The sequence below is a fragment of the Vibrio sp. 10N.222.55.A1 genome (assembly GCF_041473835.1).
GTDB lineage: Bacteria > Pseudomonadota > Gammaproteobacteria > Enterobacterales > Vibrionaceae > Vibrio > Vibrio crassostreae_C.
In genome coordinates this window covers 1-57,671 of record NZ_JBFRSX010000033.1, presented here as the reverse complement: position 1 = coordinate 57,671, position 57,671 = coordinate 1, and the positions used below count along the sequence as shown (strand labels likewise).

The 57,671-nt window shown below is 44.5% G+C and carries 48 protein-coding genes, 2 tRNA genes and 1 pseudogene; 29 read left to right on the top strand and 22 right to left on the bottom strand.

Annotated elements, in window-relative coordinates; translation table 11 throughout:
• Positions 1-92: 92 nt before the first annotated feature.
• The 3 genes from AB4493_RS10205 to AB4493_RS10195 all read left to right on the top strand — a co-directional run bounded on the left by AB4493_RS10205 (position 93) and on the right by AB4493_RS10195 (position 1,594).
• Positions 93-623 carry an elongation factor P hydroxylase gene (locus AB4493_RS10205; protein WP_017063424.1) on the top strand — a complete coding sequence of 177 codons (531 nt, stop codon included), beginning with the start codon at positions 93-95 and terminating at the stop codon, positions 621-623.
• A 9-nt stretch (positions 624-632) separates the two neighbouring features.
• Positions 633-896 (top strand): YfcL family protein, encoded by a 264-nt coding sequence (locus AB4493_RS10200; RefSeq protein ID WP_017063425.1) that lies wholly within the window; start codon positions 633-635, stop codon positions 894-896.
• Between the two features lie 176 nt (positions 897-1,072).
• A complete protein-coding gene (locus tag AB4493_RS10195) occupies positions 1,073-1,594 on the top strand; it encodes an NADPH-dependent FMN reductase (protein ID WP_017062355.1) in 522 nt (173 codons plus the stop codon).
• 145 nt (positions 1,595-1,739) lie between these two features.
• Here AB4493_RS10195 and mnmC read toward each other — a convergent pair whose 3' ends face one another.
• Positions 1,740-3,890 (bottom strand): bifunctional tRNA (5-methylaminomethyl-2-thiouridine)(34)-methyltransferase MnmD/FAD-dependent 5-carboxymethylaminomethyl-2-thiouridine(34) oxidoreductase MnmC, encoded by a 2,151-nt coding sequence (gene mnmC / locus AB4493_RS10190; protein ID WP_372154945.1) that lies wholly within the window; start codon positions 3,888-3,890, stop codon positions 1,740-1,742.
• A gap of 56 nt (positions 3,891-3,946) precedes the next feature.
• Here mnmC and fabB point away from each other — a divergent pair, with 56 nt between their 5' ends.
• The 10 genes from fabB (at position 3,947) to purF (ending at position 18,766) form a co-directional block, all read left to right on the top strand.
• Positions 3,947-5,158 (top strand): beta-ketoacyl-ACP synthase I, encoded by a 1,212-nt coding sequence (gene fabB, locus AB4493_RS10185; protein ID WP_017062353.1) that lies wholly within the window; start codon positions 3,947-3,949, stop codon positions 5,156-5,158.
• A gap of 483 nt (positions 5,159-5,641) precedes the next feature.
• Complete coding sequence (locus tag AB4493_RS10180; RefSeq protein ID WP_017062351.1) at positions 5,642-6,775, top strand: 4-phosphoerythronate dehydrogenase; 1,134 nt, start codon at positions 5,642-5,644, stop codon at positions 6,773-6,775.
• 12 nt (positions 6,776-6,787) lie between these two features.
• Complete coding sequence (locus AB4493_RS10175) at positions 6,788-7,801, top strand: aspartate-semialdehyde dehydrogenase (RefSeq protein ID WP_371713263.1); 1,014 nt, start codon at positions 6,788-6,790, stop codon at positions 7,799-7,801.
• A gap of 207 nt (positions 7,802-8,008) precedes the next feature.
• Entirely contained in the window at positions 8,009-12,691 is a 4,683-nt protein-coding gene (locus AB4493_RS10170; RefSeq protein WP_372154944.1) for a FimV/HubP family polar landmark protein, read from the top strand.
• Positions 12,692-12,885: 194 nt separating this feature from the next.
• Entirely contained in the window at positions 12,886-13,680 is a 795-nt protein-coding gene (truA, locus tag AB4493_RS10165) for a tRNA pseudouridine(38-40) synthase TruA (protein WP_004734161.1), read from the top strand.
• Positions 13,681-13,856: 176 nt separating this feature from the next.
• Positions 13,857-14,783 carry an acetyl-CoA carboxylase, carboxyltransferase subunit beta gene (gene accD / locus AB4493_RS10160; RefSeq protein WP_017062348.1) on the top strand — a complete coding sequence of 309 codons (927 nt, stop codon included), beginning with the start codon at positions 13,857-13,859 and terminating at the stop codon, positions 14,781-14,783.
• A gap of 42 nt (positions 14,784-14,825) precedes the next feature.
• Positions 14,826-16,088, top strand: coding sequence for a bifunctional tetrahydrofolate synthase/dihydrofolate synthase (gene folC, locus AB4493_RS10155; RefSeq protein WP_372154943.1), 1,263 nt, complete (start codon positions 14,826-14,828; stop codon positions 16,086-16,088).
• Positions 16,089-16,664 carry an SPOR domain-containing protein gene (locus tag AB4493_RS10150; protein ID WP_017063432.1) on the top strand — a complete coding sequence of 192 codons (576 nt, stop codon included), beginning with the start codon at positions 16,089-16,091 and terminating at the stop codon, positions 16,662-16,664.
• A gap of 61 nt (positions 16,665-16,725) precedes the next feature.
• On the top strand, positions 16,726-17,217 hold the full coding sequence (locus tag AB4493_RS10145) for a CvpA family protein (protein WP_009848678.1): 492 nt from the start codon (positions 16,726-16,728) through the stop codon (positions 17,215-17,217).
• Between the two features lie 34 nt (positions 17,218-17,251).
• Complete coding sequence (gene purF / locus AB4493_RS10140) at positions 17,252-18,766, top strand: amidophosphoribosyltransferase (RefSeq protein ID WP_017062345.1); 1,515 nt, start codon at positions 17,252-17,254, stop codon at positions 18,764-18,766.
• 100 nt (positions 18,767-18,866) lie between these two features.
• On the opposite strand, the gene AB4493_RS10135 is transcribed toward purF, so the two are convergent.
• The gene (locus AB4493_RS10135; RefSeq protein ID WP_017062344.1) at positions 18,867-19,742 is read right to left on the bottom strand and encodes a LysR family transcriptional regulator; all 876 of its coding nucleotides are present in this window, start codon (positions 19,740-19,742) and stop codon (positions 18,867-18,869) included.
• A gap of 228 nt (positions 19,743-19,970) precedes the next feature.
• Here AB4493_RS10135 and AB4493_RS10130 point away from each other — a divergent pair, with 228 nt between their 5' ends.
• The 7 genes from AB4493_RS10130 to recR all read left to right on the top strand — a co-directional run bounded on the left by AB4493_RS10130 (position 19,971) and on the right by recR (position 25,908).
• A complete protein-coding gene (locus AB4493_RS10130; RefSeq protein ID WP_372154942.1) occupies positions 19,971-21,074 on the top strand; it encodes a response regulator in 1,104 nt (367 codons plus the stop codon).
• A gap of 148 nt (positions 21,075-21,222) precedes the next feature.
• Positions 21,223-21,360: a hypothetical protein gene (locus AB4493_RS10125; protein WP_017067606.1), complete on the top strand. Its 138-nt coding sequence runs from the start codon at positions 21,223-21,225 to the stop codon at positions 21,358-21,360.
• Between the two features lie 74 nt (positions 21,361-21,434).
• Complete coding sequence (locus tag AB4493_RS10120) at positions 21,435-21,806, top strand: YbaN family protein (RefSeq protein WP_029225617.1); 372 nt, start codon at positions 21,435-21,437, stop codon at positions 21,804-21,806.
• Between the two features lie 161 nt (positions 21,807-21,967).
• The gene (apt, locus tag AB4493_RS10115; protein WP_017062340.1) at positions 21,968-22,513 is read left to right on the top strand and encodes an adenine phosphoribosyltransferase; all 546 of its coding nucleotides are present in this window, start codon (positions 21,968-21,970) and stop codon (positions 22,511-22,513) included.
• An 18-nt stretch (positions 22,514-22,531) separates the two neighbouring features.
• On the top strand, positions 22,532-24,748 hold the full coding sequence (gene dnaX, locus AB4493_RS10110) for a DNA polymerase III subunit gamma/tau (RefSeq protein ID WP_372154941.1): 2,217 nt from the start codon (positions 22,532-22,534) through the stop codon (positions 24,746-24,748).
• Between the two features lie 152 nt (positions 24,749-24,900).
• On the top strand, positions 24,901-25,230 hold the full coding sequence (locus AB4493_RS10105; RefSeq protein WP_017062338.1) for a YbaB/EbfC family nucleoid-associated protein: 330 nt from the start codon (positions 24,901-24,903) through the stop codon (positions 25,228-25,230).
• A 78-nt stretch (positions 25,231-25,308) separates the two neighbouring features.
• Positions 25,309-25,908: a recombination mediator RecR gene (recR, locus tag AB4493_RS10100; RefSeq protein ID WP_019823189.1), complete on the top strand. Its 600-nt coding sequence runs from the start codon at positions 25,309-25,311 to the stop codon at positions 25,906-25,908.
• Between the two features lie 66 nt (positions 25,909-25,974).
• On the opposite strand, the gene aqpZ is transcribed toward recR, so the two are convergent.
• From aqpZ to AB4493_RS10075, 5 genes are all read right to left on the bottom strand, one after another.
• Positions 25,975-26,664, bottom strand: a complete 690-nt coding sequence (gene aqpZ, locus AB4493_RS10095; RefSeq protein ID WP_048610468.1) for an aquaporin Z — start codon at positions 26,662-26,664, stop codon at positions 25,975-25,977.
• A gap of 242 nt (positions 26,665-26,906) precedes the next feature.
• Positions 26,907-27,713, bottom strand: a complete 807-nt coding sequence (locus tag AB4493_RS10090; protein ID WP_019823193.1) for an endonuclease/exonuclease/phosphatase family protein — start codon at positions 27,711-27,713, stop codon at positions 26,907-26,909.
• 79 nt (positions 27,714-27,792) lie between these two features.
• The gene (locus tag AB4493_RS10085) at positions 27,793-29,421 is read right to left on the bottom strand and encodes a PTS transporter subunit IIBC (protein ID WP_372154940.1); all 1,629 of its coding nucleotides are present in this window, start codon (positions 29,419-29,421) and stop codon (positions 27,793-27,795) included.
• Positions 29,422-29,480: 59 nt separating this feature from the next.
• Entirely contained in the window at positions 29,481-31,214 is a 1,734-nt protein-coding gene (locus AB4493_RS10080) for an alpha-glucosidase (RefSeq protein ID WP_102320046.1), read from the bottom strand.
• A 68-nt stretch (positions 31,215-31,282) separates the two neighbouring features.
• Positions 31,283-32,248 carry a LacI family DNA-binding transcriptional regulator gene (locus tag AB4493_RS10075; RefSeq protein ID WP_017070321.1) on the bottom strand — a complete coding sequence of 322 codons (966 nt, stop codon included), beginning with the start codon at positions 32,246-32,248 and terminating at the stop codon, positions 31,283-31,285.
• Positions 32,249-32,388: 140 nt separating this feature from the next.
• Between AB4493_RS10075 and AB4493_RS10070 the strand changes: the two are divergent.
• Positions 32,389-32,730: pseudogene (locus tag AB4493_RS10070) on the top strand (DDE-type integrase/transposase/recombinase); the annotation flags it as partial.
• A 20-nt stretch (positions 32,731-32,750) separates the two neighbouring features.
• Here AB4493_RS10070 and AB4493_RS10065 read toward each other — a convergent pair.
• The gene (locus tag AB4493_RS10065) at positions 32,751-32,999 is read right to left on the bottom strand and encodes a YkgJ family cysteine cluster protein (protein WP_248389634.1); all 249 of its coding nucleotides are present in this window, start codon (positions 32,997-32,999) and stop codon (positions 32,751-32,753) included.
• A gap of 159 nt (positions 33,000-33,158) precedes the next feature.
• Between AB4493_RS10065 and AB4493_RS10060 the strand changes: the two genes are divergently transcribed.
• Entirely contained in the window at positions 33,159-33,596 is a 438-nt protein-coding gene (locus AB4493_RS10060) for a YcgN family cysteine cluster protein (protein WP_017059388.1), read from the top strand.
• Positions 33,597-33,701: 105 nt separating this feature from the next.
• On the opposite strand, the gene AB4493_RS10055 is transcribed toward AB4493_RS10060, so the two are convergent.
• The 6 genes from AB4493_RS10055 to gap all read right to left on the bottom strand — a co-directional run bounded on the left by AB4493_RS10055 (position 33,702) and on the right by gap (position 40,419).
• Positions 33,702-35,588, bottom strand: a complete 1,887-nt coding sequence (locus AB4493_RS10055; protein ID WP_372154938.1) for a BCCT family transporter — start codon at positions 35,586-35,588, stop codon at positions 33,702-33,704.
• A gap of 122 nt (positions 35,589-35,710) precedes the next feature.
• Positions 35,711-36,064 (bottom strand): hypothetical protein, encoded by a 354-nt coding sequence (locus AB4493_RS10050; RefSeq protein WP_017070749.1) that lies wholly within the window; start codon positions 36,062-36,064, stop codon positions 35,711-35,713.
• Positions 36,065-36,340: 276 nt separating this feature from the next.
• Positions 36,341-37,294 (bottom strand): ChaN family lipoprotein, encoded by a 954-nt coding sequence (locus AB4493_RS10045; protein ID WP_372127864.1) that lies wholly within the window; start codon positions 37,292-37,294, stop codon positions 36,341-36,343.
• A 75-nt stretch (positions 37,295-37,369) separates the two neighbouring features.
• Positions 37,370-38,185, bottom strand: coding sequence for a 23S rRNA (guanine(745)-N(1))-methyltransferase (gene rlmA / locus AB4493_RS10040; RefSeq protein ID WP_017059384.1), 816 nt, complete (start codon positions 38,183-38,185; stop codon positions 37,370-37,372).
• Between the two features lie 111 nt (positions 38,186-38,296).
• The gene (locus tag AB4493_RS10035) at positions 38,297-39,181 is read right to left on the bottom strand and encodes a D-hexose-6-phosphate mutarotase (protein ID WP_372135679.1); all 885 of its coding nucleotides are present in this window, start codon (positions 39,179-39,181) and stop codon (positions 38,297-38,299) included.
• Between the two features lie 242 nt (positions 39,182-39,423).
• Positions 39,424-40,419, bottom strand: coding sequence for a type I glyceraldehyde-3-phosphate dehydrogenase (gene gap, locus AB4493_RS10030; RefSeq protein WP_017059382.1), 996 nt, complete (start codon positions 40,417-40,419; stop codon positions 39,424-39,426).
• Between the two features lie 319 nt (positions 40,420-40,738).
• Between gap and msrB the strand changes: the two genes are divergently transcribed.
• Entirely contained in the window at positions 40,739-41,176 is a 438-nt protein-coding gene (gene msrB, locus AB4493_RS10025) for a peptide-methionine (R)-S-oxide reductase MsrB (protein WP_080582205.1), read from the top strand.
• Positions 41,177-41,351: 175 nt separating this feature from the next.
• Here the strand turns inward: msrB and AB4493_RS10020 are convergent, their stop codons facing one another.
• On the bottom strand, positions 41,352-42,158 hold the full coding sequence (locus AB4493_RS10020) for a DUF2989 domain-containing protein (RefSeq protein ID WP_372154960.1): 807 nt from the start codon (positions 42,156-42,158) through the stop codon (positions 41,352-41,354).
• 113 nt (positions 42,159-42,271) lie between these two features.
• On the opposite strand from AB4493_RS10020, the gene AB4493_RS10015 reads away from it, so the two are divergent.
• Entirely contained in the window at positions 42,272-42,553 is a 282-nt protein-coding gene (locus tag AB4493_RS10015) for a YeaC family protein (RefSeq protein WP_010437067.1), read from the top strand.
• Between the two features lie 143 nt (positions 42,554-42,696).
• Here the strand turns inward: AB4493_RS10015 and ansA are convergent, their stop codons facing one another.
• Together ansA and sppA are read right to left on the bottom strand one after the other, a co-directional pair.
• Complete coding sequence (gene ansA / locus AB4493_RS10010; RefSeq protein ID WP_017063439.1) at positions 42,697-43,713, bottom strand: asparaginase; 1,017 nt, start codon at positions 43,711-43,713, stop codon at positions 42,697-42,699.
• Between the two features lie 118 nt (positions 43,714-43,831).
• Entirely contained in the window at positions 43,832-45,682 is a 1,851-nt protein-coding gene (gene sppA, locus AB4493_RS10005; RefSeq protein ID WP_372154937.1) for a signal peptide peptidase SppA, read from the bottom strand.
• A gap of 279 nt (positions 45,683-45,961) precedes the next feature.
• On the opposite strand from sppA, the gene AB4493_RS10000 reads away from it, so the two are divergent.
• The 3 genes from AB4493_RS10000 (at position 45,962) to AB4493_RS09990 (ending at position 51,668) form a co-directional block, all read left to right on the top strand.
• Complete coding sequence (locus AB4493_RS10000; protein WP_017070327.1) at positions 45,962-47,971, top strand: NADPH-dependent 2,4-dienoyl-CoA reductase; 2,010 nt, start codon at positions 45,962-45,964, stop codon at positions 47,969-47,971.
• A 207-nt stretch (positions 47,972-48,178) separates the two neighbouring features.
• A complete protein-coding gene (locus AB4493_RS09995; RefSeq protein ID WP_017059376.1) occupies positions 48,179-48,727 on the top strand; it encodes an NAD(P)H nitroreductase in 549 nt (182 codons plus the stop codon).
• 928 nt (positions 48,728-49,655) lie between these two features.
• Positions 49,656-51,668, top strand: a complete 2,013-nt coding sequence (locus tag AB4493_RS09990; protein WP_372154936.1) for a DNA topoisomerase III — start codon at positions 49,656-49,658, stop codon at positions 51,666-51,668.
• 18 nt (positions 51,669-51,686) lie between these two features.
• On the opposite strand, the gene AB4493_RS09985 is transcribed toward AB4493_RS09990, so the two are convergent.
• From AB4493_RS09985 to AB4493_RS09975, 3 genes are read right to left on the bottom strand one after another with little or no spacing between them, the layout of a single operon-like run.
• On the bottom strand, positions 51,687-52,718 hold the full coding sequence (locus AB4493_RS09985; protein ID WP_372154935.1) for a DUF3080 domain-containing protein: 1,032 nt from the start codon (positions 52,716-52,718) through the stop codon (positions 51,687-51,689).
• Entirely contained in the window at positions 52,696-53,382 is a 687-nt protein-coding gene (locus tag AB4493_RS09980) for an SDR family oxidoreductase (RefSeq protein ID WP_372154934.1), read from the bottom strand. The genes AB4493_RS09985 and AB4493_RS09980 overlap by 23 nt, the downstream gene beginning before the upstream one ends.
• Positions 53,383-53,407: 25 nt before the next feature.
• Positions 53,408-53,533: a hypothetical protein gene (locus tag AB4493_RS09975; protein WP_371699994.1), complete on the bottom strand. Its 126-nt coding sequence runs from the start codon at positions 53,531-53,533 to the stop codon at positions 53,408-53,410.
• A gap of 110 nt (positions 53,534-53,643) precedes the next feature.
• On the opposite strand from AB4493_RS09975, the gene AB4493_RS09970 reads away from it, so the two are divergent.
• Entirely contained in the window at positions 53,644-54,564 is a 921-nt protein-coding gene (locus AB4493_RS09970) for a histone deacetylase (protein ID WP_372122681.1), read from the top strand.
• Between the two features lie 193 nt (positions 54,565-54,757).
• The gene (locus AB4493_RS09965; RefSeq protein WP_372154932.1) at positions 54,758-56,884 is read left to right on the top strand and encodes a methyl-accepting chemotaxis protein; all 2,127 of its coding nucleotides are present in this window, start codon (positions 54,758-54,760) and stop codon (positions 56,882-56,884) included.
• Positions 56,885-56,959: 75 nt separating this feature from the next.
• On the opposite strand, the gene AB4493_RS09960 is transcribed toward AB4493_RS09965, so the two are convergent.
• Positions 56,960-57,050, bottom strand: a tRNA-Ser gene (locus tag AB4493_RS09960).
• A gap of 418 nt (positions 57,051-57,468) precedes the next feature.
• A tRNA-Ser gene (locus tag AB4493_RS09955) sits at positions 57,469-57,559 on the bottom strand.
• Positions 57,560-57,671 lie beyond the last annotated feature (112 nt).

The window sequence follows — 57,671 nt, the reverse complement described above, 5'->3', positions numbered from 1 at the left end:
GGCGAACCCGATGTCATTACGCTTGATAGGGCTTTACCGAGCGCTTAAAAAAAAGCAAAATGCCCCAGTTATTTTTACTTAAATTTGATTTTATGACACACCAATACTCAGACATTATCGATATCTTCAATCAGACCTTTTTTGAAAGCTTTAATACCAAACTAGAGCTAGGGGCTGATGAGCCGATCTATTTGCCTGCTGATGATACTATCCCACACCATCGAATCGTGTTCGCACGTGGCTTTTACGCCTCTGCACTCCATGAGATCGCACACTGGTGCGTTGCTGGGCCTGAGCGTCGTTTACTGGAAGATTTTGGCTATTGGTATGAACCTGACGGTCGAACGGAATCGGTTCAAGCTGAGTTTGAAAAAGTAGAAATTCGCCCACAAGCGTATGAATGGATCATTGCGATGAGCGCAGGCTTTCCTTTTAATGTCAGCTGTGACAATCTACACGGCGATTTTGAGCCAGATCGTTTGGCCTTTATGAATAAAGTACATAGCGAAGTTATGGGTATCTTTGAAGTAGGCTTTCCGCCTCGCGTGAAAATGCTCTCTGAAGCATTACGCAGCTTCTACGATGTAGAACCTTTATGTGCTAGCCAATTTATTGTGAAATAAGAGAATATTATGATTATCGAATTTGAAGAAAAACTACTTGAAGTAATTGATGCTCGCATTGAAAACGCATCAGACGATGAACTGTTTGCTGGTGGTTACTTACGTGGTCATATTTCTCTTTCAGTGGCTTCATGTGAAGAAGAAGGCATTGAAGATGTGGCTGAAGTAAAAGCTCGTATTGAACAGAGCCTAGACGACGCTCGCTCTGAACTAACACCAGCAGACCGCACTATCGTTAATGACCTTTGGGTTGAGCTACAAAACCAAGCTTAATCTCGATGTATTAATACTATCCGCTCAGTCCCTTCCTTTCCCATTTTGCTGAGCGAACTGGTTTATTTGAGACTCGTTCGAAATTTTTGAATGAGTCCGTTCATTTCTTGTGATGGTTACATTTTCTTACTACGTTATTCTAATCCCACTTAACGGAATTACAGAAAGGTCACATCATGAAAGTTATCGCATTTGGCGCAAGCACAAGTTCTACCTCAATCAACAAAACACTAGCAACTTACGCAGCAAACTTGATTGAAGGTGCTGAAGTTAAAGTCCTAGACATCAACGATTACAATGTTCCTATGTTCAGTGAAGACACTGAAAAAGAGATTGGCCAAGCGGAAGGCGCTCAAGCATTCTTGCGCGACCTAGCTGAAGCTGATGCGTTTGTTATCTCGTTCGCAGAACACAATGGTCACTACCCAGCTGCGTATAAAAACCTATTTGATTGGGCGACACGCATTGAGCGTTCAGTATTTGGCGAGAAGCCGGCGGTTTACCTAGCGACTTCACCAGGCCCTGGCGGCGCACAAACGGTACTTGGCGCAGCGACAGGTTCTGCACCTTACTTCGGTGGAAACGTGCAAGCGTCAGTTTCAGTACCAAGCTTCTACGATAACTTTGATTTTGAATCTGGTTCTATCAGCAACGAAGAGATCGTTCTACAGATTAAAGACGCGGTTGCTAAGCTGTAAATACAGCTTCGTTTAGAACATCAGTTTAGAGCAACACGAATAACAAAAAGCCCGAGCGACACAATGAACTCGGGCTTTTTAGCTTTTAACTTATTAGTTTCAGATATTCAGAAATTTCAGATGTTCAAAATAGCTGAACTAGAAACTACGGCTTTGATTTAGAATGCTTGTCAGCAACCCATCCAGCCGTTAATGCCTTACCTTTACGCAGTCTGCGTACCCACATTCGACTTGGGTGAATCGCTTCAAGCACATCAACAGGCAAGGGCAGCGGATCGCCACAGATCTGTGATGCTAATACTTCAGCCAATAATGGTGCAGAGCTCAAACCACGTGAACCCAGTCCGATAAAGCAATAAAGGTTAGGGAAGCTTGTTACCGTTTCTACATCCTCAACCGAGTCACGCTGCGGGTTGAAGTTGTGGAGATCTTGGTACTGCTCCTTAATGGCTTCAAAGTCACCAACGTTTCCGACAAACGGAAGGTGGTCACGGCTTACGCTTCGGATACCTTGGCGCGCTAAGTTGTCACTGGTATCGACATCTTTTGTCCATGCTTGGTCTGGTAGTGACCCATGTAGGCGCTCGCCATTGTGCTGCTGAACCTCAATATCAAATTCTTGGTCGATATTGGTTTTGTCGTAGTTCGCACCAATACAGTGATGACCATTGTTGGGGTTCTGTGGCGTCAAATAGCCATCAAAGCACAACACGGTTTTTAGCTGGCTGAGATTTTCCGTGGTCGGAATATGGCTCACTTGGCCTTTAACCGGAGTCAGTGGTACTGGCTGAGTTTGTTCAAACTGAGTGAACTTGTGTCCGTTTGCGACAACTACTTGGTCGTGCTTAGTTTGAATCTCACCTTGAGGTGCCTCAATCGTCAGTAACCATTGTTTTTCAGCTTCGAGCCACTCAAGTTGCGTTACTTGATGTTGATAGTGTGCGCTCACTTGGTTGCTCTCTTCTAGCTTGCCAATCAAGCCTTGAGTCAGTTGAAGAGGGCTTAACCAACCACCCAGCGGAAAGTAAACACTCTCTTTATCGACGGGTAAGCCAATCTTTTCGTTGGCTTGCTCTGGCGATAAACGCTGAATCAGGTCGGTGTGGAAGTTGCCTTCCAACATGCGGTTGAGCTTTTTAGTGGAGCCTTGATCCCACATCAAGATGTTCACGCCACACCAGCTGTGATCAAATTGAATAGACTGAGCCGCTTGATTAATAAATTGACGAGCAAACAGTAATCCCGGGCCAAACACGCGAGACACGTTCGAAGTCGCTTCGCTTAATAGCGGGTAAATCGCACCTTGGTTGTTACCTGAGGCATTGCCCGCAGCTTGTGGATGTTCACAATAAAGGGTGATGTTTTTACGACGACGGCTTAGCGTTTTGGCTAATGCAGCACTGGCGACACCACCACCAATGATCGCAATGTCTTGGGATTCAGTGTGTTGAGCGAGGCCATACCAAGGTTTGATGTTGGTGTGAGCGTGCTTTTCGCCAAGTCGGCCGGCGATCATTTCTCGCTTAGTACCAAAGCCTTTGACCTTTTTCATTTCAAAGCCAGCTTCAATTAAGCCACGGCGAACAAAGCCAGCAGCGGTGAAGGTGGCGCAGCTACAATCTTGCTTAGCGAGCTTAGCCATGCCGTTGAATAGGTTTTGATTCCACATCTCTGGGTTCTTGCTCGGAGCAAAACCGTCTAAGAACCAAGCATCAACCAAACCTTCACGCGGGGTTGGTACGTTGGGCATGCAATCTTTAATATCGCCAAACCACAAATCAAGCGTGATTGCACCGTCGCCCAGCACAATGCGGTGACATTCAGGTAGAGCAATAGGGTAGTGTTCTTGGAGTTGCGTCGCATACTCGGCTAATTCTGGCCACGATTGGTGTGCTTTGATGAGATCCTCTTTATTTAAAGGATATTTTTCAAAACTGATGAAATGTAACTCTTTGGTCATCGCTTGTGGGTTATCTTTAAGAAAAGCATCGAACCATTGCCAAACTGCAAGAAAGTTCAAACCTGTGCCAAAGCCGGTTTCAGCAATCACAAAGCGGCGTTGTTCATGTTCAAGCCAACGCTCTGGAAGGTGGTTTTGCTTTAAAAAGACGTAGCGAGTTTCTTCTAAACCGTTAACATTGGAGAAGTAAACGTCGTCAAATTGGTCTGAAACTGGCGTGCCAGACTCATTCCATTCCAGTTCTGCATTAGTAATTGAAGTCATAAAATCTATCATTTTGTGATTTGAAGCGATATGTTGGTAGGGATTGTACGAATTTCTAGGAAAGCTGACCACTTTTGTTAGGCTTCTTAGTTATCATCTAGCTGAATTTAGAATTATAGGAATGTCACATGAAACGAGTCGTAATCACCGGTATGGGTATTGTTTCAAGTATCGGTAACAACGTCGAAGAAGTTTTAGCATCACTGAAAGAGGGTAAATCTGGTATTACCGCTTCAGAGCAGTTCAAGGAAAATGGCTTGCGCTCTCAAGTATGGGGTAACCTAAAAATGAACCCTGCTGACCATATCGATCGCAAAAAAATGCGCTTTATGGGTGATGCAGCGGCATTCGCTTATCTTTCAATGGAGCAAGCAATTGCTGATTCTGGCTTAACTGAAGATCAAGTATCTAATGACCGCACGGGTATCGTTGCGGGTTCAGGTGGTGCTTCATCTCTAAACCAAGTAAACGCGGTAGACATCATCCGTGAGAAAGGCGTGAAGCGCGTTGGTCCATACATGGTTCCACGTACAATGGCTTCTACGGTTTCTGCTTGTCTAGCAACTCCTTTCAAAATCCGTGGTGTGAACTACTCTATGAGCTCTGCATGTGCGACATCTGCACACTGTATTGGTCACGCAATGGAGCTTATCCAACTTGGTAAGCAAGACGTTGTATTCGCTGGTGGCGGTGAAGAACTGGATTGGTCTCTGACTATGATGTTCGACGCAATGGGCGCACTTTCTACTAAGTACAACGACACGCCAGAGCTGGCTTCTCGTACCTACGATGCAGACCGTGATGGTTTCGTTATCTCTGGTGGCGGCGGCATGTTAGTTATCGAAGAGCTTGAGCACGCTGTTGCTCGTGGCGCAAAAATCTACGGTGAAATCGTAGGCTACGGCGCAACTTCAGATGGCTACGACATGGTTGCTCCTTCTGGTGAAGGTGCGGTTCGTTGTATGAAGATGGCGATGCAAAACGTTGATGGCGTTGATTACGTGAACACTCACGGTACTTCAACTCCAGTTGGCGACGTTAAAGAGCTAGGCGCTATCCAAGAAGTATTTGGTGGCAACAGCCCAGCAATTTCTGCAACTAAAGCGATGACAGGTCACGCTCTAGGTGCTGCTGGCGTACACGAAGCTATTTACTCAACGCTAATGCTAGATAACGGCTTTATCGCTCCAAGCATTAACGTTTCGAACCTAGACGAAGCTGCTGCTGGCCTAGACATCGTAACTGAAGCTCGTGATCAAGAGCTAACTACAGTTATGTCTAACAGTTTTGGTTTCGGCGGTACGAACGCAACGCTAGTAATCAAAAAGTACCAAGCTTAACTTAAGCTTGAGTTACAGAGACAAGGTTAATCGTTAAAGGGTTGCGCTAGTGCCGATTCAACACGCACAGGTCACCCAGTAATAATGACCATCAGAACAAAGTTTTTAGACGCAGGTTGGTAAACGTGTTTTTTGAACATAGTTTTTAAATCTGGGTTTAGAGATTGAAAGGTTTCCAGAGCTTGACCAGTACTGACTTTGGTTAGTACTGGTTGAACAGACGCAAGACTCTGTCTCCTGGAGAGCGAGATAGGATCCTTTTGTTCTGGATGTTTGCCCGATTGTTTATTCAATCGGGCATTTTTCGTTTTAGCCGTTTGAGATTTGGGTATGGAATCTTATGCCTGTTGTTTGTGCAGACTCAGTGATTCAGCCCTTTATTTATAATGTATTCCAATTGCTACTCGACACCGTGTGTGGAATTTTGCACAATCATTTCAATTCACATTTAGGTCGATAGACCCCAACAAAAGTACTCGCCAAATGAAAATCTTAATCGACGAAAATATGCCTTACGCTGAAGCGCTTTTTAGCCAGCTAGGGGAAGTGACAATGAAGTCTGGTCGCACACTTACTGCTGACGACCTAGTTGACGTAGACGCATTGATGATTCGCTCTGTTACCAAGGTAAACGAGTCATTGATCAGCAAAGCCAATAAGCTGAAGTTTGTCGGTACTGCGACGGCTGGTATGGACCATGTTGACCAAGAATTGATGAAAGAGCGTGGCATTTTCTTTACTGCGGCGCCTGGCTGTAACAAGGTGGGTGTTGCTGAGTACGCATTCAGTGCGATGATGGTGCTTGCGCAACAGCAAGGCTTCTCTGTTTTTGATAAAACGGTTGGTATTATCGGCTGTGGTCAGGTAGGTAGCTACTTAGCGAAGTGCCTTGAAGGTATTGGTATCAAAGTTCTGCTGAACGACCCTCTAAAACAGCAAGAGGGTGATACTCGCGAATTTACTGAGTTAGAGACTTTGCTTGAACAATCAGACGTTATTACATTACACACGCCAATCACTAAGACGGGTGAGTATCCAACGCATCACTTGATCAGTGAGCAAGTGCTGAACAACTTACGTGCTGATCAAATCCTGATTAATGCAGCTCGCGGTCCTGTGGTTGATAACCAAGCGCTAAAAGCTCGCCTGCAAAAAGCCGATGGTTTCACTGCAGTGCTTGATGTGTTTGAGTTTGAACCTGAAGTCGACTTTGAGCTTCTTCCGTTACTCGCTTTTGCAACGCCTCACGTAGCGGGCTACGGTTTAGAAGGTAAAGCGCGTGGTACCACGATGATCTTCAACAGTTATTGTGAATTTTTAGGTACTGAACAGCGTGCGTATGCAAGCGACTTATTGCCGACAGCGCCTGTACCTCAAATGAAATTAGATAGAGCTTGGGATGAAGCAACACTGCACAATTTGACTCAGTTGATCTATGATGTGCGCAAAGACGACGCCTTATTCCGTCGCAATATCGTTACGCCGGGTTCTTTTGACAAGATGCGTAAAGAATATTGGGACCGCAGAGAGTACAGTGCAGTCGAGTTAACGGGCGACGAATCTTGTAATTTAACGCCGTTATCTAAACTCGGTTTTATGGTAAAGCCAACTTTATAAAAGAGAGAAACAATGAGCCAAGAATTTAATATTGCTATTTTAGGTGCGACTGGTGCGGTTGGTGAAACCATTCTTGAAGTACTTAAAGAGCGTAAATTCCCTGTCGGTGAAATGCACTTACTAGCAAGTGAACGTAGTGAAGGCAAAACTTCCCGTTTTAACGGCAAAACAATACAAGTACAAAACGTAGAAGACTTCGATTGGTCTCAAGTACATATTGCGTTTTTCTCTGCAGGTAGCGAGCTTTCAGAGCGTTGGGCTCCAATTGCGGCTGATGAAGGTGTGGTTGTCATCGATAACACATCACGCTTCCGTTACGAATACGATGTTCCTCTGGTTGTGCCTGAAGTGAACCCTGAAGCGATTGCTGAGTTCCGTAACCGTAACATCATCGCGAACCCTAACTGCTCGACTATCCAAATGGTAGTAGCGCTAAAACCAATTCACGATGAAGTGGGCCTTGAGCGTATTAACGTTTCAACTTACCAATCTGTGTCTGGTGCAGGTAAGCCAGGTATCGATGAGCTAGCGGGTCAAACGGCTAAGCTTCTTAACGGTATGCCAGCTGAAAACTCAGCGTTCTCACAACAAATCGCTTTCAACTGTATTCCTCAAATCGATGAATTTACAGAGAACGGCTACACGCGTGAAGAGATGAAGATGGTTTGGGAAACTCAAAAAATCTTTGCTGACTCTTCAATCACAGTGAACCCGACTTGTGTTCGCGTACCAGTATTCTATGGTCACGCAGAATCTCTGCACATTGAAACTCGCGCGCCAATCGGTGCAGAACAAGTGCTTCAGCTTCTAGAGAACACAGAAGGTGTTGAAGTATTCCAAGCGCTAGACTTCCCAACTCAAGTTCGTGATGCAGGTGGTAAAGACCACGTAATGGTTGGTCGTATTCGTAACGACATCAGCCATCACAGCGGCGTGAACATGTGGGTTGTAGCTGATAACGTTCGTAAAGGCGCAGCAACAAACGCAGTTCAAATCGCTGAAGTTCTGATTCGCGATTACTTCTAAGCTTTATTGCTTTGATAAACAAGCCTCACTCTTTAGTGGGGCTTTTTTAATCGATTGAAAATATTGTTAGTCAAATTGTGTGAAATTGCTGCGAATATTGTTGCTGCAACACATTTTTTGTTTTCATCTCTATAGTTTTACGTCATTTATCCGATATATTTAATAGATCATCACTTTTCCGAATTTAAGCACCTAGCTGAGCCTTTTATGTTTCAAATTTTCAAGCCGTGGTTAATGCCCTTTGCCTTTATCATTGCGACTCAGATTTCCGTTGTTCGTGCAGATTCCATTCGAGTTGTAGGACCTAATGGTCAGATACAATCAGCGCCTACGTTTTCAGAACCTCTTCAAAGAGCGCAATCGAATAGCGCTGAGCCTTCACGTTTCTATGGTCCAACTCGCGGCTCAGAAACATTGTGGTCTATTGCTTCAAAGTTACGCCCTGATAACTCCGTGTCAGTCCAACAAACCCTGTTGGCTATTTATCGCTTAAACCCACAAGCGTTTGAAAACCAGAATATCCATAGCCTGCTGCCTGCCAGTAATTTACGTGTGCCTTCTTTAGATCAAACACGTGCAAGTTCGACGCAGCAAGCTATCAACATCATGAACTCACATCTTGCTAAGCTTGATGCTCCTGCAAGTAAGCCTGTCGCTTCAAAACCCAAAGCGCCGAGTTCTGATGCAAAAAATGTTACTCCTGCTAAGCAAGTAAGCACTACTGAAACTGCTAAAAAGCCATTGTCTCCAACTCAATCATCTCTAGCTCAATCTGCACCAACCCAAGAGATGAACAAGTTAGAGAAGCAGCTAGAGCTTTCAGAAACTGAACTGCTGTCACTTGAAGAGAAAAATCACCAACTTCGTTTGATGTTATCGAATGTTCAATCGGAAGTGGATGAGCTAAAAACAGAGCTCAGTGATGAAGACCGCATTCGTAGCGAAGTGGAAAAGCTGCTTGATGAAGAGCGCAGAAAGAACGCCGAAATTGAAAAGATGGCACCAAGTGTCATGGACGAACTGTTATCGAATGGTTGGTTAGTGGCGGCTCTTGCGATTATTCCAGGTCTGCTCATTGGTTTGATCGTTGTGATGCTGTTAGGCCGTCGTTCTAAAAATGATGAGCAACAGCAGACGACTCAAGAACAACTGCTCCAGCCAGAACCAAGTACCGTTGCACCTATTACATTGGGCGACGAGATGGACGACCTTAACGAGCTGTCTTTAGATGATGACTTGTTTGGTACGGAAGATGACGCCAACAAGCTGTTTGACGATCAAGCGCTAGCCGAAGAGGATGATGTCTTTGCTGGTTTAGATGAATCTGATCTCGATTTCAATCTAGATGGTGAAGACGATGACCCATTTGCTAGCATTGGCGAAAACGGTGATTTAGACACCAACTTCGACGATCTAGATTTAGACAGCAGCAACGGCATTAGTGTTAATGGCGAAGAGAAAGCGCTTGGCCTTGAAGAGATGGAACGTGCGCTAGACAAAACAGCGGAAAGCGCACTCGATAGTGATGATGTTGACTTTGACCTTTCTGATGATAACGCAATGTCTGCTGATGACATTGAAGCCTTGTTATCTCAAGAGGGTGAAACTGAAGATCTAGGTTCCAACGAGCTAGACCAGTCTCTGTTAGATGATCTGTTTGCTCTTGATGATGAAGATGACGACAGCTTCGACATTGATGCGCTTATCTCAGAGCAACAGACTGATACTGCTCCTGAGAATGTAAGCAACGACGAATTTGATATCGAAGCTCTTATCTCGGAACAGCAATCCCCTCAACCTTCGGCTTCTAGCGTAGAAGATGATATTGACGATATCTTTGCTCAGGTTGCCGCTCAGAACGATCAAGCGAATGACCCTTTCAACCTCGATAGCGACGATGAGATTGCCACTAACCTAAACAGTGGTTTGGCGTCTGATGATGATATCGAAAACATTCTGTCTCAGTTCGATAAGCCCATCGTAAATGAAGAACCTCAAGACAGCGTTGATCTGCTTGATGAGCAACTGGCAGGCGATGACGTAGACCTAAGTAACTCGACAGACCTTCTTGATGAGATGCTAGGGGACGATTCGGATGATGAGTCTGAAAGCGAACCTCTTGGCTTTGATTCTCTGTCTGAGCTTGAAGAGCTTTCTGGTTTATCGACCGATGATGACCTCAACATCGCAGAAGACAGCACGGAAACCTTGGATGAATTAATAGGTGACTCTGACGACGATGATTTCGAACTCGACGCCGAAAGTACCGACTTATTGGATGATTTCCTTGATAGTGAATTGTCAGATGATGAGCTTTTAGCGGATGCATCAAAATCAGAATCTCTAGACCCATTTGATGACTTACTGACAAGTGGCATTGAAGATGAGCTTGAGTCTGAAGAGAAGGCGTTTGATAAAGAGCTTGATGCAGCCTTTGGTTTTAACAACGTCAACGAGGAGCCGGAAAAGGACTCAGACGTTGCTCTTACTCCGTTAACCTCAGAAACATCTGACGTTGAGCCAGAAAATGATGAAAACTTCAATCGTGATGACTTTATCGATGACTTGTTCGGTGTCGCACCGGCAACGGATGCTTTGCTTGATGACTCGCTAGAAACAACAGACGAAGCGTTGATTGATGAGTTAATGACTTCTGATGACAATGATTCGCTGCAAGCGACAGAAGAGCCTGTTGAGCCCTCAATTGAAAATACGGTTGAACTAGAGCAAGCGTCTCTTTCAGATAGCAACCAAGCATCAGCGGACGAAATTGCATCATCGGTTGAAGATGACGAACTGGATATCGACTCGCTGTTATCTGAGAATTCTGATTTTGACAAACCAGCTTTTGAAGAGCGAGTTCAAGAAGAAACTGCGTCACTAGAATCAGAACCGAAAGAAGCCGACGTACAAGAGCAGCGCGAAGACATTGCTGCTAGTTTTGAAGAGCAAGCTTCACCATCATCTTTAAATGATATCTCTGAATATGAAGAAGAGACGGTTGAAGACTGGTTAGCTGAAGCGATCGACGATGTAGAGTCGCCTGCGGACGTAGCTTCTGATTTTGACTTTGAACCGAAAATCCAAGGTAGTGAACAATTTGAAGATGTTGTTGAATCCTTGCCAGAGCCAGAGCCAGAGCCAGAGCCAGAGCCAGAGCCAGAGCCAGCTCGTGCTGCAAATATGCCAGAGATCATTCCGAATGAATTTGGTGTGCCGCAAGACGATGATTGGCTGATTGAAGACGATACGTCTGCACCAGAAGTATTAGCAGAAACTGATGTAACACCAGAACCAGTAACACCTGTTGTTGAACCTCAGTTAGACGCTGAACCGCAAGTTGAAGCTACACCACAAGCGGAAGTGGCAGAACAAGAAAGCGAAGAAGAATTCTCGTTTGATGACTTCGAACTTCCAGAGTTTGGTGAAGAAGACGCACTAGCGGAAGCTGATGCTGAATCAACACCAGAACCAGTAATGCCTGCTGTTGAGCCTCAATTAGATGTTGAACCTCGAACTGACGCTCAGGGTCAAGACGACGAAGAGTTCTCGTTTGATGACTTTGAGCTACCAGAGTTCGGTGAAGAAGACGCACTAGCAGAAGCTGATGCTGAATCAACATCAGAACCAATAACGCCTGCTATTGATTCTCAACCAAGTGTTGAATCACAACCAACCGCTGAGCCTCAACTAGATGCTGCACCAAAGGCTGAAACTGCTAAACCAGAAAGTGAAGAAGAGTTCTCGTTTGATGATTTTGAGTTGCCAGAATTCGGTGAAGAAGATGCATTAGCTGAAGTGGTGAGTGAGCCGGATGAAGCTCAATTAGAACAAGACCTATCTGATGGTACAGAGAAGTTCGAGTTCAATGACCTTGATCTTCCAGAGTACGATGAAGAAAGCGCAAAAGCGGACTCTGTTTTAGATGATATTGAGCAAAGCAGTGCTGAGCCAGTAGCAGAAGATGAAGACGTAGAGTTCGATGAGCTTGATTTACCAGAATACGGTGAAGATGAAGCCATCTCAGACGCGTTTGCAGAGAAACCAACACCACTGACTTCTTTCAGCCCACAAGGCGAAGAGCAAGATGCGTTGCATGATTTGTTCGCGAACCCACAAAGCTTCAGTCAGGCTGAAGATTTCTCGAATCCACAAGACTCTGAGTTGGCTGGTTTTACACAGCCAGAAGAATCACTGAGCACAGCTTCTGAGCTAAACTCAACGCCTACAGCGGTTCAAGACGAACCACTAGAAGGCTTTGATGACTTTGATGAGACAGCATTAGCTGAGCTGCTTTCTGAAGATGTTCAAGACTCTGTCGACAACATGTTTAATAAGCCATTGGATGCAACATCGATTGATAGTGCAGGGCTAGATATTGATGCCATGCTTGAAGTTGGTGGCGAAGACTGGAAAGGCTTTAACCTAGCGCCAGAGCAACAATCGAGCATGCATCATGATGTGCCTGACGACCAACAAGAGATTTGGGCGTCGGCTGAACAGCAAGCTGAACCGAAGATCAAAGAAGAGAATTGGGCTCAACAAGACAACCTAACCGAATCAGGCAGCAGTCGTGATAAGCAATACATGACGATTGATGAACTGATGGCTCAAGTCGAGCGAGAAGGTGGAGAAGTCACTAATCCAGACGATGAAGAGCTTAAACTGGATGTTGGTCTCAACGAATTCCCTGATGTTATCGGTGATATTGGCAATTATGATGTCGACAGTAATGCAGAAGCTGCGGGTAAGCTTGATTTGGCTAAAATCTACATCGAGATGAGTGACTCGCATGGGGCAATTAAGCTTCTAGAAGAGGCAATCGTTGACGGCAGCGATGATATTCGTCGAGAGGCAAAAAATCTTATCGATTCGTTAAACGGTCGATAAATTAACAAATCATAAAGGGTAGCGTTGGCTACCCTTTATTTTTAGATGATACAGAGCGCTATTGTTTGATTTGCTTTCCCAAAAGCATCGCCTAGGTCGATGCTGATTGTTTATTGAAGTTTTAGCCCCATCCTATTTGGGCTAGCACTGATTTCCGTATATACTTCTCGCCCATTTTCAAAGAGAACAAGAACATGAAAATTGCTTTAGGTATTGAATATAACGGTACCCACTACTTTGGTTGGCAGCGCCAACGAGACGTGAAAAGTGTCCAAGAAGAATTGGAAAAGGCTCTTTCAGTTGTCGCGAATCACCCTGTAGAAGTTATGTGCGCAGGTCGTACAGATGCCGGTGTTCACGGTACGGGACAAGTCGTTCACTTTGAAACTAATGTCGATCGTAAAATGGTGGCATGGACAATGGGCGCGAATGCCAACATGCCAAAAGATATTGCGGTTCGTTGGGCGACAGAAGTGAATGAGGATTTTCATGCTCGCTTCTCAGCAACTGCCCGCCGTTATCGCTACATTATCTTTAACCATGCACTTCGCCCTGGCATTTTGAATTCAGGCGTGAGCCATTATCATGGCCATCTTGATGAGAAAAAAATGCACGAAGCGGGTCAGTACTTACTTGGTGAGAATGATTTCACTTCGTTCAGGGCAACACATTGTCAATCCCGTAGCCCATGGAGAAACATGATTCACTTGAACGTGACTCGTCATGGACACTACATTGTGATTGATATTAAAGCGAATGCGTTTGTTCACCACATGGTGAGGAATATTACTGGTAGCCTTATTGCCGTAGGTAAAGGTGAGCAGAAACCAGAGTGGATCCAGTGGCTTTTAGAAGCTAAAGATCGAAAAGTAGCCGGCGCAACTGCAAAAGCGGAAGGTTTGTATCTTGTGGATGTTGATTATCCTGAACATTTTGAGCTACCACGAGAGCCAATTGGTCCTCTATTTTTGCCGGACAATTTGAACTAAATGTGAGACTTAGGTTCAAAAAATATTACGGTTTAGTGCGTAAGATAGTGCCAGAAAATAGGTACAACCAGTTTTTTATCTACAGTCGCTGTTTTATGTGCTTTAATTCCCACGCATAATTCCCAAATTTATTTCTTTCGCAATCAAGCGGAAGAATCGAAACAAAAAGGTCTTCCATGAGTTGGCTTGAAAAGATTTTAGAAAAAAGCAACATCGTAACATCTCGTAAAGCGTCTATCCCTGAGGGTGTTTGGACTAAATGTACTTCTTGTGAGCAGGTTCTGTACCATGCAGAACTAGAGCGTAACCTAGAAGTATGTCCAAAATGTGACCATCACATGCGCATGAAAGCACGTCGTCGTCTGGATACCTTCCTAGACAAAGGTGAGCGTGTTGAACTCGGTGCTGATCTTGAGCCACAAGACAAGCTGAAGTTTAAAGACTCAAAGCGTTACAAAGAACGTATCTCTGCTGCTCAAAAGAACAGTGGTGAGACAGACGCATTAGTTGCAATGAAAGGTGAACTGCTTGGTTTACCTATTGTAGCGTGTGCTTTTGAATTCTCATTCATGGGCGGCTCAATGGGTTCTGTTGTTGGTGCTCGCTTTGTGAAAGCGGTAGATGCTGCTATTGAGAACAACTGTGGTTTAGTTTGTTTCTCTGCAAGTGGTGGTGCTCGTATGCAAGAGGCATTGATGTCTCTAATGCAAATGGCGAAAACCAGTGCAGCTCTAGAGCGCTTATCTGCGAAAGGCCTACCTTTTGTTTCAGTAATGACTGATCCAACAATGGGCGGTGTTTCTGCAAGTTTGGCAATGCTTGGCGATATCAACATTGGTGAACCAAAAGCACTGATTGGTTTTGCTGGACGTCGTGTAATCGAACAAACGGTACGTGAAGACCTTCCTGAAGGTTTCCAACGTAGTGAGTTTCTTCTAGACCACGGTGCTATCGACATGATCGTTGACCGTCGTGAGATGCGTCAGCGCGTTGCAAGCCTTGTTGCTAAAATGACCAACCAGCCTTCACCATTAGTAGTTTCTGTGAACGATTCACCGAATGAAGCTACTTATGAAGTACCAGAAGCGCCAGAAAAAGGGTAAAGTACCTTCTAACAAACCAACTTAATTATGGTTATGAGTTAGATGAGTCAACAACCTATTCCTCAAGCCACATCCTCTTTGGAGATGTGGCTTGATTATTTATCAAACATCCACACCAGTGCTATTGATCTTGGATTAGACCGAGTTCAGGCCGTCGCCTCTAAGGCAAACCTCACCAAACCTGCTCAACACGTCATTACTGTTGCCGGAACCAATGGCAAAGGCTCAACGTGTGCCCTTATGGAAGCGATTCTATTGGATGCTGGTTACTCTGTCGGTGTCTACAGCTCTCCTCACTTAATTCGCTATAACGAACGTGTTCGTATCAACGGCCAAGATCTCTCTGATGAAAAGATGGTTCAGTCTTTCGATTTTATTGAGAAAGAGCGTGGCGAAATCAGCCTGAGCTTTTTCGAATATGGCACTTTAGCGGCGTTACGTGCATTTCAAACTGAAGCGGTTGATGTTGTGCTATTAGAAGTTGGTTTAGGCGGACGTCTAGACGCGACCAATATCGTTGAGCATGATGTTTCCGTGATTACTAGTTTGGCTGTCGACCATGTTGACTGGCTAGGTGATGACATCAATGTGATTGGTTTTGAGAAAGCGGGCATTTATCGTAGCGGTAAACCCGCTATCTGTGGTCAACCCAAGCCACCGGCTACGGTTGCAGCGCACGCTGATGACATTAAGGCTGAGTTCTACCAAGTCGGTATTCAATACACTTATGATGTTGACGGTGATACGTGGAACTGGCGCAGTGGTGCATTCCAACTAGAATCGCTACCTATTCCAAGCCTGCCGTTACCTAACGCTGCAACAGCGTTGATGGCATTGGGCACATCAGAGCTTAGTATTAGCGACGTGAACGTGGTTAACGGCATGAAGAATGCGCAGCTTCCTGGGCGTATGCAGCAAATTAGCGAACAACCGGTGATTGTGCTTGATGTAGCACACAACCCGCATTCTGCTGAGTACTTTGCGCAGCAAGTTACGAAGAAGTATGCAGATAAAAATTTACACGTTGTAGTCGCCATGCTTCATGACAAAGATATCCCAGCGACATTGGAAGTATTAGCGCCAATCGCAACTCATTGGTATCCAGCTTCATTGCAAGGGCCACGCGCTGCGACAGCCGCTGAACTGTGTCAAAGCCTACCAGAAGGCGTAGAACAGCATTCAAACCCTGTCACAGCGTTTGAAGCGGCTTTAGATTCTGTTAAAGGTGACGATGTTGTGTTGGTTGTCGGTTCTTTCCATACAGTGGGTGAAGTGTTGGAGCATTGGCAGAAAAAAGGAAACTAAATGGCAAGTAAATTCCAAAGCCGGTTAGTCGGCACCATCATTTTAGTGGCCATTGGCGTGATTGTATTGCCCGATGTACTAGATGGTAAGAAGCTCCACTACAAAGAAGAGTTTGCAAGCATTCCAATTAAGCCTGAGCTTGATAGTAATGTTGAAGTGTTTGAAGTACTCGATCCCGTTGAAGATCAGATAGCGCTACCGGATTCTCCGGTTGAGCAAGTGGTTGAAAGTGGTCGTACTGATAATTCAAACACGCAAACCGCGTCTTCTTCTAATGATAAAGAAGCAGACAAAGTGGCAGTTGTGGTTAAGCCGGTACCTGAAAAAAATGAATACCAAGACAGTGCTTGGATTATTCAATTGATGGCTTTGAAGAATGCTGACAACGCAAAAAACGTTGTTAAGGATCTGCAAAAGCGCGGTTATCAGGCTCACACCAAGCAAGAAAAAACTTTTACGCGAGTAATTATTGGCCCGGATGTCTCTAAATCCAAACTTGAGCGACAAATTAAGGAATTAGAAAAAATTACGGGTTCAAAAGGCCAGTTGCTCAAATTTAAACCGTTAAATCCATAAGAAAACGTTTGCGTCAGCATTTTTTCTGTTAAAATGCGCGCCAACTTAAGATGAAGAATTCATGAATTGGTTAGATTTTGTCATTTTAGGCGTGATCGGCTTCTCTGCCGTGATCAGTTTAGTTCGTGGTTTCGCTAAAGAAGCCTTGTCACTCGTTATTTGGTTTGGAGCATTTTTTATTGCTAGCCAGTACTACGCTAAATTAGCGATGTACTTCACCAATATCGAAGATGAGATGTTTCGAAACGGAACTGCGATAGCAGCATTGTTTGTTGCAACGTTAGTTGTGGGTGCCTTAGTTAACTATGTCATCGGTCAACTAGTTCAGAAAACAGGCCTGTCAGGTACAGACAGAATCCTCGGTGTCGTCTTTGGTGGCTTACGTGGTGTTTTGATTGTTTCTGCAGTGTTGTTTTTCATGGATGCGTTTACTGCATTCCCAAGTTCTGAGTGGTGGAAGAATTCGCAATTGGTTCCAGAATTTAGTCGAATCATTGCGCCGTTCTTCGAGCATTTACAAGCAACATCTAGTTTCTTATCTGGCGCGCTCTAGCGCCAGTTAATGTCGAAAAATCGAGGATTAGGACATGTGTGGTATTGTTGGAATCGTGGGTTCAACACCTGTAAACCAGTCTATTTATGACGCTTTAACGGTATTGCAGCATCGTGGCCAAGATGCCGCTGGTATTTGTACCATAGAAAGCAATCGTTTCCGTCTGCGTAAGGCGAACGGTTTAGTAAAAGATGTTTTTGAAGCAAAACACATGCAGCGCCTACAAGGTGAAGTTGGTATTGGCCATGTTCGTTATCCTACTGCGGGTAGTTCAAGTGCGTCTGAAGCTCAGCCTTTCTACGTAAACTCTCCTTTTGGCATTACGTTGGCGCACAACGGTAACCTGACGAACGCAAACGAAGTTCGTGAGAAGTTGTTCGAAAAAGACCGTCGTCATGTAAACACAACCTCTGACTCTGAAGTTCTACTGAACGTATTAGCTCATGAGATCGATACTGTTAAAGGTAACGTAACTTCAGATGACGTTTTCCGCGCTGTGGCAAATGTGCATCGTACAATTCGTGGTGCTTACGCCGTAACGGCGATGATCATCGGCCACGGTATGATCGCATTCCGTGACCCACATGGTATTCGTCCATTGTGTCTTGGTAAGCGTGAAGTTCAAGGTAAAACAGAGTACATGGTTGCGTCTGAATCGGTAGCACTCGATGCTGTTGGTTTCGACTTCATGCGCGACGTAGCACCAGGTGAAGCTATCTACGCAACGTTTGACGGTGAGCTTTTCACTAAGCAATGTGCAGACAACCCACAACTAAACCCATGTATCTTTGAGTTTGTATACTTTGCACGCCCAGATTCATTCATCGACAAAATCTCGGTTTACAGCGCACGCGTTGAGATGGGTGAGATGCTTGGTATGCGTATTAAAGAAGAGTACGCAGACTTAGACATTGATGTAGTTATTCCAATCCCTGAAACATCAAACGATATTGCGCTACGAATCGCTCAAGCGATCAATAAGCCATACCGTCAAGGTTTCGTGAAAAACCGCTATGTTGGCCGCACATTCATCATGCCAGGTCAGCAACAACGTAAGAAGTCGGTTCGCCGTAAGCTCAACGCAATTCGCTCTGAGTTTAAAGGTAAGAACGTTCTTCTGGTTGACGATTCTATCGTTCGCGGCACAACATCAGAGCAGATCATTGAGATGGCTCGTGATTCTGGCGCAAATAAGGTCTTCATGGTTTCAGCTGCTCCAGAGGTTCGCTTCCCTAACGTTTACGGCATTGATATGCCGAGCGCGACAGAGTTGATTGCTCATGGTCGTGATAACGAAACGATTTGTAAGCAGATTGGCGCAGACGCCTTGATTTTCCAAACGCTACCAGATCTGATTTCTGCAGTGGGCATGGGCAATCAAGACATCTCTCGTTTTGATACTTCTGTATTTAACGGCGAGTATGTAACGGGCGATATCGACCAAGTGTACCTAGATTTCCTAGACTCTTTGCGTAATGACGACTCAAAGGTTCAGCGTGAGATTCAACAAGATCTTGCTAACTTAGAGTTACACAACGAAGGCGCTTAACTAGCGTTTCGTTAGTCATACAGAGTTTCGCTAGCGATACAGAAAATAAAAAACCAGAGCATCGGCTCTGGTTTTTTGTTTATAGAGAAGGGGATTGACCTTAATGAATGTGGTATGCGATCACAAAATCAATAAACAATCTCACTTTCTCTGGTAGATGGTCTTTGTGGTTATAAAGCATGTAAATATCACGAGGGTTAGCGCTCCAGTCTTCTAAGACTTGCACTAAGCTGCCATCTTCAATGTATTCACGAATCATCACGTCAGGCATCAGGGTGATACCTAGGCCTTCTGAGCACGCTTGTCTTACGACATTAAGCGCATTGGCGTTGAAACGGCCTTTCTCGCTATTCACCACCGTCTCTTCATTCGAATTACTCAGCTGCCACTTAATCAGCGGGTAGCCTTTGAGTAGCGAATGGTTCGCTAGCTCTTCAGCATGGCTTGGAGCTGGGTTCTTCGCTAAGTACTCAGGGCTCGCGATAAGAATATCTTTGACTTCACTGATTTTTCGAGCGATTAGGCTTGAATCACGCTGAGGGCCGACTCGGAAAATTACGTCCCACTCCGTTGGATCCAGCTGATCCGCTTGGTTGTTCATCATCAGCTCAATATTGATATCAGGGTATTGAATCATGAATTCACTGAACATTGGCATCATCATGCGCTTGGTCAGGTTTGAGGGTGCCGTAATACGAATCTTACCGGAAGCGCCTTTGCACACGTCAGTTAACTCTTCTGCAGTAGAAGAGAGACGTTGCAACAGCGGAGAGCATTCATTGAAGAAACGTTCGCCTGCCTCTGTTAAAGAAAGTTTACGCGCGTGTCTATTGAGAAGCCTAAGGTTCAAAGAATCTTCTAAGGCTTGGATGCGTCGTGTGATGGTCGCAACCGGAATCATAGTCTTGCGCGATGTTGCGGTGTAGCTCCCATTTTCAACGACGAGTCGAAAGAGGTTTAAATCATCTAATTTCATAAATCCAGACACATTTGTTTACAATCTCATCTAATTTATACGTAACAGTGAGATCAATGTTTGCGTTACGTCAACTCGTTGCACTATTTACAAGTATTCCAACCCTCGTCACGAATTACCAGTAAAGAGTGCAAATTTGTGTATTTAGCATTTTATTACTAAGTTTTATATTAGTTCTTAGAACAGATAACAATAATAATTCGACTTAGTTTTGTGAGGTTATAGATTATGTACAAAACTCACAGTCAGCCAGTAATGACCTCGGCTCAGGAAGTAATTAACCAAAAATGCGTGATGTTGGTTGATGATGATCCTATTTTTCGCCGTAAAACCAGTGCGTACCTAGACAAGGTCGGTTATAAAGTGGTTGAGGCTGAAAATGGACTGGACGCTTTGCAGAAACTTAGAGACTCAGCGCCAGATTTAATTGTGTGTGACTTATCAATGCCAATACTTGATGGCATAGAGCTTGTGGAAGAGCTCAGTTTAGAGTACCCGTCACTGCCTATGATCGTTGTGTCTGGCACTGATGATATGTCTGACGTGGCGAAAGCCTTGCGATTTGGTATTAAAGACTTCTTGGCGAAGCCGTTAGAGGATCACCGTCACCTAGGAAGTGCGATTGCGAATACATTGACAGATTCGTTCGATAACATTTCAGACCAACGAGATTTTTCGAGCCAATGGTTCTGTGTGGATGATGGGGGAGAGATCCCTGAAGACCAAGAACTGCATTGGCACCTGAATTACCTTCAAGATAACCCAAGCGCAGCAAAAGACTTACTGCATGCGCTGCTTCCAGAGAAAGATACGCGACAAGGCTCATGGCGTTGCAGTTACCGGTTACTGCAATCAACAGAGATGATGCCACTTGTGTTTGACTATGCGTGGATGATGAACGGGCAGTTTGCTTTTTACCTCGTCGATTCATCGTCGTCTGATAATGGCGGCTCCGCGACAACATTGTTAGTGAGAGCGCTGTTCCACGATTACATAAGAAACAGAAAAGATTTTAATGTTGATCTCAAAGATATTGCTGAAATCTTAGAGAAGGGGATTCGTTGCTCTAAATGCTCCACCCCAGTGAATGCCTTGTTTGGTGTTGCTGACCTTGCCGAGGGAACCATCTCCATTTTGCCTGCGGGTCTAGACGGGCAATGGTCGAATGGTGAATTGAATCAATATATTGCAGCAGGTGAGCGCTTGGGTGAGAACTGCAAGAAGAACTTTATTACGCGGGACCTTCCGATCGAACAGGGCTGCCAACTGTCGTTGAGCCTACTTGGAGCGGCAAGTTTTAGTTTAGACATACACCAAGGGTCTACTGATTAACCCTATATTTCCTCGGTTTTTGTGAATAATTGATTAAGGTATAGTTGCGCAAATGGTGTGGCTATGCCTTTTTTGTTAAATGTCGATTTAGCAAAGCGGGTTTGGTTCGCCGGATACTTACCTTCACTAACAAAAACAAGAAGCAATCATGGCAGATAACAAAGACTTTCAAGACCCGTTTAATGTATTCTACTTTTTAGGATTTTTAGCCGCATTTTTAATGATTCCATTGCTACCAGCAACACTTACGTTGATCCGTGTATTCAATGGTTACGCAACATTCTAGTTAAGCTGTCGTCGCCGATTGGTGATAGCTAACTCAAGGAGGCCACAATTAGCGTTCGAGTTTTAAGCCTCAATATTGCTGGTGGCCTTTGTATATTTCTCGCAGTTCTAGGGATAGTTTTGCCCGTTCTGCCAACCACTCCTTTTCTCCTTCTTGCCAGCGCATGCTTCATGCGAAGCAATCCGAAAGTTCATAAATGGATGCATGAGCACAAAACGCTGGGTCCTTTGCTGAACAATTGGTATCAACACGGTGCCGTCACCAAACAAGTTAAAACGCGTGGCGTATTCTTTATCTTGTTGAGTTTTGCGTTATCCATCTACTTTGCCCCTATCATTTGGGTAAAGGCTTTCCTAATTTGTGTACTTGTTATTCTTCTCACATGGTTTATGCGACTTCCAACCCATGAGTTGGTTGCTGACAGCAAAGAAAATCACTACCATTAAGCCAGTGTGCCTGCTTGTATAGCGGGCGTTTATTATTTCAGCAATCAGAGTTATGACTCTCGTTGCAATGAATACCAATTGTACCTTTCCTTAATTCCGAGCGTTGATGTTTGATTCGTTAACGAGAGTTTGGAAAGCGGCCTAATGAAGTGCATAAGATTATGAACACAGAAAAAATCTCTCTGATCAAAGCAAGCATCAAAAGCATTCCTGATTACCCTAAAGCGGGTATTTTGTTCCGTGACGTAACAAGCTTGATGGAAGATCCAGTAGCTTACAAAGCGACTATCGACCTGCTAGCGGAAACATACAAGGACATGGGCTTTACTAAGATCGTTGGTACTGAAGCTCGTGGTTTCCTATTTGGTGCGCCTTTGGCACTTGAGCTAGGTGTTGGCTTCATTCCTGTTCGTAAGCCGGGCAAGCTGCCTCGTCAAACTGTGGCACAATCTTATGAGCTTGAGTACGGCACCGACACTCTAGAAATCCATACTGATGCTATCGTTGAAGGCGATAAAGTGTTGATGGTTGATGATTTGCTAGCAACGGGCGGTACGATTGAAGCAACAACAAAGTTGATTCGTCAGCTTGGTGGTGTGGTAGAACACGCTGCATTTGTTATTAACCTTCCAGAAATCGGTGGTGACAAGCGCTTACAAGGCTTAGGTCTAGAAGTGTTTAGCATCTGCGAATTCGACGGTCATTAATCCTTTTCGGAATTATTCATGAGCTATCTTGCGTTAGCGCGAAAATGGCGACCAACCAAATTCAAAGAAGTGGTTGGTCAAGCCCATGTTTTAACAGCATTAGAGAATGCCCTTAGCCAGAATAGGTTGCACCACGCATACCTGTTCAGCGGTACACGAGGTGTTGGTAAAACAACCATCGGTCGTTTGTTTGCTAAGGGACTCAACTGTGAAACAGGCATTACCTCAACACCTTGTGGTGAATGTGCAACCTGTAAAGAAATCGATGAAGGTCGCTTTGTTGACCTGCTCGAGATCGATGCGGCATCACGAACTAAGGTAGAAGATACCCGCGAGCTTCTGGACAATGTTCAGTACAAGCCTGCACGTGGTCGCTTCAAGGTTTACCTAATCGATGAAGTCCACATGCTTTCCAGGCACAGCTTTAACGCGCTTCTAAAGACCTTAGAAGAGCCGCCTGAGTATGTGAAATTCTTGCTCGCAACAACGGATCCACAGAAGCTTCCAGTAACGATCTTGTCGCGTTGTTTGCAGTTCCATCTTAAGCCGATCAGCGTTGATAATATTCACGAGCAGCTCGATCATATTCTTGAACAAGAAGATGTGACGTCTGAATCTCGTGCGCTTGGAATGATTGCTCATGCTGCTGATGGCAGTATGCGTGATGCGCTAAGCCTTACAGACCAAGCTATCGCATTGGGTAATGGCAATGTCGTAACAGATACTGTTGCTCACATGCTCGGAACACTGGATACCGACCAAGCTATCCACTTGCTTGAAGCGATTAGCAGTAAGCAGCCACAGCAAGCGATGGCGTGTATCCAAAGCCTTGCTGAGAACGGTGTCGAGTGGGATGGTTTGCTGAATCAGCTTGCGGCCCAACTGCATCGTCTTGCGATGTTCCAAGCTTTGCCATCTACATTAGATAAGGCACAGCCTGACGCTGAGAAGCTTGAACTACTGAGCAAAGCGCTTAGCCCACAAGACATTCAACTCTACTACCAGATCGTGTTGAAAGGTCGTGAAGACTTACCATTGTCGCCAACCGCTCGCGTTGGTATTGAGATGGTGGTTTTACGCATGTTGGCATTTAGACCAGCTGAACAAGCGGTTGCTACGGCAATCTCGACTCAGTCGGCAAGCCCAGCGCCAGTTCCAGCAGCTCAAGCTCAGAACGTTGCTCAGTCAGTGAGTCAACCTGCGCCAATGGCAGCTCCGAGACAGCCTCAGATGCAACAACAGGCGCCTCAACAGCAAGCTATGCAGCAGCCACCCGTGCAACAGACTCCAGCACAGTATTCAGATTCGCAAGGTTACGCTGAACATTCAGGCAACCAAGGTTATCCTGAGCAGGATTACCCGCATAGCCAGTATGACGCGCCTCCTGCTTATGATGAGCGTCCAAGCTACGGTGCAGAGCAGCCTCAGCAGCAACAAACGAATTATCAAAACCAGAGTCCGGTTCAACAGCCAAGCGCTGCACCTTCTGCTCCGCAAGAGCAGCCAGCGCGTGCAACTTCGCCTGTGAGTGGTTTACGCCACCAATTACGTTCTCAACGTAGAGGCAGTTCGGCAACAGAAAACAAAGGCTCGGCGCCAAAAAAGGCTAAAGCGACACCAGCTAAAACTTCAGTTCTTGATCGAGTTGCTCAGCAACACGGTGGTTCTGAGCGGGTGTCGCCAGCTTCTTTATCATCCTCTTCGACAGAAAATGTGACCAACGATAATGAACCTTATCGCTGGAAACCGTCTAAACCTGTAGTGAAAGAGGTGAGCAAAGAGCTTACACCTACTCAGATCAAGCGTGCGTTGGAGCATATTAAGACACCAGAAATGGTCGATAAATTGCTTCAAGAGTCGATTGCTCAAGATGAATGGTCAGCCACGATTCAAAAGCTAGAGACAGCCAAGCTTGTTGAACAGTTAGCATTGAACTCAGTGTTTGCTAAAAACGACACATCAATCACTTTAACGTTAAGAGCGAGCCAAGCTCATTTGAATACCGACCGTGCGCAGAGTGAGCTATTGCAGTCTCTCAATATTGTGCTTGGAGAAGAGTGTCATTTGAGTGTTGAAATCGGTGATGGTGGAGAAACGCCGCTAGAATTACGAGAACGACTGTATCAAGGTAAGTTGAAAGACGCGTTTACCGCTTTAGAAAACGATGCCAACGTACAGTTCATTGAAAGACGTTTTGCCGCTGAACTCGACAGAGACAGCGTTCGTCCTATCTAGAACGTTTTCTTGTTTAGTGACCGGCATATCATCCCAGATAAGCAAATCTGAGAACTGAACATCGAGGGGTTGAATCACACTGTTTTAACCCCCATTTAAGCTCGTATAGCTTAATTAATTTTAATAAACCAATTAGACCAGAGAGTATTAACATGTTTGGTAAAGGCGGTATGGGCAACATGATGAAGCAAGCCCAGCAAATGCAAGAGCGCATGCAAAAGCTTCAAGAAGAAATCGCAAATATGGAAGTTACAGGTGAGTCAGGTGCTGGCCTTGTAAAAGTAACGATCACTGGTAGCCACAGCGTTCGCCGTGTTGATATCGATGAAAGCCTAATGGAAGACGATAAAGAGATGCTTGAAGATCTTATCGCTGCTGCTTTCAACGATGCGGCTCGTCGCGTTGAAGAAACTCAAAAAGAGAAAATGGCTAGCGTAACTGGCGGAATGCAACTTCCACCAGGTATGAAGATGCCTTTCTAAGTAACTTATTCTTAAAGGTTAATTCAGGTGGTGGTTTGTGTTGAACAGGCTATTACTTGAACATTAGAACGGTTAAATATGCGTACCAGTCATATGCTGGAGCATTTGATGGAGGCCTTACGTTGTCTACCTGGGGTTGGCCCCAAGTCGGCGCAGCGTATGGCCTTTCATTTGTTACAGCGCGATAGAAAAGGCGGCCTACAGTTGGCTGAAGCTCTTAGCCAAGCAATGACCGAAATTGGTCACTGTAATGAGTGCCGTACTTTTACTGAAGAAGATACTTGCCACATTTGTACCAATCCTAAACGTCAGGAAAATGGTCAAATCTGTGTAGTAGAGAGCCCAGCAGACATTGCAGCAATAGAAGCGACAGGACAATATTCAGGCCGTTACTTTGTATTGATGGGTCACCTTTCACCACTTGATGGTATTGGTCCAAGTGACATCGGTCTCGATGTTTTGGACTACCGCCTGCGTCGTGGTGATATCTCGGAAGTAATCCTAGCGACTAACCCAACAGTTGAAGGGGAAGCCACAGCGCATTACATTGCTGAGCTATGTAATGCCCATGAAGTGAACGCAAGCCGTATCGCTCATGGTGTTCCTGTTGGTGGTGAGCTAGAGCTGGTGGATGGCACCACGCTTTCGCACTCCTTACTCGGTCGTCATAAGATCTAAAAAAGCCGCTTGGTGAAGCATCACTAAGCGGCTTTTTCTTTTATTGCTTTAGACGTTTTTCAGCGCTTAATCTGAACCTCTTACCGCTTTGTATATCATCGCGCCAATCACGGCACCAATAATCGGTGCAACCCAGAATAGCCACAATTGCGAAACGGCCCAATCACCGACAAATACAGCCACGCCGGTACTTCGAGCAGGGTTCACAGAGGTGTTGGTTACAGGAATACTGATAAGGTGAATCAAGGTCAAACAGAGACCAATCGCAATGGGTGCAAACCCAGCAGGCGCTTTTGAATCAGTTGCGCCCATGATCACGAATAGGAATACCATGGTCATGACCACTTCACAGACCAGTGCAGCGGTAAGTGAATAGCCGCCCGGTGAGTGTTCACCGTAACCATTTGAAGCAAAGCCAGATGCCGCAGCGTCAAAGCCTGCTTGGCCTGAAGCAATCACGAATAACACACCACCCGCGATAATACCGCCAATGACCTGGGCAATAATATAAGGTGCGACGTCTTTGGCATCAAAGCGACCACCGCTCCAAAGACCTATTGTAACAGCAGGGTTGAGATGACAGCCGGATATATGGCCAATAGCAAAAGCCATGGTGAGTACGGTTAAACCAAACGCGAGGGAAACCCCGAGTAAGCCGATACCTACATCGGGAAAAGCAGCGGCCAAGACGGCACTACCACAACCCCCTAACACCAACCAAAATGTACCGAACATTTCTGCAATATACCTATTCATAACGATCCTTATTAATCTGTACCAGTATCAACAAGATAGTTTAGATTTCGCAGAAGTGTGAAATCTTGTGTATATAGTTGAAAGAAAGAACAGAGAATCTTATGTAATCACTTCGAACTCGCACTAAAGATCGTTAAGGTCAGTCGTATTCTATCGCTATTTTAGCAAGTAAGAGTGACCTGATAATTAGCCGTATTTGTGTCAGTATTCTTTTTATTTAAACTACGATGAGTTGATAAAAATTAAGTAAGTTCTACTTCTACCAACACCCCAAAGTGATCTGATACAACCGGATAAAAATCGTGATTAAAAATCACCTTATGCTGCTTTACCACTACAGGCTGATTACTAAGTACTAAATCAATGCGTAACGCTTGGCTATTTTGCTCCCAACCATCAATGTTTTTAATGACAGTGGTTCCATCATCTTTGATTTCAGCAACTTCATAACAATCCATCAAACCGCGTTGTAATACGTAATCATAGCCTTCATTACGTATATGGCTTGGGTTGTTGAAATCGCCTAATAGAAAGCTCAACTCTGTTGGTAAAGTTGCCTTGATTCGGTCGAACTGATCCTCAAATGAGTTCTCTGAGTCATTCCACCAGCCACAATGACAATTATAAAGATTAAAATCACCCTGTTGAGAGGTCACTTTAATACGCACTGCTCGCCGATGTTTCCAAAAGCTCACATCATAGTTATCACTTAAATCAATGACCTCATGTTCGACAATCGGTAGTCGCGTTAAAAATGAGAGCCCCTCTTGATATACTTCATAACTTTGATGAACGAAATCCCACGTAAGTTGGTAGTGATGACCGTATTCCATGAGTTTTTTCTGTAATAAATAACCATAGTTATTCGCCAACACAGTGTGATTGGTTAATATATTGGCATCAACGGCCGGGCTATCTTGATGTTGATTCACTTCCTGTAATGCAACCACATCGCACCCTTGCTCGATAATGGCTTGCGCGACCACATCTAACTTTTCTAGCTGTTTTTCTTCTTGCCAACTGTGGGTATTTAGTGTCATTAACTTCATTATTATTCACTTATTTATTCTAGTGAGATAAAACGCAGCGCAAGGCTGCGTTTCTCGAGGTTATTTGATCTAAAAAGAATTACGCAGGTTGTGCTGAATATTTCTCTATTAACTTAGATTTAATAACATCCACCCCAGGGCCATAAATAACTTGTACACCCTGTTCTTTAATCACAGCACCAAGAGCCCCTGTCGGCTTCCATGACGCATATTCAGCAACCAACTTCGGATCATTAACTGTAATACGCAAGCGAGTCATACAAGCATCAATCTCAGCAATATTGGCACGGCCACCTAAATTCTGAATAATAATGTTCATCTTCTCATCTTCTGACATCGATTCTGAGCTTTCATCCAGGTAGTTACCCATACGACCCGGTGTTGGTAACTTCAATTTCACGATTAGGAAGCGGAACAATCCATAGTTAACCACAAAGAAAACAATAGAAACTAATGCAAAGCGAACCAGATCACCACCGATGCCCGCTGAAACCATCATAGGTATACGAGTGAGTAACTCAATCAAACCAAAGGCATGTACACGTAGGTCCATCACATCGACCAACGCAAATGCAACTCCTGTTAACACAGCATGTGCAACATACAAAACGGGAGCGATAAACATAAACATGAATTCAATAGGCTCAGTCACACCGGTTAATAACACAGCAAGACAGGCAGATAAGAACATTGGCTTATATTGTGCGCGCTTATCACTATCAACACAGTGATACATCGCAAGTCCAATACCAATCAATGAAGAGGCTGCGATAATAACTTGGCCTGCTTTAAAGCGTGCTGGGTGCACCGTATCTAACAGGTGTTGGTAAGTTGTCGGATCGCTTAATTTAAGATTATTTAAATCGCTGACCCAAGCAAGCCATAATGGATCTTGACCATAAACACTTGAGCCCGCATTCATCCCAGTCAAAAGCTCATAAGTACCACCCAACTCGGTGTAATTCATTGGAATAGTTAAAGTGTGGTGTAAACCAAATGGCAGTAATAAACGCTCTAACGTACCATACAAGAAAGGAGCAGTGATCGGCGCAGTGTCTTTAGAGGTAGCAATCCATTGACCAAAATCATTAAGCGCACCTTGAATTAAAGGCCATATTACAGATAAACCAAACGCAATAATCAGCGAATAGAAAATAACAACAAAAGGTACAAAACGCTTACCGTTGAAAAATGCTAATGCCTGAGGTAAGCGAGCGAAGTCATGATAGCGGTTAAATAAGTTGGCACCTAAATAGCCAGACATAATACCGATAAACACACCCATATTTAGGGCAGGAGCACCCAAAATATTCGTGAAGAATTGAGAGACAGGTAACTCAGAACCAAATAGGCTCATCACAACCGCTTCTGGGTCACTGAGCATAGCGTTATCCACGCCCAATATAACCCCAGTGATACGGTTGATTAAGATGAAGGCTATTAGCGCGGCAAATGCGCCACCTGCACGCTCTTTTGCCCACGAGCCACCAATCGCGACCGCAAATAATAGGTGAAGGTTAACAATGATCCCCCAACCTATGTTTTCCATTATAGCGCCTAGTGTTTCAATGGCACCAAGCCCACCCGCATACATTGCGACCACTTTACCTAGTGATATCATGATACCAGCGGCAGGCATCACCGCGATAACAACGATAAGGGACTTCCCAAATCGTTGCCAAAAATCAAACGATAGTAACTTACTCATAAATAGTTCCTTGATTTAAATACAGGCTAACGTTATCAGCGCCTAGCCATAAATATAATTTAGTGCTTTCTTGCAAATATATACGCGGCATAAGCGGGGGCTATTTGCGTTGTTATAAAATCTGAGCGAACGTGTTCATTGTTAATATTCTGATTATCAAGCATTAACTCGCCTAATTGGGTGCAGTCGATATCAACAACGCTCTCTTGTGGACTTAAATTGGTAATAATGGTCCATGTCATATCTTGAGCAACACGTTGATAAACATAGATATTAGGATCGTTAGCTAGCAGTAATTGATAACGGCCAACCACTAAGCTTTCATGTGACTTACGCAAAGCAATCAACTGCTTATAGAAACCTAAGATCGAATTTGGATCTTGCTGTTGTTGCTCAACATTGATATCTGCATACTGTTGATTCACCGAGAACCAAGGTTGCACCTCAGAAAAACCGGCAAAATCCTGGTCATTCCATTGCATTGGCAAGCGACTGTGGTCGCGGGATACTTGATTTAACAAGGCTAAGATATCGGCATCGCTCTGACCTTGTTGCGATAGCTTTTGAATTAAATTTCTCGCAGACACATCGTTAAATTCGTCAAGAGAAGTAAACTGATGATTTACCATACCAATCTCTTGGCCCTGATAAATAAATGGAGTTCCTTTCATCAAGAAATAACAACTCGCTAACGCGGTAGCACTGGCATACCTAGAGTTAGGATCGGCAAAAGTATCAATACTACGAGCTTGATCGTGGTTTTCTAAATAAAGCGCATTCCAGCCTTTACCTTCTAAGGCATCTTGCCAACGCGATAAAATGCGTTTGAACGCCACGAGATCGAAATTCTCGTTGCTTTGTTCTTCCGACCATAGCTTCATGTGTTCAAACTGAAAAATCATGTTAAAAACACCACCTTGATCGTGCTCGGTCGCTTCAGCAACCCAAGGCAATGCGTTGTCGGCCGTCACCCCATTGGCCTCACCAACGGTCACGATATCAAAAGGCGAAAACGCCTGCTCTTTTAACTCATACAGATGTTTTTCAATCCCTGCCACATTCATATGATAATCGAATGAAGAGACATAGTTTTCACCCTTTGGATTGGGTAAAGAGGGTAAACCAGCTTGTTTTTGAATATGGCTAATTGCATCGACACGGAAACCATCAATACCTCGTTCCAACCACCAATGAATCATTTTAAATAGTGCTTGTTTAACTTCAGGGTTTTCCCAATTAAGATCTGGCTGTTTTTTAGAAAATAGGTGCAAATAATATTGTGCAGTTTTGTCATCATATTCCCATGCACTACCATGAAAAATACTTTCCCAGTTATTTGGTTCGCAAGTCGGCTTTTCAGCTGTAGGCTCACAACCATCACGCCAAATATACCAATCACGCTTAGGGCTATCTTTGTTATCTCGCGATTCGATGAACCATGGATGCTCATCGCTAGTGTGGTTTATCACTAAATCCATAATAATGCGAATGCCACGTTCATGAGCAGCAGTGATTAATTTATCCACATCCTCAAGGGTTCCAAAGTCAGGATGAATCGCTTGATAGTCACTGATATCGTAACCGTTATCATCATTCGGTGATGCGTAGAATGGGCAGATCCATATTAAATCAATGCCCAAATCAGCAAGATAATCTAGCTTAGCAATGATCCCATTGATGTCACCAATACCGTCCTGGTTTGTATCATAAAAACTACGGGGATAAATTTGGTAGGCAGTTGCTTTCTTCCACCACGCGAGTGGTTTTGAGTGTAGATTATTAGCGAGTGTCATCGGTTATACTATGTGTGTTATCGTTAACACATAGTGTTAAATGGAACCTATTTGGACTCAATACAATTTCAGAGAAACTGTGAACTTTCTCTCATTCTTATGTCGAATGTGCCTTCAACGGAACTGAAATCGCGCTTGAGCAATTTTTTGACAGCTTGGTAGCCCACTTGATAGTAGTTAAAAGCGACAGTAGTCAGGCTTGGGACTAACAAATCGCTGTAGTCATAGTCACCCATGCCTACAATCCATAAGTTATGACCAATCTTGAGTTGCTGTTCTTTGGCGCGACGATATAAACGAATAGCAATATTATCGGTGGCACAAAAGTAGACATGATTAGGCTGTAATTGAATTGCCTGGTAGCCGGCTTTGTCCTCCGAGTTGGCTAGAGCTTGTAGTGAAAAATTCAACTCAGGGACGGTGTCAGTAATGGTGGCTTGCATCAACTTAGTACGGCTGGAAAGCATACGCTCATCATAAATATAATGTACGGCTGCCAGCGGTGCCTGCTGTTGTTTTAACTGAGTGATGGTTTGGGAAACGAGTGCTTTAATTGCAGCATGGTCGGGGTAATATAAACAGCAATGGTGGGGGGTGTTTTTACCAATAAATAACACATTGTCTAAGGTTTGATAAAACGTCTCTTCGACACTGTGCTTTGAAGCAATAATAATAGTGCCCAATGCATTTAAGCCATTAAACTCTCTCACAGCTTGGCATTCTGACTCATGGTTAAACCCTGAGGCATGAAAAAGCATTCGTACTTGTGATTCATTGGCAGCCGCCAGTGCCCCTTTAATTACTAAACTAGTTGTATATGACTCAATGCGAGGAGCAACGAAACCAATAATATTAGATTGGCTACGAATGGAACGAGCAAATATATTAGGGGTATAATGATTTTCTTTGACGATAGCATCAATTTTAAGGCGATTTTCAGCCGAGACATAACCGTCATTAAAGTAACGTGACACGGTCATTGTTGAAATTCCAAGCTGTCTTGAAATCTCCGCCATGGTCATTTTTTTACTCATCACATTTTCCTTCCATAATGTATTATTGCCATATTATCCAATATATTGGCTGACAACAAAGTAAATAAAAACGCTACCTGATGATATACACATAGTACTTCAAGTTTATAAGATATTGTCCACTTCTTGACCTGAACTGAATACCCGTAGTTACGGCCTTGCTCGCTCAGGTCTTCAGTGCAACGACTGCTAATTTAAAAATGGGCAGGAGATATCACCGACGTAGCTACAAACAAATATTGGCTATAATTAGTTGCCATTATTGACCTTTATTCAAGGCAAGTTATTGGTTGGTTTATGGGTACGAGAATAAAGGCCTCATTGATCTGTGATGTCTTATCGATGGCTTTATTTCGCCGAGAGTTTCCTGAAACGGTTATTACTCATAGCGAGGTAGTCAGTATTGTTTGAAAGACTATTGAGGCCTCATAAGCACCTATAACCTAAAGCAAAGTATGAGTAGGAAAAGAAATTGCTGGGATATAGAAAAGGGCTAATACGCTTAGGTAATAGCTTCTAACTCGATCAGGTTATCAAGGGCTTCTTGGTCGGTTTTACCACAAATGACAGGGCAAGCTTTGAATTGGTGACATACCTTCGGGCGTGAAGGTTGACCAAATAATTTGCAGAGATCTTGCTCATTTAATTGGATGCAGCGTATCCCAGCAGGCTTACCATTAGGCATTCCAGGAATAGCAGATGTAATACTTGGAGCGATACAGCATGCTCCACAACCTAGGCGACATTCCATCAAATTAAACTCACTAAATAACAGGGTGCGCGATAGTAGCAAAAAATGATGAGAGTGACAGCTGTTGATTGAATCAAAGAATGAACAATTATTATCCTTGAACTTTTTATGGGCTAGCGGTATAACACGCACCCCAGTAAAAGAGTAAGAAGTAATCCTATGACGAATCCATTTTGGCAAGAAAAGACACTAGAACAGATGACCGAGAATGAGTGGGAATCACTTTGCGACGGTTGTGGTAAGTGCTGCCTACATAAACTAATGGATGAAGATAGCGATGAAGTTTACTACACCAATGTGGCGTGTAGCTGGTTAAACGACAAAACATGTTCGTGTAAAGATTACCCGAACCGCTTCACTTCAGGTGAAGAGTGTTTGAAGCTGACTCGTGACAAGATCGATGAGTTTCACTGGCTACCAGACACTTGTGCTTACCGCCTTTTATCAGAATCTAAGCCGATTCCTGAATGGCACCCGTTGATCACCGGATCAAAAACAGAGATGCATGCAGCAGGTGAAAGCGTTCGTAACAAAGTGGTATACGAAATCGATGTTGTCGATTGGGAAGATCACATCTTGAACCACCCGAACCGCTAGTTAACGAAGACTAGTCAATCACCCGAATAAAAAAAGGCTCACATTTCTGTGAGCCTTTGTCGTATTTAGGAGGGTCCAAATCAATGGACTGTGTCATGGCTAATGTCAAGCAAGCGGTAAGTCTGCAACCACCTGATTGAACGTGATACGAGCATTCTGAGTTTGCTCAGATAACTCGATCTTTTTCGCTTGTGCGGCACTAAGATTACTCTCGGCCTGCTCAAGTGCTTGTTGTAGGTTCTCTGGTAACTCGTGAGTTTCCATTTGTGAACCTTGTTCTAACACATAAGCGCGAATTTCTTTCTTCACTGCGGCAAGTTCTGTGTAAGCAACACGCTCAAGTTCTGCGGCTTCTTGTGCTGCATCTCTTTCTTTCTCAAACTGAGCCAACGCCATACCTTCAGCAGACCAAGGGTCCATGTCTGGCAGTTCTTCGATGTTGATCGTTGGCTCGATATACGCATCTTGATGGCGTAGGTCGAGGTTAGTCGCACGAACCGCTGAAATCATCAGCATCACAGAGATAGCAAGCAGTGGTAAGCCACCAACAATCGCCGCCGTTTGTAGCGTACTTAGACCGCCTAAGAACATTAGAATCGTTGGTAAGAACGACAGAGTAAATGCCCAGAACATACGGTTCCAGCGCATTGGCTCTTCGGTCACGTTATTTTGTACAACAGACGCTAGGATGTATGAGATAGAGTCAAATGTTGTTGCCGTGAAAATGATACACAGCATTGTAAATACAGCGATAACCAGCGTGCTCATTGGCAATTGTGCAAGCATCGAGAAGATAGCTTTGGTTGCGCCTTCCGCATTCAAAATGGCAACGACATCTAGCTCACCAGAAAGCTGCAGTGATAGGCCGTAGTTACCTAAGATCATGAAGAACAGGAAACAACCTAGAGAACCAAAGAAGATCGACCCTGACACCATTTGTTTGATGGTTCTGCCGCGAGAGATACGCGCAACAAACAGACCCATACTCGGTGCAAATACTAGCCACCATGCCCAGTAGAAAATCGTCCAGTCTTGTGGGAAGTGAGTGTTTTCGAATGTACCGTAACCACCAAATGGTTCAGCCCACGTTGCCATCACGAAGAAGTTAGACAGTAGACGACCAATTGAGTCTAAGCCTGTTTCTAACATGAAGATTGTTGGACCCGCGATCAGAACGAAAGCCAGTAGACCCATCGCACCCCAGAAGTTGATGTTACTTAGGATCTTGATGCCTTTTTCCAATCCAGCATAAGATGAGTAAGCAAAAATCGCAGTACACACTAAAAGCACCATCACTTGCGTTAGGTTATTTTTAGGTAGACCAAATAGGTGATTTAGACCTTCAGTGATCAGAGGAGCGGCTAAACCTAATGTTGTTGCAGCGCCGCCTAATAGACCGAAAATGAATAGGATATCAACGATCTTTCCTGGTACGCCTTTACTACGGTGTTCACCAAGAACAGGCATTAATGCGCTTGAAATCTTTAGAACAGGTTGTTTACGTACGTAGAAGAAGTAAGCGATAGGAATTGCCGGGATTAGGTAGATAGACCATGCGATTGGTCCCCAGTGGAATAGGCCGTAGGTCGCAGCCCAGCGTACTGCTTCTTCACTGCCAGGTTCTAGTTGGAAAGGCGGTGATTGGTAGTAGTAAGCCCACTCAATACAGCCCCAATACAAGATACTTGCACCGATACCGCCACAAAATAGCATGGCAGCCCATGATGCAGTTTTAAACTCAGGCTCTTCATCAGCTTCGCCCAGTTTAATTTGTCCCATATCACTGAATACTACGTACACCATAAATGCACAGGCTGCGAGACCTAGAGCAAGATACAGGAATCCGAGTTGATCAGTCATGAATGTTTTCGCAACCGCAATCCAGTCTGCGCCCTGTGCAGGGAACAAAATGAGCGGGAAAACTATCGTGAGTAGGAGTGCTATAGCACCAAAAAAGGTTGGCTTATCGATAAGCTCAAAAGTGTTTTTCACGAGTATTATTCCATTAAAATGAGAGCGGAATTATGGAATGAACTCGTTTTTTAGACCTAATCGGGTCTATTGTCGTAACGATAAATCGCTTTTATTCTAGAGAATGCGATAGGTTGGCAAGGCTAAATGAGTGCGAGAAGAATACCGCCTACGGTTGCCGCTGCGGACAGGTATTGCCCCGCTGAATAAGAACCATCATCTTCTTCTTCAATCTTATCTGGGTGATCCATACCCAAGGCACCATGAGCGAATGACTCAACTTTATCGGTAACTGTCGCGTTTTCTGCTTCGACTTTCTTCGCTTCTTTATCAATTTCTTTTAGGGCAGATAAGAGTGCTTTGCCTTCATCAGAAAGCTTAACCGTATTTTGCTCAACCTTAAGCGGTGTAGGCTTTTCAGCTTCGTTAGCTGAACTCTTAGCGTTCATCTGCGAAGGCGAATACAGCTGAGTATTACTCGTTCCTACTGGCGTCATATAGCTCTCCTTACCTATCCTTAAATATAGTATCGGCAGAGGTGTGAAAAACTTGTGCAATTAATCATCGATATTGATGTTTTTTTATTCGCACATTACATTTTCGTCTGCTTGGTTAAATCGTCTATTTACTAAGCAAGTCTTGTGCCGATAAGAATGTTTGATTTTAGATAGAGTTAGGATGAATGACGGGAACGTGATCAAGTTGTGACGATGGGCTAATTATCTAGGATTAGCCCATCGACTCTTTAGCTTAGAAGAGTGGATCAACAGATCCTACTCACACTCTAGGCTAGCGCTACGTTTTGACAGATGCTTGTATGCCTTCATTCGGTTCTCTTTCTTTACAAAGCGAGCCGGCGGCGAAAGCACTTCAAGCTGATAATCACCGCTATCCGATGAGATCGCTTCAACCGGGCTGATGATGGTGATTTTTAAATCAGGGTTACGACGTAGAATTGATGCCGCCGTCCCTAAACCACCCTCGGTGTGGAACTTGCCAGCCACGTGAATCACTTGTTTATCAGGGTTTGATGCTAGGTAATCCACAATCGACTCAGCCATGGTTTCGTCCCAGGTAACCTGAGCGGCAAACTGCTTTTCTGTTTGCTCTGGCGTACCGTGATGCATAGAAGCCATGAACTTTTCTTTGTAAGGGCTATCGCCAGTATCCACTTCGGCAGCAATCCATTGGCGTTGCTCGGTCGATAATTGGTCTAGGTAAGGCAATCCTTTACGGCCAATACACTGCACGAATGGCTTTGGTGCATTTGCCGCAATAACATCGACGTCGTTGGCTTTTGCGAACTCAACTAACGCGCGGTAATCACTTTCGTAATTTGGCCAAGCTGCCGCTTGAGACATGAGAATTTGTTCGCCAATTTCGCCGTTTAAGTATTGGTCAAGTGTGGCTTGGTGCTCTCGAGTGAACTGTTCCATTGAAAGCGCAATGTTTGATGTTGCGTTGCGGCGCGCTTTTAAGAAGTCGGTTTGGAAGCGGTGAATGGCAGAATGCGTGTGCCATTCGCCAATTAGAACCACATCAGCGTCAATCAGCTGCTCGGGTAATGCATCGAGAGAAAGTGTTTCGCCTTGTGGAGAAGCGAACTGGTAGTCATAGAATGTGGAAACGGATTCCGTTTGAGCCACTTTTTGAGAAGTGTCTTTTGCAGGTTGACTAGCACAAGCCGTGAGAAGAGTAGCTAATCCGATAAGAATAATACGTTGCATGAAATGCCTCCTTGAAGAACACGCATACTAAAGGAGGCAAGATAAGATTTCAATGCAAACGATAATCAATATCAATTAAATTTGTTTGCGGTACACTCGCAGCATAAAGTCAGCTTCACAGTTGAATTGCTCTGCCTCGGTGAGTTGTAGTTTAAACTCTTCACTCGCCTTCCAAGCAAACGGCGTCATCTGTAGCAGGTCGAATGCATCTGACCCCGATAGTTCCATCATATAGTTTAGTTGCTCTTGATGCTCAAGCGTAAAACCTTCGATCACTTCTGGATCTTCGTCGTGCAAGCGAACGCCATCATAAATTGCATCACGCAGTTGATACAGGTGTCGGCTAGCTGGTGTCACGGTGATCACCACACCATTATCTTTGATGGTGCGTTGTAACTCTTCAGCCTTGCAAGGCGCGTAAATGCGTAGAATTCCGTCTAAGCTGTTTTCAGCAAAGGGTAGGCGATGGCTTGATGCAACTGAGAAGTCGACAGCAGGGTAGCGTTTAGCGGCGTATTTGATAGCAATCTTAGAAATGTCTAGGCCAAAAGTAGCCCCTTTCTTTTCTTGAAGATTCACAGCAATTTCGTTGGTGTAATAACCTTCGCCACAACCAATATCCAATAGGCTAGGCGTCTCTTCTGGTAGATAGCGAGAACACAACGTCACCACCGCTTGGCGCATTGGGTCATAGTGGTTACCTTCAAGGAAGCGACGACGTGCCTGCATCATCTCTTTGTTGTCACCTGGATCTTTTGAGCGTTTGTGGTGCGCAGGCATCAAATTGACGTAGCCTTCTTTCGCTAGGTCGAACTGATGGTTCTTTTCACACTTAAACGTACGATCGTTTTGAGATAAAGGTTGGTGACACAAAGGGCATTGGTAAGTCATGGAGACCTCTAAAGGAGAATAGACAGCGCAAGTGTAACGAGCTAAAACCAAAAAGTAAAAGAGCGACATAAAGCCGCTCAAAAATCGTTTTTTATAACTGTATTTATACGGTTATTGGGCACTAATCACAGTGATCAGTTGGTGGTTTTCACCCGGCCGGAGTGTTTTACCGGCTTCTAGGCTTGGCGCGTGCAGTGTTGATTCTACGCACATCATAGTTAGGTAACCATCGTCTTGCATGTCGCCCATACTTGCAGCGCCTTCTGCCCACGGGTTCCACAGTACTGCAGAGTTATGACCGTGGTTTTCAACTGTTAGCGTGCGATCCAGCTTCTTGTCAGCAACAAAGATTTGCGCTTCTGGTTGCGTGTAAACGCGGTCAATCGTGTCGGTCAGTACCAGTTCAGATCCACCTTGGCAGATCTTGCCACCTTGCAGGCTATCAATGTACTCAGCACCCATACCAGTGGTGGTTGTGTTGTGGATATCGCCAACGTTTAGGTAAGTGTGTAGTGCACCAGAGAAAGTCCATGGCTGAGAATCAGTGTTCTTCACGTCCAGCGTTACTTTTAGTTGTTCGCCGATCTCAACATTCAAGCGAGCATCAAACTGATGAGGCCATACTGCTAGCGTCTCTTCGCTTGGCTTCAGACCTAAGCTAACAATCACGCCAGCTTCGCTTTCACGGTGTTCAACCAATTGCCATTCACTTGAACGGGCAAAACCATGTGCTGGTGCTGCAATGCGGCCAAACCAAGGCCAACATACTGGAATACCACCACGCAGAGCCGTTTTACCATCGAACTTAGCTTGTTGGCTCATCCAAATTAGGTCTTCTTGACCTTGCGGTTGGAATGACACCACATGGCCGCCAAACAGTGAAATCGCTGCGTTTGCTTTATCGTGGATAACGCGAACCAGTTTTACACCTTCGTGTTCAACGATAGTGACGTTGTCAGAAAGTACCGCCAGTGCAGGTAGAGTAGATAAATCCATTACATGATCCTTCTAAGGAAATTGAATTCAAATGCTGACTAGAGTGATGCTTGTGTTTTCATGAGTAACAAGCAGAGTCAGTATTAGAATTGAATTTTGCGTTTGGGCTATCTTGATGAGCTTAGACAGACGCGGTTTAAAAGATAGCAGGCATTAAAAAGGCGACACTAAGGTCGCCTTTTTCAAAGTCTGCTCAAAACAGCCTTCGCTAATGCTTATCTAAAGCGATTTCTAAAAAGAAATTACTTAGAGATGTGAGCGATTAGGTCTAGAACTTTGTTTGAGTAACCGATTTCGTTGTCGTACCAAGATACAACTTTAACGAATTTGTCAGTTAGAGCAACACCAGCTTTAGCATCGAATACTGAAGTTTGAACTTCACCGATGAAATCTTGTGATACTACTTGGTCTTCAGTGTAACCAAGAACGCCAGCCATTTCGCCTTCAGAAGCTTCTTTCATTGCAGCACAAATTTCTTCGTAAGATGCAGCTTCTTTTAGGTTAACTGTTAGGTCAACTACAGATACGTTAGCAGTTGGTACACGGAAAGCCATACCAGTTAGAAGGCCGTTTAGTTCTGGAAGAACAACGCCTACAGCTTTAGCAGCACCAGTTGAAGATGGGATGATGTTTTGAGAAGCACCACGGCCACCGCGCCAGTCTTTAGCAGAAGGGCCATCTACAGTTTTTTGAGTTGCTGTAGTAGCGTGAACTGTAGTCATAAGACCAGACTCAATGCCCCACTTATCGTTAAGTACTTTAGCGATAGGTGCAAGACAGTTAGTAGTACAAGAAGCGTTAGAAACGATGTCTTGACCAGCGTAAGATGCTTGGTTAACGCCCATTACGAACATTGGAGTTGCATCTTTAGAAGGACCAGTAAGAACTACTTTCTTAGCGCCAGCAGTGATGTGCTTACGTGCAGTCTCGTCAGTTAGGAAAAGACCAGTTGCTTCAGCAACTACGTCTACGTCGATAGCATCCCACTTAAGGTCTTCTGGGTTACGCTCAGCTGTAACACGTACAGTTTTACCGTTAACGATTAGGTTACCGCCTTCAACTTCAACAGTACCGTTGAAACGGCCGTGAGTTGAGTCGTACTTAAGCATGTATGCCATGTACTCTACGTCGATTAGATCGTTAATACCTACTACTTCGATGTCTGCACGCTCTTGAGCTGCGCGGAATACGAAACGGCCGATACGGCCAAAACCGTTAATACCTACTTTGATAGTCATTGTAGTTGCTCCACAACTTAATTTCTGATTAAAGATAACTGGTAGTAAAATTACAGAATCCAGTATACATCTGCAATAGATAATCCGACTTAACTTGTTTAATGTCAAAAAAAAGCGACGCTTTTCTTAACAATTGGGTGTAAGTGGTTGAAAATTGACCATTGCAAGTGGCTCTGTACCCTTCCAGTTGGGTAAAATACCCCTAAATGATGATTCACTTATGAGTGTATATGTACAATGTTTCCTGGTGAGAAAGTATGTGCTACAAAACGACTCATATGCAAGCCTTTATAGAAAAAAGTAAATATAATAACTGAGAATGTGGAGAGATATTAACGTGATTCAAAAGGGAGGAAATATGATAAAGCCTGATGAATACTGGCGTGAGCGCCTAACGGACGACGAATTTTCAGTGTGTCGTGAGCGTGGTACTGAAGCCCCATATAGCGGCAAGTTACTGCACAACCATAAGACTGGCGTCTATAGCTGCACATGCTGTGAAAGCCCTTTGTTTCTGTCGGATAACAAATATGACTCTGGGTGTGGTTGGCCAAGCTTTGATGCCCCAGTGAATGATGAAGCAGTACGCTATATAGAAGATCTAAGTCACGGAATGAAGCGTGTAGAGATCCGTTGTACCGCCTGTGATAGCCATTTAGGTCACGTTTTTCCAGATGGCCCGAAGACCACAGGTGAACGGTTCTGTGTTAATTCAGTGTCGTTAATTTTCAACAAAAATGACGAAAGTACGAAATAACTTGTAACTATTGTCTAATCCTTACAGGTCGCATTTGTCGATTTAGGAATGCTGAAACGCCCAAGATTTCAGATTTAACTCTAGTACAAATAAAAACAGCTACCAAAAAGGTAGCTGTTTTTATTTGAAAGCAGGTGAATAAGAAGCTTAAGTAAGAACACTATAAATGAAGCGATCAGTAACTCGGGACGATTGAAGGGCTGTAAATTCCATCCTCAATCGCTTCGACGATGTTATCTGCGTCTTTATTTAGCTGCTTATAGGTTGCCTTGTCGAAATGGTACAACACCGTGAGCTCGGCTTCAGAAGCAATCGGCACGTCAAAGTCTTTGGCAACCATTGCCCAAACGTACGCTTTTTCCATATGTCCCAGGCTGTGGTTGATACTGGCCATCGACTTGAAGATTTCAGTGTTGGCTACCGAGCCATTAGAAAGCGTTAGCGCATTATTGAGTAGCTTAAGTGTCTTTATATGATTGCGGGTGGTATAGAAGGTTGCCAAGGCATATTGCATCTCAGCTGTGTTTAACGCTTCAGAGCCTTCTAGTTGTAGGAAACTGCGTCTGGCATTGGTGTCCCCAGTTTGCGCCCACAAGAAGTAAAGCGTTTCCGGTGTATCAGATTTCGATAGCTCATCAACAATGCGCTCAGACTCTTCGATACTGTGCATTAAAGAGGTAAAGCGACGCTCTTGCAGCTTAGATTGATCGATCGTTTCGATCTGTGCCGCGAGCTCTAGGCACTTTTTGTAGGCAGTGACTAATTCGAATTCTTTAATTTTGTTGATTTCGGTGGGTTGCTTCTGAACTTCAAATCGATGCCAGATGAGGTCGGTACGTGCGACACGACATTGCCCATCGTTCATGTTCAATTGTTCACACTGAAGACCCGGATTGCTTTGGCACAGTTGATCGGTATTTTTGTTCCCTTCAAGACACCCAACCAGAGTGAAAGGCAATAGGCTAATCGCCAACCATTTCATAATTTTCATATTCCTTCACTTGTGATCAGATGCACTTATTATTGGTCAGGTTCTTGACTCAATTCTGTTACGGGTTATTTTCTGGTGAAAATTGTTAAAACTAAGGCTTTACCATGGATGCAGAACAACTTCTTAGCGCAATGACACCCGAGGTCTACGAACGTTTAACCTACGCAGTTGAAACGGGTAAATGGCCAGAAGGTACGGCGCTCTCAAAAGAACAGCGCGACTCGTGTATGCAAGCGGTTATGTTATACCAATCTAAACATAACTCTGAAGCTCAACATATGACAATTGCAGCTGGTGGTGAGATTAGCTTTAAATCTAAGTCTGAACTAAAGAAACAGTTTAAGTCAGATCAAGAAGACATTGTTAGGGTTAACCCGAATCATTAAGCTTAAATTACAACAAAGGGGTGGCAATGTGCCACCCCTTTTAGTTTAACTCTTTTATTTATAAGCAATAAAACGATTTAGTTCACGTTAAGCCGCCGTTACTTTCATAGAATAACTGGCTTTAACGTGAATCCTTGAACAGGTTATAAGCTCATCTCACCGCGCAATACTTGTTGCATCTGAGCCTTCACTTCTTCGTAGCCTAGGTTTTGGCTTAATAGATAATGCAACTTCGCCAGTGCCGCTTCTGGTGTCATATCGTAACCACTCACCACGCCCGCTTCTGCTAGTGCACAACCTGTCGCGTAACCACCCATGTTGACTTTACCAGCCAAACATTGAGTTAGGTTCACCACAATAACACCGCGCTCTGAGGCATCTTTCAGGTGCTGAAGCAGTTCTGGGTTTTGTGGTGCGTTACCCACACCGAAAGTAAGCAGAATCATCGCGTTAACAGGTTGTAATAGCGTGTTACGGATAACTTCGTGTGAGATGCCTGGGTACATTGTGATTACGCCGATAGGTTGCGGAGTAATGTTATGAACCTTGAAAGCACCTTTAGGTTGTTCGTTTACCTTTACGTTATTGCTAAGTTGGATATTGATACCCGCTTCTAGCAATGGATTCAGGTTTGGAGACGTAAACGCATTGAAGCCATCTGCGTGTGATTTTGTGCTGCGGTTACCACGCATCAACTTGTTGTTGAAGAACAGTGTCACTTCGTTGATAGGGTAGTTTGCGGCAATGTGTAGCGCATTCAGCAGGTTTGCTTGTCCGTCTGAACGAAGCTCTGCTAGTGGGATCTGAGAGCCCGTAACAATCACAGGTTTGCCGAGGTTTTCAAGCATGAAAGACAGTGCAGAGGCAGTGTAAGCCATAGTGTCTGTGCCATGCAGGATAACGAAACCATCGTACTTATCATAGTTCGCGCGAATGTCATCAGCGATAGTCTGCCAATCAAGTGGCGTCATATCTGAAGAGTCCATTAATGGAGAGTATTCGTGAATGGTGTACTTAGGCATCTCTGGGCGATGGAATTCAGGCATGCCAGCTAGCTGCTTATCCATGAAACCTGCGACTGGAACATAGCCGTGGTCAATAGACTTCTGCATGCCAATTGTGCCGCCGGTGTACGCGATATAGATGTGTTTTCTTTCCATGGCGATTAATACTTAGTGTGATGTAGGGAACAGGGGGGCGATTATAGCGAATTATCATGCAATAAAAAGAGGCACCTCACACAGAGGTACCCCTTAGTCATTGAGTTATTGGCTCAACTTATTGAACTTGGCAATTTAAGCAGAAAGCGTATCGGCCTTGTGGGTCGTTAAAGTTGCCTAACAGCTGGCTATCTTGAGCTAACTGCTGAGTAACAGGCTGTAAACTGCTTGGTATCATCGATTGAATATCTAGGCCTATCGACATCTGAACTTGGTTCATAAATTCTTGAATAAATTGTTCAGTGGCCGAAAGTGGCTCTTCTACCCAGTAGATGTTGTAGCTTTCAAGCTCTGCAAGTGAAGCCGCAGCTGCAACCGCATCATCGAAATCACCAATCTCATCGACTAAGCCTTTCTGAATCGCATCTTGACCTGTCCAAACTCGACCTTGAGCAATCTTGTCGACAGCATCGACTTCCAGACCGCGATTTTCTCCAACTAGGCTGATGAATCGGCGGTATCCGTTTTCAATGCCCATTTGGAACGCGTCTTTCGCGCCATCGCTAAGCCCAGTTGTAATACCAAGACCTGAGAAAGGTGAGGTACCAACGCCATCTGTGTAGACACCAATATCATTCAGCCCTTTTTCGAAGGTGGTGATAACACTGAAGATACCAATCGAACCCGTTAGTGTGGTTGGTTGAGCTAAGATCTTATCCGCACCCATCGAGATCCAGTAACCACCCGAAGCAGCAAGGCTCGACATCGACACAACAACCGGTTTACCCGCTTGCTTGATTGCTTCTATTTCATTACGGATAACTTCAGATGCAAAGGCACTGCCACCTGGGCTATCGACACGAAGTACAACCGCTTTCACTTTGTCGTCGTTACGTGCTTGGCGAAGTAGGGCTGCAGTGGTATCTCCGCCAACGGTGCCACGTGGTTGCTTGCCATCCATAATAGCGCCGCTGGCAACAATCACAGCGACGTCGTGTGATTCACTGGTCATGTCTGGAAGCATGGTTGCACGGTATTCGTAGTAACCAAGCGCGTTGTAGCTGTCTTGGCCATCACTGCCGAAAACATCAGCAAGCTCTAGTCGAACTTGTTGGCGTGTCGCTAACTCATCCACTAAGCCAAGTTTCTCAGCCAGTTTTGCAATGTCACCGTCCACAGACTCAAGTTCTTTCAAAAACGTGTCCATGCTTGGGTTCAGTGTCTTAGCATCGATCTGACGGTTATTGCTGACATCATCAACGTACGCACCCCATAGTTGGCTTAACCAACGAGAAGCGGACTCTTTCGCTGCGTCTGACATGTCATCACGAATGAAAGGTTCGATAGCTGACTTATAAGTGCCTACACGGAACACGTGCGTGTTGACGTCTAGTTTCTCTAACAACGTTTTGTAGTAAAGCGAGTAAGCGCTATAGCCTTTAAGAAGAACCCCACCATCTGGTGACAGGAATACCTTAGTTGCGTAGCTGGCTAGGTAGTATTGGCTTTGGTTGTAAAAGTCACCCACCGCATAAATCGGTTTGCCTGATGCTTTGAACTCATTCAATGCTTTAGCAATGTAGCGCAGCTTGGTCAGGTTGGTTTCTGGCAGCTCTTTGAGTGCTAAAACGATACCAGTAACCTTGTCATCGTCTTTTGCGTAGCGAATCGTTTCAACGATATCAAACAGGATGTTCTCTTTTGGAAGGTCTTTGCCAAGTAGTGAACCTGTGACCGAATCCATCGGATTGATATAGCGGCTTTGTTCCACAATAGGGCCAGACAGATTAAGCACTAAAGCCGAATCCTGAGGAACCGTCGGTTGAGCCGTATCTGAATGGAAGTACACAAAGTAGATGATGGCGATACTGAGTAAAAAGACTAGGTTAACCAGCGCAAGACGTACAAACGTAATGAGCTTCCAAATCCCTTTAAAGAACATGCCTATAAATTTGAATATTTTTTTCATTCTGTCTCCGCAGTGAGATCACGTCGCTTTAACAAGCCGTAGTACCATTAATCTCAATAATATGAACTGCTTAGTATCCTACGATAATTCCCAAGCTCAAACTACACCAAGAATTGTTAATCGATATATATTCTCATTAAGTGTAGTCAAATTAAGGGCTTCTGAACGATTAATACGTGCAGCATTATGATCGGTGTTACAAAAATGTAAACGGCTGTTTGAACTTTTGGTAATTGAACTATACTGTGGTCAGACCACAAGGATAAAATAATAGAAGTGATGTCTGCCATGTACCCACATTTACTTGAACCACTCGATCTTGGATTTACCCAGTTACGTAACCGTGTATTGATGGGATCAATGCATACAGGTTTAGAAGAAAATAAAGAAGGTCTCCACAAACTCGCCGCATTTTATGAAGAGCGAGCAAAAGGAGGCGTTGGTCTTATTGTTACTGGTGGTTTCTCTCCTAATTTACGTGGCAGATTAACCCCATTCAGTGCTGAATTCAGTAAAGTAAAGCACGCTAAAGCGCACCAAGTTGTTACCGAAGCCGTCCACAAGCACGGCGGTAAAATTGCGCTTCAATTGTTGCATGCAGGTCGTTATGCGATGCACCCATTTGCGCAAAGTGCGTCTGGCATTAAAGCGCCTATCGCTAAGTTCGCTCCAAGTGAGATGAGCCCTCGTCAGATTAAAAAGACCATTGGTGCCTTTGCCAACAGTGCCGAACTCGCCCAAGTCGCGGGTTACGACGGCATTGAGATTATGGGATCTGAAGGTTACTTGATTAACCAATTCATCTGTAAACGTACCAATATGCGTTACGACGAATGGGGCGGTTCTTATGAGAAGCGCATGCGTTTCCCGCTGGAGATTGTTAAATCGATTCGCGAAGCAGTGGGTGACGACTTCATTATTATTTTCCGACTGTCGATGCTGGATTTGGTTGAGCAAGGCAGCACCTTTGAAGATGTTGTTCTATTGGCTCAAAAGCTGGAAGAAGCAGGCGTGACTATTATCAATACCGGCATCGGTTGGCATGAAGCGCGTGTTCCGACTATCGCGACACAAGTACCACGTGGTGCATTCTCTTGGGTGACGGAAAAAGTGAAACCATACGTGTCGATCCCAGTGGTGACATGTAACCGAATTAATACGCCAGAAGAGGCTGAACGTATTCTTAGCTCTGGGCAGGCCGACATGGTATCAATGGCGCGTCCATTCTTGGCAGATCCGGACTTTGTTAATAAAGCCGCTCAAGACCAAGCGCAGTTCATCAATACCTGTATCGGCTGTAACCAAGCTTGTCTTGATAACGTGTTTAAGGGTAAGCGAGCGAGCTGTTTGGTGAACCCACGAGCGTGTTACGAGACTGAAATTGTTGTTCAGCCAGCGCAAGCGACTAAGACCATTGCGGTTGTCGGCGCAGGCCCAGCCGGTTTAGCCTGTGCAACGACTTTAGCGCAGCGTGGACACAAGGTTGACTTGATTGAGAAAAATGACCGTATCGGCGGCCAGTTTAGATTAGCAATGCAGATACCGGGCAAAGAAGAGTTCAGAGAAACGATTCGTTATTTTGCTAACCAAATCGATGCATCCGGCGTGAATCTGAAACTGGATACCGAAGCAACGTTTGAGATGTTGTTGAAGTACGATGAAGTCGTGATGGCGGCTGGCGTAGAGCCAAGAAAGCTCGATATTGAGGGCATTGACCAAGAAAACGTGGTCGATTACCAAACCTTGATTCGTGAAAAGACACCAGTAGGCGAAAAGGTCGCGATTGTTGGTGCTGGTGGTATTGGTGTCGATGTGGCAACCATGCTGACAGAACCGACTTCACACAGCCTAGACGATTGGCTGCATGAGTGGGGCATCGATAAGAATATGGAACACCCAGGCGGACTTTACCCTTACCCTGATTCATTCAGCGATAAAACGGTGTGGGTGATGCAGCGTAAAGCGGGTCGTGTTGGTAAAGGTCCGGGCAAAACTACAGGCTGGATTCACAAACGCACACTAGAAAAACGCGGTGTTAATCTACTGGGTGGCGTGAGCTACAACAAGATTGATGACCAAGGTCTGCATATCAGCGTTGGTAAGAAAGAGCAGGTGCTGGATGCTGACTCGGTTATCGTATGTGCAGGTCAGGTGTCAGTTCGTCCATTCGAAGACATGTGGCAAGAGTTTGGTGGCAAACTGCATGTGATAGGCGGCGCCGATTACGCGGGTGAATTGGATGCAGTACGCGCAATTCGTCAAGGTGTTGAGCTAGCGATTAAGTTATAGAATCAGCTATCAAACTGTAATCTTATCAGTAGATATTGTTACTTAATTTGCTGAGTTAGATTTTGAACAAGGCTCCTAAGTCATAGATTTAGGAGCCTTTATTGTTTCTAATCTAGCCTAAATGGACAGCCGTTGAGATTTATTATCGTTTGTATTCTGTGCTAAAGTTCAAGTATACAAATAATAAAGAAATAGTAAGGACTTCAAATGGATGCTTTGGATCTATTGCTCAACAGACGCTCAATCGCAAAACTCTCTGATCCGGCACCTGAAGGTGTGGCGTTAGAAAACATCATCAAAGCAGGGCTGCGTGCTCCAGACCACGGAGCACTAACACCTTGGCGCTTTGTTATCGCGCAAGGTTCAGGCCTACAAAAACTTTCAGACATCTTGGTGCGCGCCGCTGAAGCGGATGACAGCGAAGAAGCGGTTATCGAGAAAGTAAAAAAAGCGCCGTTTCGAGCTCCAATGGTGATCACCGTGATTGCCAAAGTAACTGAGCACGAGAAAGTGCCTGCTATCGAACAACACCTCTCTGCAGGTTGCGCGGCACAGGCGATGCAAATGGCTGCAGTTGCACAAGGTTTCCAAGGCTTTTGGCGTTCAGGTAAATGGATGTTCCACCCAGAAGTACACCAAGCATTTGGCCTAGAAGGCGACGATGAAATTGTTGGCTTCCTATACCTAGGCACTCCGGGCTGTACGCCAATGAAGGTACCAGAACGCGACTTCTCTAAGTTTGTTGAGTTCTTATAAAGAGCACTACGTTGAAAATGACTTAGGTCTGTGGGGAATTGTGAACTTGTTGGTTATGAATTCTATTGAGTTGAATATTCAGTGCAGCACATCATTTTTAGAAAGAACCTTGCTAGACAGGACTTCATGAAAGCAAGCAGTGATACAGCCCACTAGGGGCTGATTCGATCACTAGACTGTTAGCGTACTTGTTAAGTCCAACATGATGAGTGGTATAAGCACAAGATAGTAGATTGTTCTTGCCACGTTGAGTAAAACAGTTGTTAACTCAATCAACTTCATAAACACCGCCTTTGTTATGCGATTGTCGAATGTTGTCTTTAGCGTGAACTTTGATATGATTATTAATGTACTACGTCATCGTACTCTCAGTTCAGAAGACTGCAATCTTCTTGCTAAAAACGTGTATGTGACTGATAAATCAGCCCGCCTTTGTGTGGGCTTTTTTATTGCTTAGATTCTTGCATCTTACCTCCCGTAATTCGATTTGTCCTTAGTACAACATGTTGTGTTCGTTTGTTTTTTTTGTCCTTTATTTTGTGTTACTTATCTGCTTTCTTGTGTCGTATTTAACGAGAACCACCAACTTTTAGTTTTGATTCAGATCAATAAAAAGAGAACGCTGAATAAGATCAATTCAATATTATTACGCTAGTTCTCTCTTTAGGAAAAAATAAATAAAACCAATAATATAGTGTAAAAATCGTTGCTTTTTCTAGAGCCATTATAGGCTGTGGCCGCATAGTCATTGGTAGATTCAAAACAAGGCAGCTAGTTACGAAAGTTTGTATAAGGCATGTTTTAAGTAGTGCATATTTGGTAGTCAGTAGTTTTTTGAATGCTAACTGTATAAACAACCAGTTTTTCTTGATTTATTAGGGCCACATTAGATAATGTGGCCCTAATTGTTTGTAGCATCTGGAAAAACATGTCTCGCCTTATTATTGCTGAAAAACCAAGCCTCGGCCGCGCGATCGCCGCTGCACTACCTAATCCACAAAAGAAAGACCAAGGGTTTATCAAATGTGGCAATGGGGATGTGGTGACTTGGTGTATTGGACACTTATTGGAGCAGGTTGAGCCGGATGCTTATGACGACCGTTATAAGAAGTGGAATTTAGCCGATCTTCCTATCGTGCCGGAGCAATGGCAGCTAAGACCGCGTAAGACTTCAAGCAAACAGCTCACGGTGATCCGAAAGCTATTGAAGGACGCCACTCAAATTGTTCACGCCGGAGACCCGGATAGAGAAGGGCAGCTGCTGGTTGATGAAGTGATTGATTACTGCAAAGTATCCAAGGCTAAGAAAGAGTCGATGGACAGGTTATTGATCAGCGACTTGAACTTACCTGCCGTAAAACGTGCACTTTCCCAAATGCGCAGCAACCGTGACTTTATCCCACTATCAATTTCAGCTTTGGCACGCTCTAGAGCCGATTGGCTGTATGGCATGAACATGACTCGTGCTTATACCTTACTCGGTCAAAAGGCTGGCTACCAAGGTGTGTTGTCGGTCGGGCGAGTACAAACGCCTGTACTTGGTTTGGTGGTAAGGCGCGATGAAGAGATCGAAAACTTTATTCCGAAAGATTACTTCACTTTGCACGCTTTGCTCCCTTATCAAAATCACGGCCAGAGCTTTGATATTCGTGCGCGTTGGAAGCCAAGCGAAGCATGTAAACCATGGCAAGATGAAGAAGGGCGCGTGCTCAATCGAAAGCTGGTTGAGAATGTGGCTAACCGAATTGCGAATCAACCCGCGACGGTGACGGAATCAGAGCAAAAGCAAAGTAAACAAGCTGCGCCACTGCCTTACTCGCTGTCAGCCTTGCAGATTGATGCGTCTAAGCGTTTTGGTATGAGTGCTCAACAGGTGTTAGATACGTGTCAGTCATTGTACGAGAAACACAAACTCATCACTTACCCACGTTCTGATAGCCGCTATCTACCTAAAGAGCACTACTCGCAGCGAGAATCGATCGTTGATGCTATCGCTAACAATGCGAAAGAGCTGCAAAGTGGCGCTCAAGGTGCGGACCTTTCTCTTAAATCAAAAGCATGGAACGACAGTAAGGTCGATGCTCACCACGCGATTATTCCTACTCCGAAGAAGTCATCGGTGAACGGCCTGTCTGCCAACGAGATGAAAATCTATCAGCAAATCGCTCGTCAGTATCTAATGCAGTTTTACCCACCTGCGGTTTTTGCTGATGCTAAGCTGGTCTTTGATATCGCTGGTGGCGTGTTCATCGCAAAAGGGCGTCAGCTTATCAACCCGGGTTGGAAGGTGTTGATGGGTAAAACGGATACCGAAGAAAAAGGGGATGGCACGGATACGGTTCCTCCATTGGATAAAGGTACGGTGTTGACGTGCCGTGAAGGCGTGATTGGTGATAAGAAAACTGAGCCACCAAAACACTTCACGGAAGCGACATTGCTTCAAGCGATGACAGGTATCGCGCGTTTTGTTGCGAACAAAGATCTCAAAGGCATTTTGAAAGAAACCGATGGCCTTGGCACAGAAGCAACCCGTGCGGGTATTCTAGATACTCTATTCAAAAGGCAGCTGCTAACGCGCCAAGGTAAGAGTATTCACAGTAGCCCTGCGGGCAGAGGCTTGATTCATGCCTTACCTGAGGATTCTACCTTCCCAGACATGACGGCACATTGGGAGCACCAGCTGCAAGGCATGGCAGAACGAAATCAAGCGTATCAGCCTTTCATGCAAGCGTTAGAAAGCAAGATTGATGGTTTAATGGGTAAAGTAAAAACGGGAGAAGTTCCTGAATCACTCCGCCACCTTCCTAAAGTCGAGAGACCTGCCTTCAAACGCCGTAAAGGTGGCGGTGCGAAGAAGTCTTATGCCAAGAACGGTTCGTATGCTAAGAATGGTTCGTACGCTAAGAAAGGTACTTCCGCTAAAAAGAGCACTAAAAGCTAAGACTTATTGAGGTTAGGATTAGCGACCGACTTTACGGCCACAACGTTTAAACAGTTGCTGCCAATAGTCAACATGGCGACGAGTGGATGATCGAAAGGCTTGATGTGCATCTTGGATGGGAAAGTAATAACTGTGCAGTTCAGGTTGCGCGTCAAACATTCCTAGTTGCGGGGCTATGTGCTGATAGTAGCCATCCAGTTGCGCCATGTAAGGCTGAACCTTACCTATGTATTGTTGCTCGAACACATTGTTGAGATAGCGGAACTTAGTGGTGTCTCGTTGTTTACCACAGATGATCTTGTCATCAAAAGTTGTCAGCTGTTTGGTGATGGTATCAAGCTCAACTGACGCCCGAGCGAGCGAGTAGTATAAATCCCCAAGGGTCGAACTCTTCTCTAATACTTCTTGAACCTCAGTGGTTTTGCCGGAAACGAGCGATGTGTTTAACGCTTGATTGATGTGTTCTAACGCATCACTGGTTTGTCGTACCTGATCGCCTATATCAGCGCGTAACCACTGACTACCCCGCATTTGTGACTGCATAGCATCGCTGGCATAGATGAGATTCCATTGATGCAGTGGAAACTGTGCGAGTTTCTGTTGCTCAATTTCTCTTAGTAATTCTACGATCTCTGGGTCTAATTCATTACTGGATAAACACTTGCCCACGCCTTCAAGTAGCGCGACTTGATAATCGTAATTACGAAACTCATCCGCGACCTTGCCCAGAACCGAATTTCTTTCTGCAATCAGATTGAACAATCCACACTGACGAAGCTGGTAGCTGTCGATGAGGCCGATAGAGAGTGAGGGCACGTCAAGCAGCAGTTCTCGTTTTCTCGGTAGGCTTTCAAATTCCCATTCCTCTATTATCTCGTCAGCATCTTGTACTCTGGCTATCTTTGATTGATAGTCGTCGAACAAGTCGCCGGGGCCATCACTGAAACAGCCAGCTAGCATCACTGTTAGACAAAACAGCGTTGAGTGCTTAACTAGGTTTGAGAGATGCCCTGCATTCATCTGTGGATTACCAGTCAATTTCGCTGCCATCGAAACTGAAGAAGTGACCACTCACTTCGGTATTCGCTGACTCGATGACTTCAATCAGGCCGGAAGCTGAAGTGTCGGTGTCGATCAGAGCATTAGGGCCACCCATTTCAGTCTGCACCCAACCTGGATGCAGTGCTAACACCGTAAAGCCATCATCGGTTAAGTCGTTGCTTAGGCTCTTCACCACGGAGTTTAGAGCGGCTTTAGAGGAGCGATAGATGTAACCGCCGCCTGAGGTGTTCTCTGACATACTGCCGACTCTAGAGGATAAACAAGCGACCTTTTTGATATCGCTGTCTTTGAGTAAAGGCAATAGCGTTTCGACAAGCTTTAGTGGAGCGATGGTGTTGACTTCGAATACACGACGCCACTCTTCAACATCGGTATTACCCAGCCCGTAGCCTTTAGGGCCATAGTAGCCAGCGTTGTTGATCAAGATATCAATCGACTCTATTTGCGAAGGGAGTTGGCTTACTGCTTGGTAATCGGTTATCTCTAATTGAATACAGGTAAGGTTGGTGTTGTGGTCTGCGAGTGAGAGCAGTTCTTTTGCTGAATTGTCATCACGATAAGTCGCGTACACCTTGTGATTACTTTCCAAGTATTGTCGAGTCAGGCTTAAGCCAATGCCGCGGTTCGCTCCAGTAATAAAAATAACGCTCATGGTGATTCCTTTTCAGTTCAATTAGTTAAGTTTGATGGCTTAACACGAGAAAATCAACGCTCCACCAACTGGCCATTAGCATTCCTACAAAAATCATTACTGCTGCCGCTGAGCCGCAGATCACCCCAAAGATGAGTATTAGGTTTTTCATTGCTGTCTCTTTTTTAAAGCTAAGATAATGATAACTATTATCATCAATTAAGGTTGTCGCCTAGGCTGAGACTGTTATGATTTTGAGAAAGATACGCAATTAACCTGATTATGATTCCTTTAATTTACCACCCAATCTATTCGCAGTTACCTTTACCAGAAGGTCACCGTTACCCGATTAACAAATATCAGTTGTTACACAGTGCCGTTGAAGCATTAATGGATAGAGATCCTCTATGGAAGAGTCAGTTTGAAATGTTCCAACCAACGCCAGTTTCGGTTGAACAGGTAAAACAGGTTCACGATAGTGAGTATGTGGATTTGCTTGTTTCTGGTAATTTGCCCGCAGCAAAGATGAGACGTATCGGTTTCCCCTGGAGTGAACAACTTATCGAAAGAACACTCTACTCAAGTGGTGGAACCTGCTTGGCCGCTGAAATGGCAATAGAGACTGGTTTAGCGATTCATTTGAGTGGTGGTTATCATCATGCGCATCATGATTTTGGCAGTGGCTTTTGTTTGTTGAACGATCTGGTTTTAGCGGCAAAACACGCGCTGACCTTTGAACATATCGATAAAGTGCTGATCGTTGATAGCGACGTTCATCATGGTGATGGCACAGCAACTCTTTGCCAAGACAACGACGACATCATTACTCTGTCGTTCCACTGCGATAAAAACTTCCCTGCACGAAAGCCGCTATCCGATTTAGATGTGCCATTAAGTCGTGAAACAGAAGATGAAGAGTTCCTACGTTGTTTTGAACAAGTCACTAAGTTAGCGATTGCTCACCATCAACCTGATCTGATTATTTATGATGCGGGGATAGATATTCATCAAGACGATGAACTGGGTTATTTGAATGTCTCGACACAAGGGATATTTGAGCGCGACTGTTTCATGATTGAATTAGCGAAATCAGAGTCTATTCCGATGGCTTGCGTAGTCGGTGGCGGGTACCGCACTAAACACCAAGATCTGGTGCCGATTCACATGCAGCTGTTAAAAGCGGCCTATCATGTTCACGGTTAACCTCTCAAATTAGCGGCTGATAGTTCATTGAAATGATGGTGTGAAATAAGCGCCTTTTGCACCATAAAAGACACGCTTGCACCATTGTGACTCATATAAAGTACTTTTTTATTAATTAGTTACGTATTTGTGTGGTTAATTGTGGTCTGTAAATTGCTTGACCCATGTGTCTATAAAAACACAAGGGATAAAAATGAACCTGACGGACAAGGAACGTAGTTGGCTTAATTGGTTTGGCGCAACAGGAAAACTGGCTATGCGCAGAGCTTGTTTCTTCAATCGAAGTAGGACGGAGGAGCTTGAACAAGCTTTTGAAAGTATTGCTCACACGCGAGTTCAACTTCTGCATAACTGGGTCAAGAATCAATGGGACTTTTTAGAAGACTCTGCTGTTTATTTGGCAAGTCGAACGGAAGAGCAAGCACAGGGGACGTTATCTAGCCTTCTTAAACGCAGTACGGATTTTTCTGAGTTGGCGATCGTCGATGCTAAGGGGATAGCACAAGCATCGAGTTATCATGAGCATGTAGGGGTTAACCTTGGAGACAAGAAGGCTTTAGTTGAAGGGGCTTCAAAGCGTTATCTGCATGGGCCGTATATGGATCAGCGCACGTTGAACGTAGGGGCTTCGAGTTCATCGTTTCATGACCAAATAACGCTGATGTTTTATGTCCCCTTTTCTCGGGATGAAGGGGCGCCGCAATTCCTATGTGGTCGTGTTCCAAATGATGTTATTGGTGACATTATTCAAAGAGAAGCGGGGCATATTTATAGCGAGTCGGGTGATAACTATATCTTTATGGTCGACTCCATTCATGATCCTCATACTCAGCCGGGTGTTGCGCTCTCTCGTTCTCGCTTTGAAGATAATACCTTTTCACACGGCGAGAACTTAAAGCAAGGGATTCATACTGATTGGGGAACGGTTAAGATCCAGCACCACACCGAATTTGAGATTCGCTTTACAGACCCAGCCACTAATCAGCTTCACCCAGGCGTAAGAGAAACCATTAAAAATGGCAATAACTTGTTTATTGGTTATCCGGGGTATTCTGACTATCGCCACATACCCGTTATTGGCAAAGGTATCACTTTTCAATTGGATGGTTCACCAGATACCTTTGGCATGATGTGTGAGTCCGATTTAGAAGAGGTCTACAGAGACCGAAGTCTAAGTTATACCTTATCTAAGCACTTTATCAGCTGCATGCTACTGCCTCTATTTGTTCCATTACTGTTTGCCAACCTTTATACACTCACACCTTTTATGCAGAGTGGCATTATGTTCGCTTGCGCGTTGCTTTCATTGGGCTTATTCCGTTTAGTTAGCGCCAAACCACTAGCGAAGAAGATTCATGAAATGACCGGGGTAATGCAGACCTTAGCTGAAGGTGATGGCAACTTAAGTCGGAGACTTGATCCCACCACATTCAGTCATAATGAACTTGGCAACTTAGGGCGCTGGACTAACAGTTTTATCGACAATTTAGATAACACGGTGAGTGAGTTGATCCATGCGAGTCACGAAGTTAGAGAGGTTTCGGAATCGATGTTTCGTCGCAGTGTCGTGATGAAGCAAACCAGTGATGATGCATCACAAGCGTTAAGCAATATGCTTCAGTTGAGTCAGTATCAACAGAGCGAAATTACTCATGCGAGTGTCTCAGCAACGCAAATGGACACGGTGATGAAACAAGCCGTCCTGAGCGCAGAGAAGGAGTACAATCAGTCCGTCGAAGGCATGGAGATTGTTCGCAATATCGTAGAAAGCTCGGCGCATAGCGTGAATGAGGTGAATAATGAAATGACTAAGGTGTCTGACATTATAGACATCATTACTGACATTACCGCGCAGACTAACCTTTTGGCCTTGAATGCGGCCATTGAGTCGGCAAGAGCAGGTGAACACGGGAGAGGGTTCTCTGTCGTCGCTTCTGAAGTAAGAACTCTGGCTGACCGAACTTCACAAGCTGCTAACCATATTAGTGACCTAATGAAAGAGCTGCATAGTAAGTCTCGCAGTGCTGTTGAGTCCATGGAGCGAGGTGTCGAGAATGTGAGTAAAGGAAACTTAACAGTCGACTCAAATGCTCGCAGTGAGCAAATTCAATCAGCGGTGAGTGACCTCTTTACCACGATGTCTAACTTAGATGAAAACAGTCAGAAAAATGGACAAACGGCAGATAAAGCCCAACGTTCAATATCTGACTTACAACTGTCTACTAAGCAACTCGCACGTCGAGTGTCCTTGATGGGCAATGCATTGAGCCGTTTAGACCAATTGATTGGGCGTTTTGAAGTGAGCCGAAAGGTGGCGTAGTGGAAAATACGTAAGTTCTTTACGCAAACGCCAGATACAAAAAAGCCGCTGATTTCTCAGCGGCTTTCTTTAATGTGGTGGAGGGATAGGGATTTGAACCCTAGAACCGCTATTAACGGTTGCCGGTTTTCAAGACCGGTGCTTTCGACCACTCAGCCATCCCTCCAGTGGCGCGTATAATATAAGGGTGGCTTTCGCTTGTAAATACCCTTATTAACTGACTGCTTTTTTTATGAACGCTTTTTGGTATTTTTGTTCTGAATGATTATTTATTGTTCGGTTTATTAAGAAGCCGACAAAATCTAATATTCAATAAGCCAAGTATTCCCAACTTTTGTTATACGTGAAGTGTTTCTGTGCTATTAAAAAAGAAAGTATCTAATTGGCTTGCAGGTAAAGTTATGAGGGGAGTGGCTTAGGCGCATGAACTTTTAGTTTAGAACGGTGAGATCGGAATTTAAAACTAGGTATAAAGTGAATGGGTTTGAAACTGGGACTGTAGAGAGTTTTGTTAGATGAGCTTTATATTTTAAAAAGCTTCAGATGCAAAAAAGCCGCTGATTTCTCAGCGGCTTTCTTTAAAGTGGTGGAGGGATAGGGATTTGAACCCTAGAACCGCTATTAACGGTTGCCGGTTTTCAAGACCGGTGCTTTCGACCACTCAGCCATCCCTCCAGTGGCGTGAATAATATAAGGGGTGGAGGATCTTGTAAACCCTTAATTTTCATAATTTTGTTTTGTTGCTTGTTTTCTAATCATTCACGGCAATAAAAAAGGTTCATCGCGG

What these genes read in the sequence shown, in the direction of transcription:
- AB4493_RS10045 (WP_372127864.1), bottom strand. Translation starts at nt 37,294, where the DNA reads ATGCAACGTATTATTCTTATCGGATTAGCTACTCTTCTCACGGCTTGT.
- AB4493_RS10205 (WP_017063424.1), top strand. Translation starts at nt 93, where the DNA reads ATGACACACCAATACTCAGACATTATCGATATCTTCAATCAGACCTTT.
- AB4493_RS10020 (WP_372154960.1), bottom strand. Translation starts at nt 42,158, where the DNA reads ATGAAATGGTTGGCGATTAGCCTATTGCCTTTCACTCTGGTTGGGTGT.
- AB4493_RS09995 (WP_017059376.1), top strand. Translation starts at nt 48,179, where the DNA reads ATGGATGCTTTGGATCTATTGCTCAACAGACGCTCAATCGCAAAACTC.
- AB4493_RS10075 (WP_017070321.1), bottom strand. Translation starts at nt 32,248, where the DNA reads ATGAGTAAAAAAATGACCATGGCGGAGATTTCAAGACAGCTTGGAATT.
- AB4493_RS10090 (WP_019823193.1), bottom strand. Translation starts at nt 27,713, where the DNA reads ATGAAGTTAATGACACTAAATACCCACAGTTGGCAAGAAGAAAAACAG.
- gap (WP_017059382.1), bottom strand. Translation starts at nt 40,419, where the DNA reads ATGACTATCAAAGTAGGTATTAACGGTTTTGGCCGTATCGGCCGTTTC.
- msrB (WP_080582205.1), top strand. Translation starts at nt 40,739, where the DNA reads ATGTGGAGAGATATTAACGTGATTCAAAAGGGAGGAAATATGATAAAG.
- fabB (WP_017062353.1), top strand. Translation starts at nt 3,947, where the DNA reads ATGAAACGAGTCGTAATCACCGGTATGGGTATTGTTTCAAGTATCGGT.
- AB4493_RS10130 (WP_372154942.1), top strand. Translation starts at nt 19,971, where the DNA reads ATGTACAAAACTCACAGTCAGCCAGTAATGACCTCGGCTCAGGAAGTA.
- AB4493_RS10085 (WP_372154940.1), bottom strand. Translation starts at nt 29,421, where the DNA reads ATGAGTAAGTTACTATCGTTTGATTTTTGGCAACGATTTGGGAAGTCC.
- AB4493_RS10125 (WP_017067606.1), top strand. Translation starts at nt 21,223, where the DNA reads ATGGCAGATAACAAAGACTTTCAAGACCCGTTTAATGTATTCTACTTT.
- AB4493_RS10195 (WP_017062355.1), top strand. Translation starts at nt 1,073, where the DNA reads ATGAAAGTTATCGCATTTGGCGCAAGCACAAGTTCTACCTCAATCAAC.
- dnaX (WP_372154941.1), top strand. Translation starts at nt 22,532, where the DNA reads ATGAGCTATCTTGCGTTAGCGCGAAAATGGCGACCAACCAAATTCAAA.
- AB4493_RS09965 (WP_372154932.1), top strand. Translation starts at nt 54,758, where the DNA reads ATGAACCTGACGGACAAGGAACGTAGTTGGCTTAATTGGTTTGGCGCA.
- ansA (WP_017063439.1), bottom strand. Translation starts at nt 43,713, where the DNA reads ATGGAAAGAAAACACATCTATATCGCGTACACCGGCGGCACAATTGGC.
- AB4493_RS10105 (WP_017062338.1), top strand. Translation starts at nt 24,901, where the DNA reads ATGTTTGGTAAAGGCGGTATGGGCAACATGATGAAGCAAGCCCAGCAA.
- recR (WP_019823189.1), top strand. Translation starts at nt 25,309, where the DNA reads ATGCGTACCAGTCATATGCTGGAGCATTTGATGGAGGCCTTACGTTGT.
- AB4493_RS10200 (WP_017063425.1), top strand. Translation starts at nt 633, where the DNA reads ATGATTATCGAATTTGAAGAAAAACTACTTGAAGTAATTGATGCTCGC.
- AB4493_RS10080 (WP_102320046.1), bottom strand. Translation starts at nt 31,214, where the DNA reads ATGACACTCGCTAATAATCTACACTCAAAACCACTCGCGTGGTGGAAG.
- AB4493_RS09990 (WP_372154936.1), top strand. Translation starts at nt 49,656, where the DNA reads ATGTCTCGCCTTATTATTGCTGAAAAACCAAGCCTCGGCCGCGCGATC.
- AB4493_RS10035 (WP_372135679.1), bottom strand. Translation starts at nt 39,181, where the DNA reads ATGGATTTATCTACTCTACCTGCACTGGCGGTACTTTCTGACAACGTC.
- truA (WP_004734161.1), top strand. Translation starts at nt 12,886, where the DNA reads ATGAAAATTGCTTTAGGTATTGAATATAACGGTACCCACTACTTTGGT.
- sppA (WP_372154937.1), bottom strand. Translation starts at nt 45,682, where the DNA reads ATGAAAAAAATATTCAAATTTATAGGCATGTTCTTTAAAGGGATTTGG.
- AB4493_RS10015 (WP_010437067.1), top strand. Translation starts at nt 42,272, where the DNA reads ATGGATGCAGAACAACTTCTTAGCGCAATGACACCCGAGGTCTACGAA.
- AB4493_RS10175 (WP_371713263.1), top strand. Translation starts at nt 6,788, where the DNA reads ATGAGCCAAGAATTTAATATTGCTATTTTAGGTGCGACTGGTGCGGTT.
- AB4493_RS10150 (WP_017063432.1), top strand. Translation starts at nt 16,089, where the DNA reads ATGGCAAGTAAATTCCAAAGCCGGTTAGTCGGCACCATCATTTTAGTG.
- AB4493_RS09985 (WP_372154935.1), bottom strand. Translation starts at nt 52,718, where the DNA reads ATGGCAGCGAAATTGACTGGTAATCCACAGATGAATGCAGGGCATCTC.
- apt (WP_017062340.1), top strand. Translation starts at nt 21,968, where the DNA reads ATGAACACAGAAAAAATCTCTCTGATCAAAGCAAGCATCAAAAGCATT.
- AB4493_RS09980 (WP_372154934.1), bottom strand. Translation starts at nt 53,382, where the DNA reads ATGAGCGTTATTTTTATTACTGGAGCGAACCGCGGCATTGGCTTAAGC.
- rlmA (WP_017059384.1), bottom strand. Translation starts at nt 38,185, where the DNA reads ATGACTTACCAATGCCCTTTGTGTCACCAACCTTTATCTCAAAACGAT.
- AB4493_RS10000 (WP_017070327.1), top strand. Translation starts at nt 45,962, where the DNA reads ATGTCTGCCATGTACCCACATTTACTTGAACCACTCGATCTTGGATTT.
- AB4493_RS10065 (WP_248389634.1), bottom strand. Translation starts at nt 32,999, where the DNA reads ATGGAATGTCGCCTAGGTTGTGGAGCATGCTGTATCGCTCCAAGTATT.
- AB4493_RS09975 (WP_371699994.1), bottom strand. Translation starts at nt 53,533, where the DNA reads ATGAAAAACCTAATACTCATCTTTGGGGTGATCTGCGGCTCAGCGGCA.
- AB4493_RS10060 (WP_017059388.1), top strand. Translation starts at nt 33,159, where the DNA reads ATGACGAATCCATTTTGGCAAGAAAAGACACTAGAACAGATGACCGAG.
- AB4493_RS10145 (WP_009848678.1), top strand. Translation starts at nt 16,726, where the DNA reads ATGAATTGGTTAGATTTTGTCATTTTAGGCGTGATCGGCTTCTCTGCC.
- AB4493_RS10135 (WP_017062344.1), bottom strand. Translation starts at nt 19,742, where the DNA reads ATGAAATTAGATGATTTAAACCTCTTTCGACTCGTCGTTGAAAATGGG.
- aqpZ (WP_048610468.1), bottom strand. Translation starts at nt 26,664, where the DNA reads ATGAATAGGTATATTGCAGAAATGTTCGGTACATTTTGGTTGGTGTTA.
- AB4493_RS09970 (WP_372122681.1), top strand. Translation starts at nt 53,644, where the DNA reads ATGATTCCTTTAATTTACCACCCAATCTATTCGCAGTTACCTTTACCA.
- accD (WP_017062348.1), top strand. Translation starts at nt 13,857, where the DNA reads ATGAGTTGGCTTGAAAAGATTTTAGAAAAAAGCAACATCGTAACATCT.
- AB4493_RS10180 (WP_017062351.1), top strand. Translation starts at nt 5,642, where the DNA reads ATGAAAATCTTAATCGACGAAAATATGCCTTACGCTGAAGCGCTTTTT.
- purF (WP_017062345.1), top strand. Translation starts at nt 17,252, where the DNA reads ATGTGTGGTATTGTTGGAATCGTGGGTTCAACACCTGTAAACCAGTCT.
- AB4493_RS10050 (WP_017070749.1), bottom strand. Translation starts at nt 36,064, where the DNA reads ATGACGCCAGTAGGAACGAGTAATACTCAGCTGTATTCGCCTTCGCAG.
- folC (WP_372154943.1), top strand. Translation starts at nt 14,826, where the DNA reads ATGAGTCAACAACCTATTCCTCAAGCCACATCCTCTTTGGAGATGTGG.
- AB4493_RS10170 (WP_372154944.1), top strand. Translation starts at nt 8,009, where the DNA reads ATGTTTCAAATTTTCAAGCCGTGGTTAATGCCCTTTGCCTTTATCATT.